At 55.2% G+C, this 57,671-nt stretch carries 47 protein-coding genes, 1 tRNA gene and 2 pseudogenes (2 of these 50 running past the window's edge); 25 read left to right on the top strand and 25 right to left on the bottom strand.

The annotated features are described in order from the left end of the window. Positions 1-997, bottom strand: the 5' portion of a protein-coding gene (gene hemB, locus AC2FMY_RS06380) for a porphobilinogen synthase (protein WP_496746445.1). 2 nt of this gene lie to the left of the window's left edge; only the first 997 of its 999 coding nucleotides appear in the window; the start codon lies at positions 995-997; its stop codon straddles the left edge of the window (only 1 of its three bases is visible, at position 1). A gap of 123 nt (positions 998-1,120) precedes the next feature. Between hemB and AC2FMY_RS06375 the strand changes: the two genes are divergently transcribed. Together AC2FMY_RS06375 and mfd are read left to right on the top strand one after the other, a co-directional pair. Next, on the top strand, positions 1,121-1,645 hold the full coding sequence (locus AC2FMY_RS06375) for a component of SufBCD complex (RefSeq protein WP_480750925.1): 525 nt from the start codon (positions 1,121-1,123) through the stop codon (positions 1,643-1,645). A gap of 24 nt (positions 1,646-1,669) precedes the next feature. After that, complete coding sequence (mfd, locus tag AC2FMY_RS06370) at positions 1,670-5,125, top strand: transcription-repair coupling factor (protein WP_496807145.1); 3,456 nt, start codon at positions 1,670-1,672, stop codon at positions 5,123-5,125. 4 nt (positions 5,126-5,129) lie between these two features. Here mfd and AC2FMY_RS06365 read toward each other — a convergent pair whose 3' ends face one another. The 5 genes from AC2FMY_RS06365 to AC2FMY_RS06345 form a co-directional block, all read right to left on the bottom strand. Beyond that, complete coding sequence (locus AC2FMY_RS06365; protein ID WP_496746449.1) at positions 5,130-5,672, bottom strand: SH3 domain-containing protein; 543 nt, start codon at positions 5,670-5,672, stop codon at positions 5,130-5,132. 131 nt (positions 5,673-5,803) lie between these two features. After that, positions 5,804-7,468, bottom strand: a complete 1,665-nt coding sequence (locus AC2FMY_RS06360; protein ID WP_496746451.1) for a tetratricopeptide repeat protein — start codon at positions 7,466-7,468, stop codon at positions 5,804-5,806. A 53-nt stretch (positions 7,469-7,521) separates the two neighbouring features. Further along, on the bottom strand, positions 7,522-8,730 hold the full coding sequence (locus AC2FMY_RS06355; RefSeq protein WP_496807144.1) for a multidrug effflux MFS transporter: 1,209 nt from the start codon (positions 8,728-8,730) through the stop codon (positions 7,522-7,524). Positions 8,731-8,805: 75 nt separating this feature from the next. Continuing rightward, the gene (locus AC2FMY_RS06350) at positions 8,806-9,465 is read right to left on the bottom strand and encodes a DsbA family oxidoreductase (protein ID WP_496807143.1); all 660 of its coding nucleotides are present in this window, start codon (positions 9,463-9,465) and stop codon (positions 8,806-8,808) included. Next, positions 9,462-10,979 (bottom strand): class I adenylate-forming enzyme family protein, encoded by a 1,518-nt coding sequence (locus AC2FMY_RS06345; protein ID WP_496807142.1) that lies wholly within the window; start codon positions 10,977-10,979, stop codon positions 9,462-9,464. Before AC2FMY_RS06345 ends, AC2FMY_RS06350 begins: the two co-directional genes overlap by 4 nt. Positions 10,980-11,043: 64 nt before the next feature. On the opposite strand from AC2FMY_RS06345, the gene AC2FMY_RS06340 reads away from it, so the two are divergent. Continuing rightward, positions 11,044-11,667: a helix-turn-helix domain-containing protein gene (locus AC2FMY_RS06340; RefSeq protein ID WP_480750932.1), complete on the top strand. Its 624-nt coding sequence runs from the start codon at positions 11,044-11,046 to the stop codon at positions 11,665-11,667. Here AC2FMY_RS06340 and AC2FMY_RS06335 read toward each other — a convergent pair whose 3' ends face one another. From AC2FMY_RS06335 to AC2FMY_RS06315, 5 genes are all read right to left on the bottom strand, one after another. Next, positions 11,668-11,892, bottom strand: coding sequence for a hypothetical protein (locus AC2FMY_RS06335; RefSeq protein ID WP_480750933.1), 225 nt, complete (start codon positions 11,890-11,892; stop codon positions 11,668-11,670). 192 nt (positions 11,893-12,084) lie between these two features. Then, positions 12,085-12,744, bottom strand: a complete 660-nt coding sequence (locus AC2FMY_RS06330; RefSeq protein WP_496807141.1) for an MIP/aquaporin family protein — start codon at positions 12,742-12,744, stop codon at positions 12,085-12,087. Beyond that, positions 12,741-13,217 carry an arsenate reductase ArsC gene (locus tag AC2FMY_RS06325; protein WP_496746459.1) on the bottom strand — a complete coding sequence of 159 codons (477 nt, stop codon included), beginning with the start codon at positions 13,215-13,217 and terminating at the stop codon, positions 12,741-12,743. The genes AC2FMY_RS06330 and AC2FMY_RS06325 overlap by 4 nt, the downstream gene beginning before the upstream one ends. Before the next feature lie 26 nt (positions 13,218-13,243). Beyond that, positions 13,244-14,068: an arsenate reductase/protein-tyrosine-phosphatase family protein gene (locus AC2FMY_RS06320; RefSeq protein WP_480751000.1), complete on the bottom strand. Its 825-nt coding sequence runs from the start codon at positions 14,066-14,068 to the stop codon at positions 13,244-13,246. 32 nt (positions 14,069-14,100) lie between these two features. Next, positions 14,101-15,915 (bottom strand): extracellular solute-binding protein, encoded by a 1,815-nt coding sequence (locus AC2FMY_RS06315; RefSeq protein WP_496746469.1) that lies wholly within the window; start codon positions 15,913-15,915, stop codon positions 14,101-14,103. On the opposite strand from AC2FMY_RS06315, the gene AC2FMY_RS06310 reads away from it, so the two are divergent. From AC2FMY_RS06310 to AC2FMY_RS06300, 3 genes are all read left to right on the top strand, one after another. Further along, complete coding sequence (locus AC2FMY_RS06310) at positions 15,890-16,078, top strand: hypothetical protein (RefSeq protein ID WP_480751008.1); 189 nt, start codon at positions 15,890-15,892, stop codon at positions 16,076-16,078. The two genes, AC2FMY_RS06315 and AC2FMY_RS06310, sit on opposite strands and share 26 nt — an antisense overlap. Before the next feature lie 184 nt (positions 16,079-16,262). Further along, the gene (locus AC2FMY_RS06305; protein WP_496807140.1) at positions 16,263-17,036 is read left to right on the top strand and encodes a 3-hydroxybutyrate dehydrogenase; all 774 of its coding nucleotides are present in this window, start codon (positions 16,263-16,265) and stop codon (positions 17,034-17,036) included. A gap of 42 nt (positions 17,037-17,078) precedes the next feature. Next, positions 17,079-18,104 (top strand): patatin-like phospholipase family protein, encoded by a 1,026-nt coding sequence (locus AC2FMY_RS06300; protein ID WP_496746462.1) that lies wholly within the window; start codon positions 17,079-17,081, stop codon positions 18,102-18,104. Here the strand turns inward: AC2FMY_RS06300 and AC2FMY_RS06295 are convergent, their stop codons facing one another. From AC2FMY_RS06295 to AC2FMY_RS06280, 4 genes are all read right to left on the bottom strand, one after another. Next, the gene (locus AC2FMY_RS06295; protein WP_480750938.1) at positions 18,105-18,782 is read right to left on the bottom strand and encodes a DUF502 domain-containing protein; all 678 of its coding nucleotides are present in this window, start codon (positions 18,780-18,782) and stop codon (positions 18,105-18,107) included. Positions 18,783-18,857: 75 nt separating this feature from the next. Next, positions 18,858-19,775, bottom strand: a complete 918-nt coding sequence (locus tag AC2FMY_RS06290; protein ID WP_496746464.1) for a pseudouridine-5'-phosphate glycosidase — start codon at positions 19,773-19,775, stop codon at positions 18,858-18,860. Beyond that, positions 19,772-20,665: a PfkB family carbohydrate kinase gene (locus tag AC2FMY_RS06285; protein WP_496746465.1), complete on the bottom strand. Its 894-nt coding sequence runs from the start codon at positions 20,663-20,665 to the stop codon at positions 19,772-19,774. Before AC2FMY_RS06285 ends, AC2FMY_RS06290 begins: the two co-directional genes overlap by 4 nt. A 51-nt stretch (positions 20,666-20,716) precedes the next feature. Continuing rightward, on the bottom strand, positions 20,717-21,337 hold the full coding sequence (locus AC2FMY_RS06280; RefSeq protein ID WP_480750941.1) for a thiamine phosphate synthase: 621 nt from the start codon (positions 21,335-21,337) through the stop codon (positions 20,717-20,719). A gap of 160 nt (positions 21,338-21,497) precedes the next feature. Here AC2FMY_RS06280 and AC2FMY_RS06275 point away from each other — a divergent pair, with 160 nt between their 5' ends. Genes AC2FMY_RS06275 through AC2FMY_RS06265 form a run of 3 tightly spaced genes read left to right on the top strand, consistent with a single transcriptional unit; the run spans position 21,498 to position 24,922 of the window. Continuing rightward, complete coding sequence (locus AC2FMY_RS06275; protein WP_480750942.1) at positions 21,498-22,241, top strand: RNA methyltransferase; 744 nt, start codon at positions 21,498-21,500, stop codon at positions 22,239-22,241. A 60-nt stretch (positions 22,242-22,301) separates the two neighbouring features. After that, complete coding sequence (gene ctaA, locus AC2FMY_RS06270; RefSeq protein WP_496745073.1) at positions 22,302-23,447, top strand: heme A synthase; 1,146 nt, start codon at positions 22,302-22,304, stop codon at positions 23,445-23,447. Positions 23,448-23,452: 5 nt separating this feature from the next. Continuing rightward, positions 23,453-24,922, top strand: coding sequence for a carboxypeptidase M32 (locus AC2FMY_RS06265; RefSeq protein ID WP_496745075.1), 1,470 nt, complete (start codon positions 23,453-23,455; stop codon positions 24,920-24,922). Between the two features lie 71 nt (positions 24,923-24,993). Here the strand turns inward: AC2FMY_RS06265 and AC2FMY_RS06260 are convergent, their stop codons facing one another. Both AC2FMY_RS06260 and gyrA read right to left on the bottom strand, forming a co-directional pair. Next, complete coding sequence (locus AC2FMY_RS06260) at positions 24,994-25,398, bottom strand: hypothetical protein (RefSeq protein WP_496807139.1); 405 nt, start codon at positions 25,396-25,398, stop codon at positions 24,994-24,996. After that, a complete protein-coding gene (gene gyrA, locus AC2FMY_RS06255) occupies positions 25,395-28,130 on the bottom strand; it encodes a DNA gyrase subunit A (RefSeq protein WP_496745078.1) in 2,736 nt (911 codons plus the stop codon). The genes AC2FMY_RS06260 and gyrA overlap by 4 nt, the downstream gene beginning before the upstream one ends. Before the next feature lie 193 nt (positions 28,131-28,323). Here gyrA and AC2FMY_RS06250 point away from each other — a divergent pair, with 193 nt between their 5' ends. Then, the gene (locus AC2FMY_RS06250) at positions 28,324-28,593 is read left to right on the top strand and encodes an usg protein (protein WP_496745080.1); all 270 of its coding nucleotides are present in this window, start codon (positions 28,324-28,326) and stop codon (positions 28,591-28,593) included. A gap of 12 nt (positions 28,594-28,605) precedes the next feature. On the opposite strand, the gene AC2FMY_RS06245 is transcribed toward AC2FMY_RS06250, so the two are convergent. Continuing rightward, complete coding sequence (locus AC2FMY_RS06245) at positions 28,606-30,129, bottom strand: caspase family protein (protein WP_496807166.1); 1,524 nt, start codon at positions 30,127-30,129, stop codon at positions 28,606-28,608. 325 nt (positions 30,130-30,454) lie between these two features. On the opposite strand from AC2FMY_RS06245, the pseudogene AC2FMY_RS06240 reads away from it, so the two are divergent. Continuing rightward, a pseudogene (locus tag AC2FMY_RS06240) lies at positions 30,455-30,616 on the top strand (transposase); the annotation flags it as partial. A gap of 221 nt (positions 30,617-30,837) precedes the next feature. Then, positions 30,838-30,963: pseudogene (locus AC2FMY_RS06235) on the top strand (IS6 family transposase); the annotation flags it as partial. Positions 30,964-31,073: 110 nt separating this feature from the next. On the opposite strand, the gene AC2FMY_RS06230 reads toward AC2FMY_RS06235, so the two are convergent. The 3 genes from AC2FMY_RS06230 to AC2FMY_RS06220 all read right to left on the bottom strand — a co-directional run bounded on the left by AC2FMY_RS06230 (position 31,074) and on the right by AC2FMY_RS06220 (position 36,474). Beyond that, positions 31,074-32,996, bottom strand: coding sequence for a multiheme c-type cytochrome (locus AC2FMY_RS06230; RefSeq protein ID WP_496807165.1), 1,923 nt, complete (start codon positions 32,994-32,996; stop codon positions 31,074-31,076). Between the two features lie 68 nt (positions 32,997-33,064). Further along, entirely contained in the window at positions 33,065-34,744 is a 1,680-nt protein-coding gene (locus AC2FMY_RS06225; RefSeq protein ID WP_496745084.1) for an alkaline phosphatase family protein, read from the bottom strand. A gap of 137 nt (positions 34,745-34,881) precedes the next feature. Beyond that, positions 34,882-36,474 (bottom strand): arylsulfatase, encoded by a 1,593-nt coding sequence (locus tag AC2FMY_RS06220; protein ID WP_496745086.1) that lies wholly within the window; start codon positions 36,472-36,474, stop codon positions 34,882-34,884. Positions 36,475-37,280: 806 nt separating this feature from the next. Between AC2FMY_RS06220 and AC2FMY_RS06215 the strand changes: the two genes are divergently transcribed. From AC2FMY_RS06215 to AC2FMY_RS06190, 6 genes are all read left to right on the top strand, one after another. Then, positions 37,281-38,642 (top strand): hypothetical protein, encoded by a 1,362-nt coding sequence (locus AC2FMY_RS06215; protein WP_496807138.1) that lies wholly within the window; start codon positions 37,281-37,283, stop codon positions 38,640-38,642. A 108-nt stretch (positions 38,643-38,750) separates the two neighbouring features. Continuing rightward, positions 38,751-40,043: an ABC transporter substrate-binding protein gene (locus AC2FMY_RS06210; RefSeq protein WP_496807137.1), complete on the top strand. Its 1,293-nt coding sequence runs from the start codon at positions 38,751-38,753 to the stop codon at positions 40,041-40,043. Between the two features lie 39 nt (positions 40,044-40,082). Further along, the gene (locus AC2FMY_RS06205; protein ID WP_496807136.1) at positions 40,083-40,964 is read left to right on the top strand and encodes a branched-chain amino acid ABC transporter permease; all 882 of its coding nucleotides are present in this window, start codon (positions 40,083-40,085) and stop codon (positions 40,962-40,964) included. Beyond that, the gene (locus tag AC2FMY_RS06200) at positions 40,961-41,902 is read left to right on the top strand and encodes a branched-chain amino acid ABC transporter permease (protein WP_496745089.1); all 942 of its coding nucleotides are present in this window, start codon (positions 40,961-40,963) and stop codon (positions 41,900-41,902) included. Before AC2FMY_RS06205 ends, AC2FMY_RS06200 begins: the two co-directional genes overlap by 4 nt. Beyond that, positions 41,890-42,600 (top strand): ABC transporter ATP-binding protein, encoded by a 711-nt coding sequence (locus tag AC2FMY_RS06195; RefSeq protein WP_496745091.1) that lies wholly within the window; start codon positions 41,890-41,892, stop codon positions 42,598-42,600. The genes AC2FMY_RS06200 and AC2FMY_RS06195 overlap by 13 nt, the downstream gene beginning before the upstream one ends. Continuing rightward, on the top strand, positions 42,601-43,296 hold the full coding sequence (locus tag AC2FMY_RS06190) for an ABC transporter ATP-binding protein (protein WP_480750962.1): 696 nt from the start codon (positions 42,601-42,603) through the stop codon (positions 43,294-43,296). A 70-nt stretch (positions 43,297-43,366) separates the two neighbouring features. Here the strand turns inward: AC2FMY_RS06190 and AC2FMY_RS06185 are convergent. From AC2FMY_RS06185 to AC2FMY_RS06175, 3 genes are all read right to left on the bottom strand, one after another. Beyond that, positions 43,367-43,441, bottom strand: a tRNA-Asn gene (locus AC2FMY_RS06185). Between the two features lie 90 nt (positions 43,442-43,531). After that, entirely contained in the window at positions 43,532-44,284 is a 753-nt protein-coding gene (locus tag AC2FMY_RS06180) for a porin family protein (protein ID WP_496745093.1), read from the bottom strand. 413 nt (positions 44,285-44,697) lie between these two features. Beyond that, a complete protein-coding gene (locus AC2FMY_RS06175; protein ID WP_480750965.1) occupies positions 44,698-46,749 on the bottom strand; it encodes an ASKHA domain-containing protein in 2,052 nt (683 codons plus the stop codon). Between the two features lie 249 nt (positions 46,750-46,998). On the opposite strand from AC2FMY_RS06175, the gene guaB reads away from it, so the two are divergent. The 3 genes from guaB to AC2FMY_RS06160 all read left to right on the top strand — a co-directional run bounded on the left by guaB (position 46,999) and on the right by AC2FMY_RS06160 (position 52,116). Then, positions 46,999-48,447, top strand: coding sequence for an IMP dehydrogenase (guaB, locus tag AC2FMY_RS06170; RefSeq protein WP_480750966.1), 1,449 nt, complete (start codon positions 46,999-47,001; stop codon positions 48,445-48,447). A 105-nt stretch (positions 48,448-48,552) separates the two neighbouring features. Continuing rightward, positions 48,553-49,725, top strand: a complete 1,173-nt coding sequence (locus tag AC2FMY_RS06165) for an RsmB/NOP family class I SAM-dependent RNA methyltransferase (protein WP_496745096.1) — start codon at positions 48,553-48,555, stop codon at positions 49,723-49,725. Between the two features lie 111 nt (positions 49,726-49,836). Next, positions 49,837-52,116 (top strand): ATP-binding protein, encoded by a 2,280-nt coding sequence (locus tag AC2FMY_RS06160; RefSeq protein ID WP_496745129.1) that lies wholly within the window; start codon positions 49,837-49,839, stop codon positions 52,114-52,116. A 21-nt stretch (positions 52,117-52,137) separates the two neighbouring features. Here the strand turns inward: AC2FMY_RS06160 and AC2FMY_RS06155 are convergent, their stop codons facing one another. Beyond that, positions 52,138-52,572 carry a gamma-glutamyl kinase gene (locus AC2FMY_RS06155; RefSeq protein ID WP_496745098.1) on the bottom strand — a complete coding sequence of 145 codons (435 nt, stop codon included), beginning with the start codon at positions 52,570-52,572 and terminating at the stop codon, positions 52,138-52,140. A 352-nt stretch (positions 52,573-52,924) separates the two neighbouring features. Here AC2FMY_RS06155 and recA point away from each other — a divergent pair, with 352 nt between their 5' ends. The 4 genes from recA to AC2FMY_RS06135 all read left to right on the top strand — a co-directional run. Continuing rightward, a complete protein-coding gene (gene recA, locus AC2FMY_RS06150; RefSeq protein WP_480750969.1) occupies positions 52,925-53,992 on the top strand; it encodes a recombinase RecA in 1,068 nt (355 codons plus the stop codon). 179 nt (positions 53,993-54,171) lie between these two features. Then, on the top strand, positions 54,172-56,844 hold the full coding sequence (alaS, locus tag AC2FMY_RS06145) for an alanine--tRNA ligase (protein WP_496745100.1): 2,673 nt from the start codon (positions 54,172-54,174) through the stop codon (positions 56,842-56,844). Position 56,845: 1 nt separating this feature from the next. After that, a complete protein-coding gene (locus tag AC2FMY_RS06140) occupies positions 56,846-57,133 on the top strand; it encodes a DUF1330 domain-containing protein (RefSeq protein ID WP_480750971.1) in 288 nt (95 codons plus the stop codon). Positions 57,134-57,452: 319 nt separating this feature from the next. Beyond that, a protein-coding gene (locus tag AC2FMY_RS06135) for a transglutaminase-like cysteine peptidase (RefSeq protein ID WP_480750972.1) crosses the window boundary here: on the top strand, positions 57,453-57,671 show its start. Its footprint extends 336 nt past the window's final position; the window shows 219 of its 555 coding nt (coding positions 1-219); the start codon lies at positions 57,453-57,455; its stop codon lies off the right edge, out of view.

The following is a 57,671-nucleotide window of genomic DNA, read 5'->3' as shown; positions in this document are numbered from 1 at the left end:
AGCCATTCAAAAGCCGCGCAACTGCTGGGGCAAAGTACGTCAGGATGCCGTCGCAGCCCGCGCGTTTGAACGCCAGCAAGCTTTCAAGCATAACTTTCTCGCCATCAATCCAACCTTGTTGCGCCGCGGCCTGAACCATCGCGTATTCGCCGGACACTTGATAGGCATAGGTCGGAGCGCCGAACGTTTCCTTCACCCGCCGGCAGATATCCAGGTATGGCATTCCGGGTTTGATCATCACCATGTCGGCGCCTTCGGTCAGATCGCGCTCGATCAGACGCAACGCTTCGTTCGAGTTTGCCGGGTCCATCTGATAAGTTTTCTTGTCTCCCGTGAGCGCACCCGACGCTCCTACCGCATCGCGGAACGGTCCATAGAATGCACTGGCGTATTTGGCGGCGTAACTCAGGATCATCACGTTCTTGTGCCCTGCGTTTTCGAGGGCTTGCCGAATGGCACCGATACGCCCATCCATCATGTCCGAAGGACCGATGATGTCAGCGCCTGCCTCTGCTTGAGCGAGAGACATCTTGACTAGGGCGTCGACGGTGGCGTCGTTAATGATTTCGCCGTCCACAACATAGCCGTCATGCCCATTGATGTTGTAGGGGTCCAAAGCGACGTCAGTCATCACGGCAATGTCAGGTGCCGCTGCCTTGATCGCCCTGATCGCACGGTTGGACAGGTTGTCGGGGTTCCATGCTTCGGCGCAGTCTTCGGTTTTCAGGTTTGGATCGGTGTATGGAAATATGCAGATTGCGGGTATACCTAACGCCTGCGCCTCGACTGCGGCATCGCTGATCAGATCAACGGAGCGGCGAAAGACGCCGGGCATGGATGGCACGGGTTCTTCGATGCCATCACCGTCACGAACAAAGACCGGCCAGATAAGATCATTGATCGACAGAGTGTTCTCGCGAACAAGGCCTCGGATAGCTTCGGATTGACGCGCGCGGCGGAAACGAGTGTTGGGAAATGGGGCAATAGTGGGTTTCATGACTCGCTCTCCTTGCACATTTGCGCATTGGGTGGCATGAATTCCCACCAGCCTCAAGTGTACCAATGGCCGCGTGGCCGCAATAGAACGACCTTGCGGCGAAGAAATAAAAGGGTAACGCGGTTGGACTGGTATTCCTCGATCATCGAACTCATAGATATGCGAAGTTTTTCGAATCTATGGTTCTGGATCGCGCTTGCCGTGGTGTGGTCTTCGGCAAGTCACTGGGTATTGGGCGTGCCGTACGACTTGATCCAGCGCGCCCGGCGCACCGGGGGGCAGGCCGAGGTGGATTTTTTGGATATCGTCCGGATCAATGTGAATCGGATACTCTTTATTGCCGATGTCTCGGGCGTATGGCTGTTGGGCATCATATCATTTCTTTTGACCGTGTTGCTGACGCTTGGATTCTACTACGGAATCGAGTTTGCGCAGGCGGTTTTTCTTTTGGCGTTTCCTATGTCTCTTGTCGCCTTGCTGAACCTGTCATTGGCGCGCCGAATCCGGGCAACAGAGCCGAACCTGGAGGTGATATCGAAGATGTTTCTGCGATGCCGCCTCTACACTCAACTCATCGGAATGGTATCGATCTTTGTAACATCCCTTTGGGGGATGTATCAAAACCTGTCGATTGGTGTTCTTGGCTAGGTGGAATTCAGGAAGGCGAAAACAATGAAGGCACCGAACCACGTGACAGTCGGCGGCGCCCCAGAAGGGTTTGACGCACAGCTGATCTTGAACGAAATCGCCAGGACAAAATCACCGGTGGCCCATGTCGCGCGCGATGACAAGCGGATGGAGGCGATGCGCGCAGCGCTCGCATTCTTTGCACCTGACATGCCCGTTTTTGTCTTTCCGGGTTGGGATTGTCTACCATATGACCGTGTGTCGCCGAACCCGGACATCGCAGCGGCTCGGGTGGCCACATTGGCCGCGCTTGCACATCAGATGCCAGCGCAGTTCGTTTTGTTGACGACATTGAACGCTGCGACCCAGCGTGTCCCATCCCGCGATGTGTTGCGCGAGGCCGCTTTTTCTGCCCGTGTCAATCACCGCATAGACGAGGCTGCATTGCGCAACTTTCTCGTTCGCATGGGGTTTTCCCAAAGCCCGACGGTGATGGAACCGGGTGACTACGCTATTCGCGGAGGGATAATCGACATCTTTCCGCCCGGTGAAAGCGGACCGGTGCGACTTGACCTGTTTGGAGATGTTCTTGATGGCGCGCGCCGGTTTGATCCAGGTACGCAGCGCACGACAGAAAAGCTAGAAGTGGTGGAACTAGCCCCGGTATCCGAAGTCATCATGGACGACGCCGCGATAACCCGGTTTCGCCAGAACTACCGTATCGAATTTGGCGCGGCAGGCACTGACGACCCGCTTTATGAAGCGGTAACCGCAGGCCGGAAACACCAAGGGATGGAACATTGGCTGCCCTTCTTTCATGACAGGCTTGAAACTCTTTTCGACTACCTTCCCGACGCCACGATCACTTTGGACGATCAGGTTACGCCGACCCGATTGTCGAGATGGGAAGGTATTGAGGATCAATATGAAACGAGGGTGTTGGCGCTGAAAAACCGTTCACGAATGGACACGGTGTACAAACCTGCGCCTCCCTCGCTTCTGTATTTAGACGATGCCGCATGGGGCAAAGCGGTTTCGGATCGACGGGTCTTGCAGTTCAATCCGTTGCCGCAATCGACGGGCCCTGGTGTAATCGATGCCGGAGGTCGGATTGGGCGTAACTTTGCACCCGAACGCCAACAGGAAAACATCAGTCTTTTCGGTGCGTTGGCTTCGCACATAAACGACAAGATGAAAAAAGGGCCGGTCCTCATTGCCTCTTATTCCCAAGGTGCGCGCGAGCGCTTGACCGGGCTGATCGAAGACGAGGGTCTGGCCGAGGCGATACCGGTCAAAGATGGCACAAGGATCGGAAACCGCGGCCTGCACTTGGCGGTTTGGGCTTTGGAACATGGGTTCGAAACGCCCGATCTGACGGTAGTTTCCGAACAAGACGTTCTGGGCGACAGACTGATCCGCCAGCCCAAGAAACGCCGCAAGGCCGAAAACTTCCTTACCGAGACCCAGTCGCTCAGCCCCGGCGATCTGGTTGTCCATGTTGACCATGGTATTGGGCGCTATCAGGGGATGGAAGTGATCACGGCCGCCGGAGCGGCGCATGAATGCCTGTTGTTGGAATATGCCGAACAGGCCAAGCTGTACTTGCCGGTCGAAAACATCGAACTTCTATCCAAATACGGTCACGAAGAGGGCTTGCTGGATCGCCTGGGCGGCGGTGCGTGGCAGGCAAAGAAAGCCCGGCTCAAGGAAAGAATCCGAGAGATGGCCGACCGCCTGATCCGGATTGCCGCCGAACGCGCCTTGCGCAAGGCGCCGGTCATGGACCCTCCGCATCACGCGTGGGAGGAATTCAGCGCGCGCTTTCCTTACCAGGAAACCGAGGATCAGCTGCGCGCCATTTCGGACGTGATGGAAGATCTACATTCAGGTGTTCCTATGGATCGGCTGATATGCGGTGATGTGGGGTTCGGAAAGACCGAGGTCGCGATGCGGGCAGCGTTTGTGGCCGCCATGTCCGGCCTGCAGGTTGCAGTGATCGCGCCAACGACCTTGCTCGCTCGCCAGCACGCGGCGTCCTTCAGGGACAGGTTTCGGGGCTTTCCATTGCAGGTCCGGCAATTGTCTAGATTTGTTTCAGCCAAGGAGGCGCAACAAACCCGCGAAGGGCTTGCAAACGGAACGGTTGATATCGTGATAGGCACACACGCGTTGCTGGCAAAGGGCATTCGGTTCAACAATCTTGGACTTCTAATCATAGATGAAGAACAGCATTTTGGTGTGGGTCATAAGGAACGGCTGAAACAACTGCGGTCGGACATCCACGTTCTGACACTGACCGCAACGCCAATACCGCGCACGTTGCAACTGTCACTGACCGGTGTGCGTGACCTGTCGATCATTGGAACGCCGCCTATCGACCGCCTCGCGATCCGGACTTATGTGAGCGAATTCGATTCAGTTACGATCCGTGAGGCATTGTTGCGCGAGCACTATCGGGGTGGGCAGAGTTTTTACGTGGTCCCGCGAATTTCCGATCTGCCGGATATCGAACAGTTCCTGAAAGACCAATTGCCCGAACTGACCTATGTGGTTGCCCATGGGCAAATGGCGGCGGGAGAATTGGATGACCGGATGAATGCCTTTTATGACGGCAAGTATGACGTTCTTTTGGCAACGACCATCGTTGAAAGCGGTTTGGACATTCCGACCGCGAACACGATGGTGATCCATCGGGCGGATATGTTCGGGTTGGCGCAGCTATATCAGATCAGGGGCAGGGTAGGGCGCTCCAAGACCCGCGCCTATGCCTATCTGACGACCAAGCCGCGAATGAAGCTGACGCCCGCCGCCGAAAAGAGGCTGCGTGTTCTTGGTTCGCTCGACACGCTTGGGGCGGGATTCACTCTGGCATCGCAAGACCTCGATATTCGAGGTGCCGGGAACCTGTTGGGCGAGGAACAATCCGGCCAGATGCGCGACGTGGGCTATGAACTGTATCAATCAATGCTGGAAGAGGCGATTGCAAAGATTAAGGCCGGAGAACTCGGGGGCCTGAGCGATGCCGACGACCAATGGGCGCCACAGATCAACCTTGGTGTTTCGGTTCTGATCCCCGAGGATTTCGTACCGGATTTGGATGTGCGGCTAGGTCTGTATCGCCGGTTATCGTCACTGTCGTCCAAGGTGGAGCTAGAAGGCTTTGCCGTAGAATTGATCGATCGTTTCGGTTCTCTTCCCAAGGAGGTCAACACCCTTCTACTGGTGGTTCGTATCAAGGCAATGTGCAAACGGGCAGGGATCGCCAAGATGGATGGGGGGCCAAAAGGGGCGACGATCCAGTTCCACAACGACAAGTTTGCTTCACCCGAGGGGTTAGTGGAGTTCATTCAGAACCAGCGCGGGTTGGCAAAGGTCAAAGACAACAAGATTGTCGTGCGCCGCGACTGGAAAAATGACAGCGACAAGATCAAGGGCGCCTTTGCAATAGCTCGCGATTTGGCCGAGAAGGTGATCGAGACCAAGAGAAAGGTTAAAGCCTGAGACGTCAGTCTCCTGCAACAAAGGTGCACAGTTGCCAGTCACCGTTTGGTGATTTTGCGAAGGCTGCACGATACCCAACCATGGACCATAAAAAGTCGCGGTGCATGTAGCCTTCCGCCCCGTCTGTAAGCCGGATTTTTTGGTAGTCGGCGTCAGGATCGAAACCGAACGCGAAAACGACTTCGTGACTGATGAGATCAAGGATCGTAGCGTCTGAAGTGCCTTCCGAGCGCAAAGCTACTCTCTCTCCGGTCACAAAATACGTATCAAATGGGTCGACATCTGCAGGCAACCTGATCTGCCACTGATAAGGCATCCAGAACTCGCCCTGTTCATCGAAATATCCCGGCGCTTCAAGCGTATCCGAAAGTGCGGTCCAGTATTCTGCGCGCAACTCATCGGCCTCGTGTTGAAACTCTTCGGACAGGGTTTCCGGCGGTAGAGTGAGGTTCAGGCGAAGCTCCTCTGGGCCACCCTGGCCTCCGAGGCTGAGGTGAATGTCCGGGCATGCCGAGGCCACAACAGTTTCGACATCACGATTAGCCACTGCTATCCTAAGACCTTTGCGGAATACCTCGAGGTCTGGGTCGCTTCCGGCTTCGTCTGTAGGTGGAAAGGATTGGCGTTCAGCGAGTGCATGAGTGGCAAAAACAGTAAGTGACAGTAGTATCCAGAATCTCATTCCGCAGCCTTCATTGCAGCCCGAGCACAGAAACATGATGCGCCGACTACCCGGTCCGCTCTTGCCAGTGCAAAATTTAGTTGTTGGTGAATCTGTTTTATTTCAGCATGTTCGCCACGTTTATTGAGGCAGTCATACAGCCCCTTAAGGCTCCAGACATTGTTCGGGTGGATAAGCGCGCGGCCAAGAGTCCCTGCTAAACCCAAATCTTCACGATAGACTGTTTCGGCTTCTTCAATACGGCCTTGTTCTAACAGCAAGGCCCCCAAAGCGTGGCGTGTCGGCTGCATCCAACCCCAAGGCTCGTCGTACTGCAAGCCATCGTCCAACTCGACGGAATGGCGCAAGTGAGAATAGGCGATGTCATAGTTGCCTTTCCGATACTCGATCTCGCCGCGCAACATTTCCTTTGCGACTTCAAGTAGATCGATAACCCTGTTGTTATGTAATAGACGTGTTTCCGGAACCCGTACTGCGGCTTTGAGGAACAGTTTTTCTTCGTTTTCCGCTTCACGGACCTGGCCGGTTGCCGCAAAAGCCAGAGCACGTGCATACCGCGTTGTCGCTGCGAGGGTGCAGAATAGATCCTCATCCTGGGGCATCTCAAGCTGCAGTGCCTCCTCCCAGCGGCCAAACCGGATCAGGATGTGCGGCCCCATGGCCATGTAACTTTCGAAATAGTCGGCCATGGGCGGGCTTTCGATGCGCAACATCTCTTCGGGTGTGGTGTCCCAGATACCTTGATTGGCGCGTAAGGCCGGTTCCATTTGACCGAGGAACAAGGAACCATAAATCACAAAGTGATAATTGTGCTGGCGATAGCCGGTATAAATGTTGAACGCGCCTTCGCGTTCGTAATACTTCAGATCGGCCTCGACGGCTGCCTCGTTCCAATGGACCACATTGTGATAATGGCCACATTGCACGTCGATATGGGTCGGCATGTGCACAAGGTGACCTGCATCCGGCACCAGTGTTCTGAGAACATCACCTGCTTTCAATGCTTTTTCGGGGGTCGGGGACATCTCCATCAGATGTACGTAAAGATGCAAAAGACCGGGATGAGACATGGCGGCCGGGTCATTGGCCATGGCCCATTCCATAACCTTCTGCGCTTCCAATGTGGCGGCACCTTCGGCAGGTTCGCCAGTTTCCAAATTCCACATCTGCCATGGAGTCAGGTTGAGCAGAGATTCGGCATAAATTGTTCGAACATCAAGGTGATCGTGAACCTCGGCAAACGCAGCCCGCATCGCATCCGCAAAATCATGATCCCAGAGGTGCATTTCATCAGTCAAATGGCGCTGAGGATAACGTGCTGGCAGAGCGCCAATCAGGGCGGATTCTGCCGGGGTCACACCGTCCACTAACGACAATGCCTTTTGCGTGGCGTCATAAGATTTGGCCAACGCATCAGCGCGACCTTGGGTATCCAAACGTTCCCAAGGCATGTTGTAATTTGGGCCGGAGGTATAGGCGATGCCCCAGTATGCCATGGCGCAGTCCGGATCCGCATGTGCTGCTTTTTCAAAGCAGGCGACAGCTTCGGTATGGTTATAGCCGTAGGTCCAGATCAAACCTCGATCAAACCAAAGCTGTGCCTGCGCAGACCGAGTTGTTACCGGGCTCGAATATGTTCCAAGATCGTAATAGGCGCTCATGAAGTCCCCCTTGCTTGAGGGGATTGTAGCCCACTTGTGCGAAATCAAACAGGTTATGCTGGTAAGTGGTCCTCGATCCGTCCCATGTGCAGCATCAATGCAAAGGCGACGATGCACATCGTGAGGGTGCCGAATGTCAGCGGTGTCAGCGAACCATCAAACAACAGCCCGACGGGAGCCGCAATTGCAGCAGCGAGTACCGTGGAGATCGCGCCGATAACGGATGCAGCCATACCCGCAATGTGCCCCATGGGTTCCATCGCGATGGCGTTCAGATTGCCTAGGGTTGTTCCAGCCATGAAAAAGATTGATGCCTGCCAGCCGACAAAGAGAGCAAAAGAAGCATTCGGCGGCAGATCGACAGAGTTCAGGGCAATGACAAGCGATGTCAACACGATCTGGGCGGCAAGTGTACATGTCACCATCCTGCGCATACCGACCCGCACTACCACCGCTGCGTTAAGGACGCTGGCCGATCCAGATATCAGAGCCACGAAACCAAACCAGAAAGGAAAGCTGTCGGCCCGATCATGGATCACATCATACACTGGTTGCACCATGGTCAACATGGTGAACAGAACCCCCATGCACAGGGTTTGGACGATGATCGACAAACGCACAGTCGGATGCGTGAACATTTCCATTGCGGAGCTGACCATCAAGGGAAGCCGTAAGGGGCGTCGGTTTTCGCGGGGCAACGACTCGGGCAGGCGCAGTCCCATCCAGGTAATCGAGATAAGAGAGAACAGTATGAAGGACATGAATATGCCACGCCAACCTGCCATTGCGATGACACCAGCACCGAGCATCGGCGCGACAGCAGGTACCAGCGTAAAGATCATCATGGCGATCGACACGATCCGCGCCATTTCGCGCCCGGCATACAGGTCCCGAACGATCGCCATGGCGACAACCCGTGGCCCTGCGGCTCCCAATCCCTGCAATACTCGCGCGGCCAGAACCATCTCAAGCGACGAACTGGCCCATGCAACTGCGGAAGCCAGGATATAAAGGCTGGCTCCTCCAAAGATCACCGGTTTGCGCCCGAAAGCGTCCGACAGTGGCCCGGTAAAGAAGGTGCCGATGCCCATACCCAGAACGAAGGAGGTCAAGATCAACTGCGCCCGATTCACGTCGCCCGGGCTGAGTTGTGCTCCGATGTCGGGCAGCGCGGGCAGCATTGAGTCGATCGAAAATGCGATTGTCGCGAACATCATTGCAATCAGCGCAATGAATTCGGCCTTGGACATTCGGTCGGCCATCGGCGTCTCCTTACCCATTCGCGCTATCATGTCGGGGGGAAGAGAACCATATGGTACAATGCACAGATTTATGTGCTATTTTGCAGAAGAAGTCTCCAGTTGAGACACGATTTCACCGATCACTTTCTCCCAAAGTTCAGGAGGTTGCGCGCCGGGAACAGCATGCTGATTGGCGACGATGTAAGTGGGGACGGAGTTGATGCCCATTTGTCGGGAATGCGTATCTCGACTACGGATTTCTTCACGATCCGCATCGGAGTTAAGCAGTTTCAGGATAACAGCAGCATCCATCCCGATGCTGTCGGCGGTGTCAGCAAGGACTTCGTGATTGCCGATGTCGCGAGCTTCCACGAAATAGGCCTTGAACAATGCCTCGACCGCCTCGCTCTGTTTTCCTTCGATCCCAGCCCAATGAATGAGGCGGTGCGCATCCAAAGTGTTGGGCGTACGCTCCATATCTTCGAACTTGATTGTAAGGCCCGCTTGTTCCGCATGCTCTACCACTGGTGCATAGGCCCGAACGGCGCCTTCCTTGCCACCGAATTTGCGTTCCAGGTACTCACGCCGATCCATTCCTTCATCGGGCATATCCGGATTCAGCTGAAACGGATGCCACTCGATGACGAAAGGGTGATCCGGTACCTTTGCCAACGCTTTATCCAGATGTGTCTTGCCGATATAACACCAAGGGCAAATAGGATCGGACAGGATATCGAGCTTGACAGTTCTGGTCATTTGGATGGTGCCTTGAAATGGGCCGGCAGAGCGCGGCGCAGTAGTTTTCCGTTGCCGCCCATCGGCAGGGCGGGCAAGTAGACGAAAGCGCGGGGTTGCTTGTAACGCGCCAGATTTGCCTCCACATAGTTGCGCAAACCTGTATCGTCCAGTTTTTTAGGTCCGGTATAGAAGGCCGCAATCACGAACGTGTCCTGTTTTACTTCGACGGCAGCAGCGCCTACCTGCGTTATTCCTGGAAAACGGGATAGAACAGATTCGACTTCAACCGGAGAGACGCGATATCCACCCGCGTTCATCATGTCGTCGTCGCGACCCAAGTAGGTTATTTGTCCGTCTTCATCCATAACGCCCTGATCCCCTGTCAAAAACCAGTCGCCCCGCATACGGGCCTCGGCTTCGTCCGGCGCATTCAGATAAGTCAGCATCAGGCCGGGATCTGTGCGGTGAACGGCAATCGTTCCTTCTGTGCCACAAGGTACGGGGCCGTCTGGCCCCAATATTGCTATCCGTCGGCCCGGCTGTGGTCGCCCCAAGGTATCACCTTTGGCCGGTGAGGCGGGGCTGGATGAGATGAAAGTCGAACATTCCGACAAGCCGTACGCTTCATAGAGCTCTCTGCCAGTCGCATTCACCCATTTTTCGTGAAGGGCGCGTGACAGTTTTTCGCCTGCACATAACCCGTGACGAAGGTCGGGCAGGGCTAAGTGTACATTCTGTTGCAGCAATTTGCGATAGACGCCGGGTGCGGCGGCAAAAATGGTCGCGCCAGAACTTTTCAGCATGGCAGGCAGCATTGAACTGTCAGTGCCGGGTTCGGGAACCAGGGCAGTTGCCCCAGTCGTCCAAGGGTCCATTAGCCCGGTACCCAGTGTATAGGTCCAGTTAAACGCGCCGGCGTGGCAAAGCCGGTCCTGTTCAGTCAATCCGTACCAACCGTCCACCATCATCTGCCGCGCCCAGATTGCGCGATGCGCATGGGCGACCGCCCGAGGTTGTCCCGAAGTGCCAGAAGTATAGACGACATAAGCCAGACGCTCGGGATCCCCCATTTCGAATTCTGCGGGCGGTAAAGAGTGCATCGAGGTCAAATCGTCCAATCCAATCTGGTGTGGATGATCAGAGCAGGCGACCGTCGGGTCGCGGAGAACCGCCGTAGGTCGCAACTCGTCGATGATTTTTGCCGTTTCCACCTCAGTGAGTTGTGATGAAGTGGGAATTGGTACGATCCCAGAAGCTATCGCCCCGAGATAGGCAATCGGAAACTCAACCGTATTTCCCAGCCGCATCAAAACCAAATCGCCAGGTTGTAAACCTCTTTCCAACAAGCCCGTCGCCGTCCCCCGGACAGACGCTTCGAGCTTGGCATAACTCCAATTCTCACTTCCCGTGCCGTGCAGGACGGAAAGCGCAATCTTGTCGGATAAGGCCGCGGCCTTGCGCAAAACATGCGCGGCCAAATTGAAGGGGGTAGGGCAGGCCGGTGGCGGACCTTGGTCAAAGATCGACAGCATGTCGATTGGCTAGCGTGCGACGCAGCGCGTTGCAAGCGCACTGGACCGGCCCTATAGAAAAGGCATGAAAAACCGAGACCCCAAATCCCTTATCCGTATCGCGCGGGACAATGGTGCCGCGACAGAGGTTGAACCGCTTGATCTTGGTGCCCGTGTCAGGGAGTTGCGCAAGGCCAGGAACTGGACCCTTGAGCAGGCTGCCACCCAAGCTGGTCTGGCGCGATCGACGCTCAGTAAGATCGAGAATGGCCAGATGTCGCCAACTTACGATGCATTGAAAAAGCTTGCAATTGGATTGCAGATATCGGTTCCGCAACTTTTTACGCCGCCCCAGCGGGATCAGGTCATTGGACGTATGTCGGTTACGAAGTCTGGGACGGGAACGGCGCATGCCACGGCGACATATGAACACGAGTTGCTGGCAGACACCCTGACCAAGAAACAGATGCTGCCTTACCGGGCGCGTGTCCGAGCGCGTTCGATGGAGGAATTCGATGGTTGGGTGCGTCATGACGGTGAGGAGTTTATGTATGTCCTCACGGGCGTAGTTCGGCTGTATACTGAGTTTTATGAACCGGTCGAAATGAGGCGCGGCGACAGTGCCTATTACGACGGCAGTATGGGGCATAACGTGATCTCGGTTAGCGACGAAGATGCAATGATCCTTTGGGTCACGTCACTTATGTGATCAGGTATTCAGTTCGCGACACAACTCTTCGGTGAACAGGAAGTCTTCGAGTTCTTCATGGGCTTCGTTGACCGTTAAGTGATGCCGCTCCGCCAAATATGCCTCGAACCGGTGCCGATCCTGTTTTACGAAGGGCATATCCTGATCACGCAAGTTGGGAAACCGCATCTTGGCGCGGGCATAAGTGGTGGCCCAATCTTGTGTCAGGTCCGTCCAAGTCATCATGTGCGAGCTTTCCTAGTGAGTGTTGACGGAACGCTCCCCTCCCTCCGGTAGGGTAAAGAATATGATGCTGCCGTGGAGACTGGTCAAAGTGTCGCACTTATTGCGGTTGTACTTTCGAAAGAAGTACGCCCGTCGCGGGAAATCCGCAACGGGCTGACGGACCTGACATTGGAGTGAGTGGCGGCCGGTCCGTTAACTTTCATCGGCAAATAGCCAATTTAATAGGTAATGCCCGACAAATACAGCAAGAATCTGCATTGCAACAAACATAACGATATGGGGAGGATAGATGCCTGCGAAGGTATCCGTAAACCCCCTAGCGAACGTAACGGCCGGATTTGCGAAGCTTGTTGATGATGTGAACCAATACGCGCCGGTAATGTAGAGCCCGACCAATGGCGGGACAGCATCCGGTTTGTGCCGAATTCCGCCGAAAATTACGAATAGCAAACCAAGTGTAGCAATGATTTCGGAAAACCATTGGTGTGCGCCCGTACGGTGCATTGCCGTTGAGGTTTGGAGAATCGAGAGGTCGAACATGAAATGCGCGGCCCAAACTCCGACCAGCGCTCCGGTAATCTGGCACGCCATATATGGAACGACCGCGTGCCAGGAATGCTCCTGTCTAAGCGCAAAAGCGAGCGTGACAGCGGGGTTGAAATGCGCACCGGAAACCGGTCCGAGCGTTGTGATGATAGCATACAGGATGCATCCGGTGGCGATGGCGTTCGCAAGCAAGGCAAGCCCGACGTTCTCGCCAGATAATCCGTCGGCCATTATACCGGAACCGACGACACCGATCAGCAGAAATGCAGTGCCGAGAAACTCGGCAAAATACGCGCGGGGGTTCATTGACTGTCTCCGATACGGTTCAATTGAGCAGAAAGTTCGGATTTATCCATGATCTCGATCGGTAGTCTCAAAAGCGCTGCGGCTCGTCGCTCCAGAACTTCGTACGCCTTACGAAACGCGCTACTCCACTCTGGCTCTGCCCTAGCAGCCGGGTCTTCGACCCCCCAATGCGCACGGATTGGTGCCCCAGGCCAAACTGGGCAGGTTTCATTGGCGGCAGAACCGCAGACGGTGATGACAATATCCATCTGCGGCGCGGAAGAAGTCGCGAATTCGTCCCAGCTTTTAGAACGGGTGCGTGTTGTGTCATGGCCCATTTCAGCGAGCAAGGTTAAGGACTGAGGATGCACTTTTCCGGTGGGATTGGAGCCTGCGGAATAGGCGTGTACGCGGCCGGTTCCCATAGTGTTCAAGATGGACTCCAAAAGGATTGACCGGGCAGAGTTGCCGGTGCAGAGAACGAGGATGTTCATTGATTTTCCTTGGTGGCGGTGCAGATTCAATCGGTCATCCGACCAATGTCGTCGACCTTGTGTTGCAGTGATATCCGGTCGAGCGTTTCGAAAGGTAAGCTGACAAATGTCATGATCCGATTTCGCAAAAGCCCGAAAGCTTGCTGAAATGCGAGGTGTTTTTGTGCGTCTGTGCCTGCGGCTTTGACCGGATCTGGCAGCCCCCAATGGGCGCTCATGGGGTGTCCTGGCCAAGCTGGGCAGGCTTCGTTTGCCGCATGATCGCAGACGGTGAAAACGAAATCCATCTTTGGGGTATCTTCAGAAGCGAATTCGTCAAGGGATTTTGAACGCAAGCTGGCTGTGTCGTAGCCTTTGCTTTCCAACAGTTCCAGCACTTCCGAGTGCGGGTTTGCGGAAGGCGCAGTTCCAGCCGAATAGGCGTTGAATAAACCACGGCCTTCCCGTTGCAAGATTGCTTCGGCCATGATCGAACGCGCAGAGTTTCCGGTGCAAATGAATAGCGCGTTAAAAACACGGGACTGGTCTGTCATCAAAGGGTCTCCTGACAGAGAAATGCAAAGATCAGGACGGTTCCGGCAGCAATCCCCAAGCAAGCCGGAAAACAAACCGCGGATTTCATCCAGATTTGCGCTGTAGTTGAGCGTGGTCCCTTCACGTTTCTGCTCTATTAATCCAGCACTCCTGAGGGAGCCTAGATATGCAGAAGTTGTGTTCGGCTTGAGACCTAATGCCTCGGCAATCTGTCCCGCTGGCACGGCCTCGGGGAATCGGCGCATTAACAGCCGGAACAGATCAAGCCGGTTGGGGTGGGCAAGGGCGTTTAGTTTGTCGCATAGCTTTATTTCCATATTTCCGGAAATATGGAAATAAATGGCGGCCGTCAATCCTCATACCACCAAACTTCAGGCATATACTGTGGTCCGTCGCCGTAAATTGGGATGTGATCGGGGTACTTCAGTTCCTTAGCATGCGCGATACGTCCGACATCAAAATTCCAGATCGGTATCACATAACGGCCCGATGTTAACACCCGATCCAGCGCACGGGTTGCTGCAAGAAAATCTTCCCGCGTTTCGGCCGCCAGGATTGCATTGATCATTGCGTCCGCTGCGGGAGAGGACAGCCCCATCAGATTTCTGGTGCCAGCTGAATCTGCACCCTGACTGCCCCAATACAATCGTTGCTCGTTTCCGGGTGACAAAGACAATTCGCGGCGGAATGGTGTCATGTCGAAATCCAATTCCGCCAATCGCCCCGCATATTGCGCGTTATCGACTTTTTCCGCCGTAAGGCCAATGCCCAACCGTTCCAGCGCGCGAGAGTAGATCTCGATAACGGTTTGCATGTCGGTATCGCCCTGACGAAGCAGAACGGTAAAGTTGAAAGGCTTTCCATCTGCATTGAACAGGGCGCCGTCTTTGACGGTCCAACCCGCCTCTGCCAACATATTGGCGGCTTCGCGAAGGTTTTTGCGATTACGTGCCGATCCATCGCTTTCAGGCAGTACGTACCCTTCCAAAGCGCCAGGAAGAAGATCGTCAGAAAAGGGCGTCAACAAATCGCGAACAGCGCCCTCTGCAGGTCCCGGCCGCATGGCAAGATCGGAACCCGAAAAATAGGACGAGATCCGCTGCTGCGCGCCTCCGGTAATCGTGTCGTTAATGTATTCGAAATTGAAGGCAAGCATCAAAGCTTCACGTACGCGCCAGTTGTCAAATGGCGCCTTGCGCGTATTCAAAACAAATCCGGTAATCCCAGACGGTTTACCGTGGGGGATTTCGGTCTTGACGATATCTCCTCGGCGAATGGCAGGAAAATCGTATTGGGCATCCCACCTTTCGGCGTTGAACTCGCGGACAGCGGTCAACTCACCAGCTTTGAACGCTTCGAAAAGCACGGTTTCGTCGCCATAGAATTCGATCCGCAACTCGTCGAAGTTCATTGTTCCACGCCGGAATGGCAGATCTTTTCCCCAATAGTTCGGATCTCGCTTCAGGGTGACTTGCCGACCGGCTTCATAATCCGCAACGACATAAGGGCCGGTACCGATCGGAATATCTTGCAACGATGAATTGGCGAAATCTTTATCGGACCACTGCTCCTTTTTGAGAATGGGGCGTAACCCGGCGATCAGCGCCAATTCCCTGTCTGCAGCGTTGAAGGTGATGCGAACGGAACGAGGCCCGGTCTGTTCAATGCGGTCGATCTGGGACCACAATCCACGGTACCGTAGATGCCCTTCTGTTCCCAAGATCTCGTAAGACCAGATCACGTCCTCGACAGTAACAGGGCTGCCATCCGAGAATCGCGCGTCTTTCCTGAGGGTGAATTCGACCCACGATCTGTCAGTTGGTGTTTCAACTGATTCGGCCAAAAGTCCATAAAGTGTGAAGGGTTCGTCCCAGGATCGGCCCATCAGGCCTTCAAAGGACCAAAACCTGATTTGCCAGGGAACGGTTCCCTTTTGGATAAATGGATTCAGATTGTCGAAGCCGCCGGTGTTTCCGAAAACGACACGACCACCTTTGGGCGCTTCCGGGTTTGCATACGGAAGCGACACAAAATCCGGTGGCAAGGCGGGTTGCCCATACATAGCTATGCCGTGTGCCGATTCTGCAAAGGCATTTCCGACAGCCAAAATTACTGTAAATCCCGCAAGAAACGGACGAATGGCGCGTAAAAAAACTGGTCGCACTTTGGCAACAATCCTGCTCATGCCTTATTTTCTTGATGATCATCGTAGCGATGGTTTTCCATATTTTCAAACTTTTAGCTTGGATGCCGCAGGGGAATTGCGTATAAAGGAGTCACTGCTCGATAGGTTTCTTGCCTGTATGAAACCTGCCTCAATAACTTAACGCCCGCTTCGTGCGGGCGTTTTTTTGTTCCGAGATCGCTTTCGAGACTTTGCGTTCTGCTTATCCTTTTTGACAAAAGCTGCCAGACAGAAGTTGCGCATCAACAGATACGTTTCCCCGTTTTCTTTGCAGGTGCAGCATGTCAATCTCTGCATTGACTACGCATTCAATCGGGAGAGCGATCATGTCCTTGTCGGGAAAAACTGCAATCATCACGGGTTCCAATTCCGGGATCGGTTTGGGCATCGCCAAGGAGTTGGCCAAAGCGGGTGCAGACTTGGTGCTGAACTCGTTTACAGACCGGGATGAGGACCATGCGCTTGCAGCGCAACTGGCTCAGGATACCGGAGTGGAGGTGCGCTATATTAAGGCAGATATGTCGGACGGAGATGAATGTCGGGCCTTGATCGAAAAATCCGGGTCTTGCGATATTCTGGTGAACAATGCCGGTATTCAACATGTCTCTCCCATCGACACTTTTCCAGTCGATAAGTGGAACGCAATTATTGCCATTAATCTAAACTCGGCCTTCCATACAATGGCTGCAGCCTTACCGAAGATGCGAGAGGCAGGCTGGGGCAGGGTGATCAACATCGCGTCGGCCCATGGCTTGACTGCGTCCCACTTCAAGGCCGCCTATGTTGCGGCCAAGCATGGTATTGTCGGCATGACCAAAACCGTCGCTTTGGAAACCGCGCAGGAACCGATCACATGCAACGCGATTTGTCCCGGATATGTTCTGACCCCGCTGGTCGAAGCGCAGATTCCCGACACAATGAAAGAGTATCAAATGAGCCGCGAGGATGTGATCAAGAACGTCATGCTACTACGTCAGCCTTCCAAGGAGTTTGCCACCGTCGAACAACTTGGCGGAACTACGGTATTTCTTTGCTCGGATGCTGCGGCCCAAATCACCGGAACAACGATTTCCGTCGATGGTGGCTGGACAGCGCTTTAGTCGCAGTCAGGTAGGCCGCCAATGTAACCGGGAGGGTGAGACTTGAAACGGATCAATCTGGCCTTACAGGGCGGCGGCGCACACGGGGCATTTACCTGGGGTGTTCTGGACCGACTGTTGGATGAAAGTGATATCGAAGTTGCCGCGATTACCGGAACGTCCGCAGGCGCGTTGAACGGGGCGGCCTTCAAAGCTGGAATGGCAAATAACGGGCGTGAAGGAGCTCGACAAACTCTGAATGACCTATGGAAACGCATGGGTGCGGTTGGCGATATGCGGATTGCGCATTGGATGCGATTTTTTGAAACCGCACATATTGCACAGAGCATTGAGCTTTCAGTTCCCTTTTCCGTTGCCGACACATGGTCGCGAATGGTGTCGCCATATTCATATGGGCCGTTTTATGTGAACCCTTTGGCACAAGTGGTGGAAGGGTTCGATTTTAACCAGGTCTGCGCCGAACGAGGACCGGATCTGTTCGTTTGTGCGACCTGTGTTCGAACCGGTAAAATTCGGGTGTTTTCTGGTCGCGATGTTTCGACTGATGCAATTTTGGCGTCGGCCTGCCTTCCAAATCTGTTTCAAGCCATCCAAATCAAAGACCCAGGCACGGGCCGGATGGAGGCGTATTGGGATGGCGGGTACTCCGGAAATCCAGCTCTTTTTCCACTATTTGTCGACGGGTTGCCTGAAGACGTGATAATCGTGAACATCAACCCTCTAGAACGCGATGAAGTCCCGCGCACACCCCAGCAAATCCACAATCGGATTAACGAGATCAGTTTCAATTCGTCCCTGTTACGGGAATTGCGCGCCATCAACTTTGTTCAACGACTGTTGCAGCAAGGGAAAATGAAGAAAGGAGAGATGAAGCGTGTTCATGTTCACATGATCGCTGATGATGATCTGATGAACAGCTTGTCGGTTGCCACAAAACTGGTACCAACCCCTGTTATCCTTAACCGGCTGAAAACAGCAGGTCGAATCGCGGCGGACCGCTTCCTGAACGCGCATATGAAGGATATCGGCGAATGCAGCACGGTCGACCTGCCTGCGATGTTCGGCTAATCACTCCGGTGGGCGGCTGGGGTCTTTGTCATTGGGATAGACCAGTCCCGCCGAAATCACGAGCTTTGCGGCATCCTCAATGGTCATGTCCAGAATGATCACATCCGAGGCTGGGAAGAATAGAAGAAAACCAGAGGTTGGGTTCGGTGTCGTCGGTACAAAAACACTGTACAACTCTTCGCCAGCAGAAGTTCGTTTCGAAATCTCGCCTTTAGCCGTGATCGACACAAACCCAATGGCCCAAATTCCCCGGCGCGGGTACTCAATAAGACAGGCCTTTTCAAATGACCTCTCGGTTTGCGCGAAAACGGTTTCGGAAATCTGTTTGATTCCCGAGTAAACCGAACGAATGACCGGCATCCTGGCCACCAGTTGCTCGGCAAAATGGATCAGCGAGCGTCCAAGAATACCTTTGGCGACCCATCCCACGATGATTGTGAAGAACAGGAAAAATATGACACCTACGCCGCGCAGGTTGATTCCGATGTATTGCTCGGGGCGGAACTGGTGCGGTACCAGCGGCAGTACAGCACTGTCGATCCAGCCGACGACGGACAGGATCAACCAGGCAGTCAGCCAGACGGGTGCGATGACAACGATCCCCGTAAGAAAGGACGCGCGCAGTCTGGCAAACAGACCGGGGCGGCGGTGCGGTTCTTCGTCAAAGGGTGTGTTCATCGCGGTCTCTGATATTTCGCCGATCTAGTTAGGCAGTTTGTCGCAGCCGCACAATAGTGCGGTGCAACAATTCCATCAGAGCTTGGTCAAGTTTGACAGTGACTGAGCAATTCTAGCGGCCAGCCGGGCATTGTTTCTGACCAGTGCGATATTGGCGGTCAATGATCGGCCATCCGTTTGCTCGTAAATCCGTTGCAACAGATACGGCGTCACACCCTTGCCTGTAATCCTGTGCGCGTCGGCGTCTGCTTGGGCTGCGGCAATGATCGGGGCCAGTTCGGCGGCGGGAATTTCGTCTGCTGCCGGTATCGGATTGGCGACCAGTTGCCCACCCGGCAAGCCCAATGCGCGGCGCGTGGCATGCGCGCGGGCGATCTCTTCGACGCTGTCAAGGCGGAGTGGTGCGGGATAGGGCGATTGTGCAGACCAGAACGCGGGAAACAAATCCTGTCCATGCGCGATTACAGGCACGCCGAGCGTTTCCAGAACCTCGAGTGTCTTCGCCAGATCGAGGATAGCCTTGGCCCCAGCAGCGACAACGGTGACCGGCGTTTGAGCCAGTTCGTGGAGGTCCGCTGATATGTCGAATGTGGTCTCCGCCCCCTGATGTACGCCGCCGATTCCACCTGTCGCAAATACCTCGATCCCGGCGTAGCGCGCGGCGATCATTGTCGCAGCCACGGTGGTTGCGCCGGTGTTACCGGACGAGATGCAGACGGCCATGTCCGCGCGCGAGATTTTGGCAACGCCTTGCGCCTGACCCAGCGCAGTTAGCTGCTGCGGCTCAAGCCCGATGCGTAGTTGACCTTCGATCACGGCGATGGTGGCCGGAACGGCACCCGCATCGCGGACGTCTTGTTCCACCTGTGCCGCGACTTGGACATTCTGAGGATAAGGCATCCCATGTGTGATGATCGTGCTTTCGAGGGCGACGATTGGGTGTGCCGCATCTTTGGCAGCGCGGACTTCATTGGAAAACTGAAGATCGATCAAAACGGTGTTTCTCCGGAAACATAAGTTGCGGCCGCATGCAGGGCACGGGCAAGGGCTTCGTCTTCATTCGCCCCGGTGGCTTCGGCAGCGATATGTGCTGCCATGAACGTATCGCCTGCACCTGTTACCCGTGTGACAAGTACTGGCGGTGGTGTTTGCGTGAGAATGCTCTCTGTGCTTGCCACCGTGGCAGAACTACCACCGTCGGTCACCAGGGCGCGCAGCGCACCCCGTTCAACCAGGCAGTGGGCGGCACTTTCGGAATCTGTAAATTCCTGTTGGCACAGCAGGCCCGCTTCTTCGAGATTGACATATAGCGTCGCGCGCCCGTTCTTTAGGAATGGCAGCAACCTTTCAGCCTTGCCGGGTGAGGCGGGGGCAACGCGCAGGTCCGCGTGGGAAAAAGCCGCGCTTTTTGCGATTTCTTCCAGCAAAGCAAGCGTCAGGTTTCCGTCAAGCGCAACCAAACCGTCGAATGGCGCGTTTTCGGTCCCCAAAGGGCCGTAAATGAGTGGATGCAGAATTTTGGCGCCAGCTGCCTCGAGCGAATGCGCATCCGCAATGGCTGCAATCAAACCATTTGCGCCTTCGACGGCCATATATCGATCGGTAGGCAAGTCTTCGGAACGATATATGTGGTCTGTAATCATCCCAAGCTTTGCGCAAGACAGAGCCAGTTCATCGCCTTCCGGGTCGCGACCAATAGCAGTCAACAATGTGGGCGCCATTCCGAACCGCACCAAGGTCATAGCAATATTCATTGCCACCCCACCGGGCAAGCGAGAGATCCTGCCAGGCACATCTGAACCTTGCCGCATATGGCTAGCGGATCGACCTATCACGTCCCACAGGACCGAGCCGATGCAAAGAATGTCGGTTTTCTGACTCATTTGGCTGTCATGCCGCATGGAAAGCCGTCGTGCAAGCAGGAAGGTTACCGCTCACACCATTGCATCGAACAGAGACTGAAGCTTGGCCAGCGGATCGTTATTTGACCAGATTTCATCACCAATGCCGAAAAAATCTGTGTGCGGGGTCAGTGCACGCACGGTGTCTTCGGTCAAACCGCCTTCGGCCACCACCGGCACCTCGATCATCTGGGACCACCATTCGAACAGACCCGGTTCGGCAACAGAACCGTCGCCCAAAGACGACTGTCCGACAGGGCCAAAAGCCACATAGTCAGCCCCGGATTCACCCGCAGTCATGCCGTCGTGACGTGAAGTTCCGCAAAAACTTCCCACGATGGCATCGGTGCCGAGTTCTTTGCGGGCGCTGCGGATTGAGCGGGCGGCGTCGTCCAGATGAACGCCGTCTAACCCCAGTCTTTGCGCCAACAGGACATGGTTCGAAATCACCAAAGCGACGTCGCGCGCATGCGCGACTTCACGGCAAGCGTCAGCCGCTCGGGCAATCTGGTCTTCATCTTTTCCTGCGAGAGCCAGTCGGATGCACGCGACTTCCACACCGTCCAGAACCCGCGCAAGCGTATCAGGAAAACCGCGCAACTCGATTGACGGCGGAGTGATCAGATAGATTTGCGGCTGCTCGGGGGTGTCCATCGCTGCGTCCTTGGCTGGGGCTTTTGCGCGGTTTAGCGGATTGCGCGAGGGAAGCAAACTTTTATGGATGAATAGATCTGTTTTCCACGACGGAAGAGAGGCCACGCCTTGCCCTGCGAATTCAGGAGCATTAGAGCGGTGTGGACTTTCGGAGTATCAGATGCCCAGCGACAGATCACAGCCTTCATTTGTTCTCGTGCGCCCGCAAATGGGCGAAAATATCGGTGCAGCTGCCAGAGCCATGTGGAACTTCGGGCTGGATCGAATGCGGATCGTTGCCCCGCGCGACGGTTGGCCGAATCCAAAGGCGGTGGCCATGTCCAGCGGGGCAGGACGCTTGTTGGACGAAGCGCAGCTATTCGAGGATCTGTCAATCGCGCTGTCCGATCGATCTTTTGTCTTCGCGACAACCGCCCGCCAGCGTGGGTTGACGAAACCAGTCTACAGCCCTGAGCGTGCGATGCAGATTGCGGCTGAGAAAGTTGCGGCCGGAGAGCAGGTCGCGGTGTTATTCGGCCCAGAGCGGGCGGGGCTGGAAAACGAAGATATAGCAAAGGCGAACGCAATTATTTCCGTTCCGGTAAATCCGGAATATGCCTCTCTTAATCTGGGGCAATGCGTCTTGTTGGTTGCATACGAGTGGATGCGCCAAAGCGGAGAAGTCGTGCACGAGGCAACCGATCTGGGCAAGGGCGACTGGGCGACCGGGATAGAGGTCGAAAAACTGGTCGAACACTATGAAGAACGGCTTGATGAGGCCGGTTTTTTTTATCCCCCGGAAAAGGCTGAGGGTATGAAAGTCAACCTGCGCAATCTTTGGTCACGGATGCGGATGACGCGGGCGGATGTGCAGATGCTACACGGGATCATGCGTCAGATGGTCCGGTGGAAAGAAAATAGCTGACACTGGACCAATGCGACAGACGGCCCTAGCTTGCGTTGAAATTCAGAACAAGAGGATGGAATGAGCGGTAAGCGCAGCATCTTTGAGGAAGTTTCGGGTGACAAAAAGCAGGCGGCCCTCAAGCCCGGCGTGATTGATCGCGACCAAGGTGGTGCGCGGCGTGCTATCCGTTTGTGGCTTATGGTGCTGTTTGCCATGGTCGTCGCCACGATCGTGGTTGGCGGTCTGACGCGCCTGACTGACAGCGGGCTTTCGATTACCGAATGGCGTCCTCTGACTGGGGCGGTACCACCTTTGAGCGAAGCCGAATGGCAATCTGAATTCCAGAAATACCAGCAGATTGATCAGTGGCGGATTCAGAACCAGTGGATGGATCTGGAAGATTTCAAGTCGATCTATTGGTGGGAATGGGGACACCGGCAATTGGGCCGTGCTATAGGTCTTGTTTGGGCCATGGGGTTCCTCGGCTTTCTGATGGCACGAAAGGTCCCAACAGGCTGGGCTGGTCGGTTGCTGCTGCCGGGCATCCTCGGCGGAATACAAGGCGCGGTCGGTTGGTGGATGGTGGCGTCGGGCGTGACGCAGGGCGAGGGGATGACATCGGTAGACAGCTATCGACTTGCCACCCACTTGGGGTTGGCATTTGTCATTCTGGGTTTCCTGGCGTGGTACGTTTATATGCTCGGGCGAACGGAGCGCGACTTGATGCAAGCGCGTCGGGTCAAAGAGGCAAAACTGTTTTCTCTGTCCACAGGGTTGATTCATTTCGCATTTTTGCAAATCCTGATCGGTGCGCTTGTGGCTGGTATCGACGCAGGTCGATCCTTTACAGACTGGCCTCTGATTGGGGGGCAAGTTTTGCCGCCTGATGCCACTGTGCTGGAACCCGTGTGGCGAAACTTTTTCGAAAGTCCCGGGCTGGTTCAGTTCATTCATCGCTGTGCAGGGTATCTTCTTTGGGTGTTTGCCCTGTTCGTTTGGCTGCAAGGGAGGTCGAGCGCTCATCCCAACACGAGGTTTGCCTTCAACGCGACCTTTGCGGCCCTTTCGTTTCAGGTTGTCTTGGGAATTGTCACGGTTCTTTATGGCGCCCCATGGCAGATCGCGATTTTACATCAGCTTTTGGCCGTGATCGTCTGGGCACTCATCCTGAAAGCCCGTTTTTTGTCCGCCTATCCCATTGCAACCTCACTTCGTGGAGCCTGACCAGCATGACTGCCTATGATGAATTGATGGCGTTTGAGCGGGAAACTTCGGCCCTGGGTCAGATCGCCGGACGGCTGGGCTGGGATCAGGAGACGATGATGCCGCGTGGAGCCGCGGTTCAACGGGGAGAAGAAATGGCGGCGATCGAGGCGGTTCTTCATGCCCGTCGTTCTGATCCGCGGGTTGGTGACTGGCTGGAACGGGCTGAAGCGACCTGCGACGTCAGCGCCGCGCAATTACGTGAAATCCGTCGCGCATTTGACCGCGCCGGCAAGGTGCCTGCCGATCTGGCCAAGGCGATTGCACGCGTGACGTCTCAGGCTCAGGGGAAATGGGCTCAGGCGCGCGCAGACGAAGATGTTGCAGCGTTCATCCCGGTGCTGGAAGAAGTCGTTTCGTTAAAACGTGAAGAAGGCGCAGCCCTTGCGCAGGGTAACGACGTGTACGACGCGCTGATCGAGGATTATGAACCCTACACGACAAGTGGTCAGATCGCCGAGACTTTTGATGCGATGCGGCCCAGACTCGTCGCCTTGCGGGCGACGGTGTTGGCTCAGCCAATGCCCACGGGCGTTTCCGGAAAATTTGACGAGCAGAAGCAGATGGAAATGTCGCAGAAACTAGCGGTAGCCTTTGGCTATGACCTCAGTCGTGGCCGTGTTGACAAGGCAGTGCACCCTTTCAGTTCCGGAAGCGGATCGGACGTTCGGATAACGACCCGCACATCTGTAACCGACCCGTTCAACTGTTTCTATTCCACCATTCACGAGGTTGGTCACGCCGCATATGAACAAGGGATCGACGACTCTTATGCGTTAACACCACTGGGACGCGGCGTTTCAATGGGGGTGCATGAAAGTCAGAGTCGGATTTATGAAAATCAACTCGGCCGCAGTCGCGCCTTCACTGGTTGGTTGTTTCCACAGATGACCAAAGTATTTGGCGATTTTGGCATTGGTTCTGCAGATGAATTCTATGCGGCCGTAAACCGGGTCCACAACGGGTATATTCGCACTGAAGCCGATGAGGTTCAGTATAACCTGCATATCATGATGCGATTTGACCTAGAGCGCGCGTTGATGCGAGGGGATCTGCATGTGGCTGATCTGGAAGCCGCTTGGAATGATCGGTTCAAGGCGGATTTCGGATTTGCCGTCGATAAACCCTCGAATGGATGTTTGCAGGATGTCCATTGGTCAGTCGGCCTGTTCGGGTATTTCCCAACCTATTCTTTGGGCAACGTATATGCCGGATGCCTTCATGAGGCTTTGAGAAGTGCAGTGCCCGAGTTGGACACCCAACTGGAACAAGGCGATACCAGTGGCGCAACCGGTTGGCTGCGAGACAATTTGCAACGTCACGGCGGTCTTTATGCGCCACGGGAAATCATTGAACATGCCAGTGGCCAAAAGCCGGGGCCGGAACCATTGTTGGGATATCTGGAAGCAAAGTTCTCAGAGCTTTATGGTCTATGAGGGCATTTCCGTGAAGTAAAATTGTCGACCGGAAATGATGGAGTTGACTTTTTGATACAATGTATTCCGTTTCAGCGTGCCACACAGTCCATGACGCGCCCATCCGAACGGGCAATGCTCAGTTTTCCATCGTCTGTTCTGGTAACCCAACGCTCATCGCCATATCCATCAGATGTCAGTCGCCCATCTGCGTTGATCTCGTACTCTGCATTGACTATCTTGCCGCGTACAATGGCTGAATACGGAATTGTTTTGGAGTCCGTTTCGATGTCTTGAACAATCCATTCAAGTGGCGTTAAACCCATCATGCAGTCAAAGTGCTGACCGCTGATTGCGTCGATCAACTCTTCTCCAAGCAATTCGTCGGCCATCAGGGGCGATGCGGCAAGAACGAAAATAGTGCCCATTAGAAAGGTTAAGTGGTTCATTGTGCCCTCGGGAAAAGAGCGGCATGTCTGCCGCTCTTTGGTGGTCAACTTCCGGTGTCCGCTTCGTCCTCGTCGCCCTGATCTGCAATCCAGGCGACACTGACGACTTCTTCACCTTTTCCTGTGTTGAATACGCGCACGCCACCTGCGCTGCGTGACCGGAAGGAAATGCCATCAACCGGAACACGGATCGATTGGCCCCTAGATGTCGCCAGCATGATCTGATCGTCGATCTCAACCGGGAAAGAGGCAACCAAATCGCCGCCTCGCATGGCTTTGTCCATTGCCGCGACTCCCATGCCGCCACGTCCCCGGACTGGGTAGTCGTGGCTGGAACTGAGCTTGCCCGCCCCGCCTGTCGTGATGGTCAGGATCAAGTTTTCGGCGGCGGACATCTCGGCGTACCGTTCTTGCGGCAGCACGCTGTCCGCGTTGCCTTCGTCCTCGTCATTCTCGGTGTCTTCTGTTACACCAGCCATTAAGCGGCGCATTTTTAGATATGCGGCTCGTTCATCGGGACCGGCTTCGAAATGCCGAATAACCGACATTGAAACAACGCGATCTCCGTTAGTCAGTTTGATTCCCCGAACACCAGTGGATTCGCGTGAATTGAAGACCCGCACGTCAGTGGTGCGGAAGCGGATCGCGCGACCGGAATTGGTGACCAGCATTACGTCCTCGTCTTCAGAACAGATGCGTGCATTTACCAGTTCGACGCTTTCGGGCAATTTCATCGCAATCTTTCCGTTCCGCCGGACATTGGTGAAGTCCGACAACCGGTTGCGGCGAACATCGCCCGCGCTGGTGGCGAAAATGATCTGGAGGTTTTCCCATTCCTCATCCGGCACATCGACCGGCATGATTGCCGCAATGGAAACACCGGTCGGGATCGGCAAGATATTGACGATGGCCTTACCCTTGCCGGTGCGTCCTGACTGAGGCAAGCGCCAAGTCTTGAGCTTGTAGACCATTCCGTCGGTAGTGAAGAACAATAGTTGTGTATGTGTATTAGCCACAAAAAGGGTGGTGACCACATCCTCTTCCTTGGTCTGCATCCCTGACAGCCCCTTGCCGCCACGCTTTTGAGCACGGAAATCGGCCAATGGGGTGCGCTTGATGTAGCCGCCCGAGGTCACAGTGACGACCATGTCTTCACGTTCGATTAGGTCCTCGTCTTCCATGTCTCCGGACCAGTCGACTATCTCGGTACGGCGCGGCACGGCAAAATTCTCGCGCACTTCGCGAAGTTCGTCTGCGATGATTTCCATGATACGCTCGCGCGAGCCGAGAATTTCCAGGAATTCTTTGATCTTGGCGGCCAGGTTTTCCAGTTCGTCCGTGACTTCCTTGACGCCAAGTTGGGTTAGGCGTTGCAGACGCAGGTCGAGAATTGCGCGGGCCTGTGCTTCGGACAGGTTATAGGTCCCGTCCTCGTTCATGGTGTGGGTCGGGTCATCAATCAGCCGAATGTAGCTTGCGATGTCTGAGGCCGGCCAGCGGCGCGTCATCAGCTTTTCGCGCGCTTCAGAAGCGTCGGCAGAGCTTCGAATTGTCGCGACGACCTCGTCCACGTTGGAAACGGCGACAGCCAATCCGCACAGAATATGGCTGCGTTCGCGCGCTTTTCGCAAGTCGTAAGCAGTACGACGCGCCACCACGTCTTCACGGAAATCAATGAAGCATGTTAGAAACCGGCGCAGAGTCAGTTGCTCGGGCCGACCGCCATTCAGCGCCAGCATGTTGCAGCCGAAGGAGGTCTGCATTGGTGTAAAGCGGTAGAGTTGGTTCAGAACGACCTCGGGTGTGGCGTCGCGTTTCAACTCGACCACAACGCGCACGCCATTGCGGTCGGATTCGTCCTGAACATGGGCGACTCCTTCAATCCGCTTTTCGCGAACTGCTTCGGCGACTTTTTCGATCATCGCGGCCTTGTTCACCTGATAGGGAATTTCGTCCACAATAATGGCATAGCGGTCTTTGCGCAGTTCTTCGACCCGCGTCTTGGCGCGGATAATGACGCTGCCGCGCCCTTCCAGATAGGCTTTGCGAGCCCCCGAGCGACCCAGCATCAAACCACCTGTCGGAAAGTCGGGGCCGGGCACGTATTGGATCAGTTGCTCGCTTGTCAGATCCGGGTCATCGATCAGTGCCAGAGTGGCATCAACCACTTCACCCAGATTGTGCGGAGGAATGTTGGTTGCCATGCCGACGGCGATACCGCCAGCGCCGTTGACCAGCATGTTCGGGAATCGGGCCGGCAAAACAGTCGGTTCACGGTCCTTGCCGTCGTAGTTGTCCTGAAAATCGACTGTTTCTTTTTCGATGTCCGCCAGCAAGGCGCTCGCGGGTTTGTCCATCCGGACTTCTGTGTAACGCATAGCCGCGGGGTTGTCGCCATCCATCGAGCCAAAGTTGCCCTGGCCATCAAGCAAAGGCAGCGACATCGAGAAATCCTGAGCCATCCGTACCAGAGCATCATAGATGGCGCTGTCACCATGCGGGTGGTACTTACCCATAACGTCACCAACCGGTCGGGCCGATTTGCGATATGACTTGTCATGGGTATTTCCAGTCTCGTGCATCGCATAAAGGATGCGGCGATGTACAGGTTTCAGTCCGTCGCGCAGATCTGGGATCGCGCGGCTTACTATGACCGACATCGCATAGTCGAGATACGAATTGCGCATCTCGGATTCGATGGAAACCGTCGGGCCATCATACGCTGGGCGTTGAGGGGGATTTTCGTCGGTGTTTTCAGGGGTTTCTGGCGTATCGCTCACGTAAACTGCCCGTTCCTTGTGAAGGGTCTATATCTTGTGGCTGCATCTTATCAGAACCTGCATATAGGGTGCAAGCAAACAGCATCTGCGGCTGAAAACTCTCGATGTCGTAATGTTAACACATTGTTTTTATGAGCGTTTGAAGGAGTTTGTGTTATCATATTGTGACCGAGGTTTTTTACCGGAGGTCTGTATGGGAAAAAACGAAACTGAATTGATGCTTAAAGGCTACGGCCTGACAACGGCTGAAATCTTCTATCACATGCCTGACTATATCCATGTCCTGAACACCTTTGTGTGGCAGGACTATGATCTTGCGCCCGATCATCCAAAACTGTTCGGTTTCATCGAGTTCTGGCAACGCGAGATTGAAGGGCCGCTCCATTCTGTCCGCTTTACACATCGCAAGATGTTGTCATCCGGAGAGTGGCGAAACATTGTCGGGGAATACCGGCTCAATTGACGCCGGGAGTCGCTACTGAAGCCTTCTCGCCTGAACATTGCAGGTAGACGTGCCAACGGTTGTGTAGCTGTTTCCATCGGGTGCTAAACGCCCGGAAAAGACATTTGTTTTGCCCGGAAAGAAACTTTTCCCACTGATATCCTGTCCTGACAGATACACTTCGGCCGATCCAGTCTGTCCAAGGGAATCCGAAATCTGCCCACGAAAGAAGTTTGGCCCTGCTTGAGTATAGCTGGCTGATCCAGTGACTTTCAGAAAAGCCGCGCAGGTTGCGGAAAACGACCATGTCCCGGCCAGAGTAGGGGCAATCGATTTGCGTTCTGGAGTTGGAATAGCAACACAAACCGGCCCCGGTTTGCCCGCCAGTTCCTTAAGGGCTTTTTTACTGCCGAGATCACTTGGTTTTAGAGAAGAACCGGTGGCAGTTAAATATGCCCGAAAGCCCGTTTTGGTTCTGGGTCCTGCGATGCCGTCCGGTGACCCTACTGAGCATCCTAGTCTATTGAGTTCTACCTGGCTTTGTTCAATCAGGACCTCGATCTCAGTTTCCTTTCTTTGTGGTGAATGAGCCGCGACCGTTTTGTCGGGACCACTATCTTCCAGCGAATCCCTCAACTTCAACGCAACCTGAAAGGCGAACGCGTCGGATCGATCTGAGTATTTTTCTAGAAATGCGTCATAGGCTTGGACGGTTCCGATAGAGCGGGTCAGTTCCAGATCAAGCCGAATGTCGTTAGAATTCTTGAAATCCGCCCCCCCTTCCGACTGCTTTCGAGGTGCAATCGCAAAGTAGAACTCACCGATCAGTTCATCATAATACGCGGGTATCTGTCGGTGCTGCACTGTGCTGGCGAGATCACGGACGCTGACCCTAAGATCCGACATCAAAGCGCGAATCTCCAGCCCCGGCTGTGAGATGAGCGGCAGCAGCGCCCGCGTGAAAACCGAGTTTTCTGCAGTGTCATCGTCGTCAAGCCGGTCCAGCGCCAGTTGGCCTGCACCGGCAGAGAAGATGACGAATGTGCCTTGTGGCGCAATGATCCGTCCCAAGCCTCTTGTTTTTCCAATGCTTCTGCCATTTGTCGCCTCAAACGGGTTGTTTCGGCAAGCGTCGATAATCGCGATGGAGGCGCGTGCGCCCGTGGTGCGAATACGATCCAGCAGATCCGATAGGGCAATCGCCTCGGATCTGACGAAATCGCTTTCTCCGTTTGAGGGAACAATGATGTCGGTCGGTAACAAATAGTTCTCACCGTCGATCTCGACGCCGTGCCCGGCAAAGAACAAAAGCGCAATGTCACCCGGATTCAATCGAGACGTGAACTGCGAGATTTGGCGGTTCATCCCGCGCCGCCCCAAATCGGTGGCTAAATGAGTGTCAAACCCGAGAACATCAAGCGTCTGGGACAGTGACAGCGCGTCGGCAACTGCCTTATCCAGCTTTTCGACTTCTTCATAATCGTTGTTCCCGATTATCAGGGCACGGCGTTCCTGTGCCCAAACCGGTTCGGTTGAAATTAGTAGTGCAAGTATCATCAACCAACGCATGAAGACCCTCGACACCAAATTGATCTCGCAAATTTATTGAGATTTTGCATGTCATCGCAACAATGCCAATTTTAAGCCGGTTTGGCTATCGTTTGTATTTTGTCGAGCTACAGAGGGATCGTATGCTGAGTATCTTTGTGATTTTGGCGGTTGTGTCTGATCACTCAGCTGACGTGTCCAAAAGATGGTTGTTTCTGCCCCGTAGGTTCGTCAAGCCGACGAAATGCCCGCGCAGTGACGAGGTGCGCAGTGACCTAGCCCCCTGAAATCAGGCCACCGGGGTGTTGCAATCCGTCCAAGCAAAGGATGGACTGTGAAATGCAGATTTAGCGACGAACTGATCATTGGAATAATTAAGGGATACGAGGCTGGGGTCAAAGCTCAGGAGCTGTGCCGTAAATACAGGATCAGCGATGCGACGTTTTACAAATACAAAGTCAAGTTTGGCGGGATGGGCGTGGCGAACGCGAAAAAGTCGCGAGCGCGACTTTCGCCTTGAACTCGGGCGAGAGGTTCTTCCGTTTCGACATCTCTGATCTCCTCTTCGTGGAAGACCAGTGACAACTAATCATAGCTTACTTCAGTGTCCGAATTTCAGGAGATAGCTCACAAGATCACGCGACTCGACGGACTCATGCCAGGGCGTTGCGCTGCTTAAGCAGAATAACAGAAGGCCCTTCAACCGTGCCATAGCGCTCTGACCGAACGGCTACTGCGCTTCGCAATCTGGGGCGTGATGGACTGCCGGCGTGTGGTCGCTGTCTAGACAACCGGGTAGAGAATTCGCACCTGCCATTTCGACGACGAGAAAGGGTAATGCAGCACCTCTGATGAATGCGAAGTTTGCAGAAGTTGGGACCGCACCTGGGTTGCCGGAAAGATTGTAGTTCAATGAACAAAATTAGTTGGATCGCCCCTGTGGCCGATGGCTATTATTCTTGAGGGGGCGGCAAAAGATCCAGTTGGTCTTGAGTGAGTTGGGAATGCATCAGTTGCAGCGAAAGTGATCCGGGATTATACCTCAGCGCTCGGGCCAACACACTAGTTGCTGCTGCTACATCCCCCAGTGCCAGTTCCAAGCGTGCCTGCATGATCCAGGCGTCTATGAGTTGGGGGTCAAGCCGTGCAGCTTCGGTAAAGGCGTTTGCTGCGGCGGGCAGGTTCCGCATCACAAGGGCGGTTCCACCTAGTTGCAAATGCGTTTCGGGAAAATCCAGCCTGCTTGCCATCGCGCTCTGCCACTCATCGAACGCGCGGCGCATGTTTTTGGCGTCTTGCGACGGCAATCGGGCTATCGGCGCCTGTAGCATCGCCTTGGCCGCAGCCATACGTACGGAACGCGACGGATCAGCCAACGCACCTATTGTGCGCTGCACGCGGTCGATCGCTGATGCAATCCTTTGCAGGCCAACTGCTGCGCTACGCACCACCGGGTCGGGATCCTGGATCAACTTGACCAGCGATTCGGCCTCTTCAGGGTCTTGCGTCTGCTCCAGTAGATAAAGCGCTGTTGCCCGAACCAACCCTGGCATCTCGTCATTCAGCGCCAGATCGCGCAGGTCGGTCGCAGCGGTCACAGGATCGTTTCGACCTCGGGCGATCACCTCTCCATAATGAGGGCCGCGCTTGTCGCTGTCCGGGAACCACTCCTCAAGTTTGGAGGCGGCCCAATCCGATGTCTCATCGGTGTGGCATGTGGTGCAGGCATCGGGTGCACCTGTTCTTTTCGAAAGGTCGGGGCGCGGAATGCGAAATGAATGATCGGCGCGCCAATCGTTGCCCATATAGACACGTTTGACCATATGGCAGTTTTTGCACTGTGCGCCCGATGATCCTTTGGGGTGGTGAGTGTGATCAGAGGAGTCGAAATCCAGTAAAGGAAGGCTTGGATAATCCGGATTTCCTGCCAGGCTGTGACACGTTGTACAGATACCGTTCTCTTCGGCAATTAATTTGGCCTCATGCGGCAAATGGCAATCACCACATGCCACGCCCTTGGCATACATCTTGGATTGAAGAAAAGAGCCATAGACATAGACCTCGCCCTGAATCTGACCGTCTGCGTGGTAGAGACCTTCACGCAACAATGACAGGCCATAGGCATCGTCATAAGGCGTTCCCGGAACCGGATTACCGTCAAAATGGGCCTCGCGACGAGAATGGCATCCGGCGCATTGCTGTATCATTTGACGACGATCAGACAGATCTACCGGGAATCCGTAAGCCAGAGGAGGGGGCTCTCGCATCGTCTCTGGCTTGCTGGCCCAATCCACGTGGCTTGATCCCGGCCCATGGCAAGCCTCACACCCGACGCCGATTTCGATTTGTGAAGACGCAAAGCTGCGGCTCGGTAAATCATAATTCGCGTTATATCCGGTTGCATGGCAGGCAGCGCAGCGGCTGTTCCATGTTTTGTAAGGTCCTGTCCAGTGCAGCCCATCGTCGGGTCCAAAACTCTGCTCCGGATAAAGATGAAACCAACCGCCCTTTTCCGTGTCCCAAACCACGTCAAAGCTTTGCAGCCGTCCCTTTTCGGTTTCGATTAGATATTGCTGCAGCGGTTCAACCCCGACAACCGAATGGATCGCGTAGTCAGTCGTGCTCCCGTCTAACTCTCGGACCGACACATTATAGCGACCGTCTGGCGTCACGCGAAACCGTGCTGTCATCCCGTCCAGTGTGAATTCGGTTTCATTGAAATCCGCCAGTACGTTTTCTGGTGTGGCGGTCGTCCAGGCTCTGGCGTGATGAGATCCCTTCCATGCGGCGGCAGACTCTGTATGGCAATCGGTGCATTCGTCTGATCCCACATAGTCAGGTTCCGAAGCTGCAGGTTGCGTAAGCAGGTATACCATCGCCAAGAATTGCCCCAACCATAAGATCGAGCCGCGAGTTGTTTGCACATCTGGCAGGGCCGTGAACTTCACCGCAAAAACTCGAACAATGGTTCCCCCACCGAACCGGATGGCATTTTTGTGCCAAGATAAGTCGCGATGGTGGCAGCTACGTCGACGGTTGAGACGCGATGCAAGAAACGCCCTGGCGAGATGTACGGACCGGCAAGGATGATGGGAACGTGAGTGTCGTAAGTCCAAGGCGAGCCATGTGCCGAAGCAACGGTAAGACCGTCAAAATCGGCGATAAACCAATGCGGTTCAAACACAACATAGATGTCCCCCGATCGTTCCGGGTGGAAATTGGCAAGCACGGCATTGGTGATTTTCCCCGGGGCAACCGCGCCGGTTCGAAGGTCGTCGCTGGCAATTGCATGGGCGATGCCGTCCAGACGGTCGAGTTCTTCGGCTACCGCGCGCGCTACTTCGGCGCGATCCAGTCCGCGCGCCTCGATTTCCTGATGGTCAAGGTACAGATATGGGTTCGAGAAGTTGCGGATCAACGGGCGGCTTTCCCCGAAATCCGCAGAGAGGCGAACGAAACCCGGTTCCGTGTCGACGCGTTCGAAATCGAATGTTCCCGCTTCAATACCCAGCGTTTCAAGATATCCTGGATGTTCTGGTGCACCGTGATCGGCAGACAAAATGACGAGCGTCTTATCCAGCTCGACGTGCTCATCGACGAAAGCCAGCAGGTCGGACAGCGTGCCGTCCAAGCGGCGCAGATTGTCCTCTGCTTCCAAGCTCGACGGGCCAAATATGTGCCCCACATAATCAGTCGATGAAAAGCTGACCGCCAGGTAATCGGGCACATCATCCTGCCCCAATCCCTCGCCAATCAGCAAGGCCTTTGCAAAATCTGCGGTAATCTCGTCCCCGGCCGGGCTGAGTGTCAGGCGTGTCGTGAAATACTTGTCATCTGCTGAGCCCCAGTCATGCGGGAACGTGCGGCCAAAACCAGGAAAATCAGTTTCCCACAACTGATCGTCCCTGTAACCAAAGGCATAACTTTCAGGGTCACCCTGCAAGGTCCAGCTTTGTCCAGCATAGCTTTGAACGAGATCTTGATGTTCCCACTCATGAACCCAATCCGGGTAGTTGTCGCGATAGAACGTGCTGGTTACGAAACGTCCTTCGCTTTTCGAGAACCAGAAAGCCTGGCCCGCGTGACCTGCCATGGAAATCGCCCCGCGATCCTTGACCGACACGCCAAAAACCTTTGCCTCAGGCCCGAAGTGAAGGGCGATTTCATCGGAAATGGTCGATGTCAGAATGGCACGAGGGGATCGGCCATCCGTGGTCGCCGCCCTTTGTGTCGGATCGATCTCGGCACTCTCATCCACTCCTCGCGCGCCGATCAGCGGGTAGTCGGGATCCTGTACATTGTAGAATTGCGTTCCCGACACTCGGTCAAACCAAAGATTCGCTACCATGCCGTGAATCGACGGGGTGGTGCCGGTCGCGAGTGTTGTGTGTCCGACAATCGTCTCGGTGTTTGCATGGTCGTGATGGGCGTTGGCAAACACTGCGCCGTTTTCAAGAAGGTAGGTAAAACCGCCCGATCCGAAACCCGAACCAAATCGGTCGATCAGATCGCCGCGCAACTGGTCCACCGTGATCTGCAGGACCAGTCGCGGCTTCTCCTGTGCGGCAAGCGATGTTGCTGCGGCGCATGCGGCAAATAGAGGCAACATCTTCTGCAATCGCATATCCATGATCCTCGCGGCTAATGTTTGATCCAATCCGGCTTGTTGATGCCCCACAAAATTGGTTGGAGACCGGATCTGTCGCTGGCTTTTACTGAAAACGAAGAGCCGCCCGGCATGGGCCGGGCGGTCTAACCATCCTATCGTGATCCGGGATCCTGCAGCGTTTCCATAACCTTGTCGAGGCTGAAAGATGCTGCTTCCTGGCGGGGTGGATATTCCTGGAATGTTGCTAGGAATTGTCCGACGTATTGCTGTGCGGGCACCAGCAGGTATGCACGATCCAGAACCCAATCATAATAGGTGTTCGATGTGCGATAGGCTCTCTCGTACGGATCGCGACGCAGGTTCGTGATCAGTGGTACGCGCAGGGGGGTTAATGGCTCCATCCATGCCCGGAAAGTCGCCCACGCGGTTTGTTCTAGGAACGTGATCTTCCAGTCGGAAAACCGTAGCGCCGCCAGATCACCATCATCGGTGAAATAGAACACCTCCTTGCGCGGACTTTGGTCTGTTTCGCCCGTCAGTAGCGGCAGGATGTTGTAGCCGTCCAAATGCACACGGTACTCGCGCCCCGCCATCGCGTCGACGGTAACTCCCTCTAGCAAATCGTCCTTGACCGTTTCATTCCCGGCTACTGCAAGGAAAGTCGGGAGCCAATCCATGTGGTGAACGATTTCGTTCGTGATCGAGCCCGGCTCGATCTTCCCTGGCCAGCGCACCATTGCGGGAACGCGCCAACCGCCTTCCCATTGGGTGTTCTTTTCGCCCCAGAAAGGTGTCATCGCCGCGTCGGGCCAAGTGTTCATGTGCGGGCCATTGTCTGTGGAGTAGAATACGATGGTGTTGTCCGCGATTCCAAGCTCGTCTAACTTTTCGAGGAACAGGCCGATATGCATGTCATGCTCGACCATCCCGTCGGCGTACTCATCCTGACCAGAGATTCCGCGGTTTTCGTCTTTGACATGCGTGCGGAAGTGCATTCGGGTGCCGTTCCACCAAACGAACCATGGCGTGCCTTCGGCTGTCTTCTCTTCGATGAACGCCAAAGCTGCAGCAGAGGTTTCATCGTCGACAGTTTCCATGCGCTTCTTGGTCAGTGCACCGGTATCTTCGATGGTTTGTGAGATCTCACTCTCACCATAGTTAGCCGATGATCGGATTACGCCGCGCGGGCCATAGCGATCCAGAAAAGTCTCTCCGTTCGGCAGAACCAGATCACGCGGATAGTCTTCGTTCTCAGGTTCCTCCTCGGCGTTCAGGTGATACAGATTGCCAAAGAACTGATCGAAGCCGTGGTTGGTTGGCAGGTGCTCGTCCCGGTCGCCCAAGTGGTTCTTTCCGAATTGGCCGGTTGCGTAACCCTCGGCCTTCAGCAAAGCGGCAATCGTCGGATCCTCTGTCTGCATGCCTTCTTCTGCTCCCGGCAAGCCGACCTTGGACAGGCCGGTTCGAAACACCGATTGCCCCATGATAAAAGATGCTCGACCAGCGGTGCAGGATTGTTCTGCATAATAGTCGGTGAACATGATCCCTTCGTCTGCAATCCGGTCGATGTTGGGTGTTTGATACCCCATTAGTCCAAACGTATAGGCCGAAATGTTGGACTGGCCGATATCGTCCCCCCAGATCACAAGAATATTCGGTTTTCCTTCCTGTGCCGACACGGACGTTGCAAGGGCAACGCTCGCAACCGCCAACTGCGCTACAAAAACTGCCTGTCGAAATCGCATGCAATTCTCCTCCCTTTTGCGTGCTTTCTTCTGTGGTAACTATTTCGTTATCAAGTCTTAGCCACTTTTGCGTAAAACGAATCGGAAGGGAAGTGAGTATTCCTAGATTGGCATGAGAAAGCTTTTCGCGACCTCGGTGTCAGATTCAGGGCCCAAGAATCATAGTTGGCTGTTGGCTAATTAGGTTGAACAGCCCCCCAAGCAGCAATGATACTTTGCCGTTCGAGGGCATCATAAAGCGCGGATTTGGAAGTGTGTGGGTCAGAAGGAGCCGGACGCGTATCGCAGTGCCGGGAGGGCAATCATCGACCCGAAAACGAGTAGCGCCGATTGACGGCCTCCGTTTCGGTTCGATTGTTACTACGTAGAAAAACGGAGGACGGCAGAAACCGATCTTGTCGACAGCACAACGGCGGCTCTTGAGCGTGGGTCGGTAGGTATGTGGCGACCGCATTCGCGGTTCGATGTAAAACGCTGTTTCGGCTACCTCAATTTCTTGCCAAAAAACCGCGATACCGCGAATGACCTAGGGAATGAACCTTTTGAGCAGAGGGAAGAACTATCAACTTGGGAAGCACGAAATCGTTGGCAACAGAGTCCAATTGCCTGATGTCGCGAGCCACCCTTGGAGACTACAGTAAGGTTTGGCTTTCTTCATCGCGAGCGAAAGGGCGATTTCAAAGGAAATCAGCTCGGTTTTCCTTGATCGGCTTTTTGCTTGAGACAGTGGAACATGGCAAAAAGGGGCACTTGTTGCCATTAGAATTGATTGTACCGTGTCATCGAACACGCGCGAAGGGGCTTCAATGATACGCTTGGTTGCAGTGTTCCTCGTGGTACTTCCCGGCATGGCCTATGCTCATGCCTCCGAGCGCATGGTTATCCTGACGCTGCCGACCGGGTGGTACATGGTCGGTGCCGCAATTGCCGTAGTGCTGACGGCACTCCTGAGCGCATTCGCTGCCCGGCCACCGAAATTTCCTGCTTTCGAATTGTTTTTCCGTCCGGCTTTTCTCGCTCGCACCGCACTAAATTGGATTGGTACAGCAGTTTTCGCTGTCCTCATCGGGACAGGTGTCTGGGGAACACACGACCCGGCAGAAAACTTGTTACCTTTGATGCTGTGGACCATGCTCTGGGTCGGGCTTACGCTTTTGGCTGTCCTGTTCGGCGATCTGTGGCGTAAAATCGAACCATGGAGTGGCCCGGTACGATTGCTGCGCCACCTTTTGGGCAGGAAGAAGAGAATTGGTCTTTCCAGGCTTGGATACTGGCCTGCCGTGCTGGGTTATCTGGGATTTGCCTGGTTCGAGATCGTGTCACTGGCCCCCGCGGACCCACCGCATCTCGCCCGGGTCGCGGTCATATACTATGTTGCCATTCTCGTTCTCGCCGTCGCAGAAGGAGAGGAATGGTTGAGGCGAGGTGAGTTTCTGTCGGTCTATTTTGGGTTTATTTCCAAAATCGCGCCCTTATGGGGCGAAGTGCGTAGCGGTGGTATCATGGTCATGGCTGGACCACCCGGTGCTCAGGTTCTGCGGATCGAACCGCTGGCACCTTCAGCTATTGCCTTCGTCACTCTTGTGCTCGCCTCGGTAAGCTTCGATGGACTGTCCGAAACCTTTTGGTGGCTCGCCCGCCTCGACATCAATCCCTTGGAGTTTCCTGGTCGTTCAGCTGTTTTGAAGGTGAATTCTGTCTCTCTTATCATTTTCTGGGGGACAAGCACGGCCCTCATACTCGGCGCGGTCCGTTTGGGTCTTCCACGGGGAAAGTTTCGGGAGGCAATCGGACCAATGATGCTGGCGTTTCTACCAATTGCAGCAGGGTATCATGTCGCGCACTATCTCGTTGCTTTCCTGACAGATGGGCAATATCTGATTGCCGCGATCAATGATCCGCTTGGAAAAGGCTGGCATCTGCTTGGACTTTCAGATCATTGGGTTTCTTTCGGCTTTCTGTCGACCCGTACGGGCGTACTGGCGATTTGGACTGCCCAGTTCTCGGTTATCCTCGCGGCTCATCTACTTGCAGTGATCCTTGGCTTTCGGTTGGGTGAACGGGCAGGCGTCGGGCCGAGTCTTTGGGCTCATTTGCCGGTCACGATATTGATGGTGGGCTATACGGTCTTCGGGTTGTGGTTGCTTTCCGCGCCAACGGCGGGATGAGAAAGGGTTTGCATTTCGCACTGACTCCGTGTTCCGTGACCAAGGGGAAACAAAAGACGCAGTCAGGAATTCAATGAAATTGCGTCGTTACAACAGCGGAGGTGTTTGATGACAAACAAGCCAATCCTCTCAAATCTCAATCGTCGATCTTTCGTCAAAGGGCTTGCGGGCACGGGCGCGCTTCTGTCCGGTGGTCTTGCAGCGCGCTATGCGCAAGCACAATCGTCTGAGCCAATTCGCTTTGGGTTCCAACTTCATCGCACCGGGATCGGGGCATCCTACGGACGTTGGTATGAGCGCACGGCATCTGCTGCACTTCAGGTTCTCAATGACTCAGGTGGCATTAACGGGCGACCTGTTGAGATCATATTCGAAGACGACGGCACTGACCCCAAGCGCGGTGCCGAGGTGGTCGAAAAGCTGACGACCCAATCGAACTGTGACCTGGTGATGGGTACACTCTTTTCCCATGTGGTCATCGGATCCGCCCCGCGAGCGGGTGAATTGAAGGTGCCGTATCTTGTCTGTTCCGAAGGACATCACGTTGCGAGCGGGATGCTGAATCGCTGGACCATGCAACCGGGCATAACGGACGTGAAAAGCCAGGTGCAGGGCATGGCGCCATTCGTGACCTCGAACCTCGGCAAGAAGATCACGATGATTTTCCCCGATTTTGCATTCGGTCACGATCACCGCGACTATTTCACCGCAGCGGTGGCAGAGCAGGGCGGCGAGGTGATCAAGCATATTGCGATCCCGCCGACCGAAACCTCGTTCACTCGCTATTTCCCACAGATACCTTCGGATACGGACGTCATCTATCACGTCATGGTAGGCCCCGCCGTTCTGACCTTTGTCAAAGAACTGGGCGAGTTTTATGGCTCGGGAGATCGGCCACAGCTGTTCGGTTTCATCGACTCGCTTGAGGCGGTTGATATCAACTCGCCCGGCCTCGAATTTCTCGACGGTTCGCATTTCTGGGAAGGTCACCCACGCTATAAGCAGGCGGATGCGTCGGATCATGAGACCTTCTATCGCGAAGCGGTTGGGGTGGACGATAATGGTGCTTCGGTTTCGGATTCGGCTGATGTCGCGACCTACGCGCACATGTTTTCGACATGGGAGACCCTGTTTGTTGCCAGACAGGCGATGGAAGCATCTGGATACCAAGGACCGGCGGACCGGCAGAAGGTCGTCGAGGCTATCGAAGAGATGACAGATTTCACCGAAAGCCGAGAACATCCGCAAGGTCCAAAGACGTTCAATGGCAAAACCCACCAGGCCTTCGGGCTTCAATCCATCACCAAGGTTGAGAATGGCAAATTGATACGTGTGCACCAGACCTCAATGGAAGACGGGTTCTATCCTGACGAGGTCGACTATACGACACTAAGTTTCTGACTTCGGGCGGGCGGGGCGCCAGCCCCTCCCGGATAATGAGTGGATTTCGGACCGTTCCTGCTTCTTGCCCTGATGGAGGGCCTCGTGACTGCCGCCGTCCTTGCGCTAACGGCGGTTGGGTTGTCGCTTGTGTTCGGCATCATGCGGGTTGTTAACGTCGCGCATGGTGAATTTTTTATGTTGGGTGCAGTGCTTGCGTGGTTCACTACTCAATGGATACCGGGACCACCAGCGGTTGCTTTTGCGGTAGCGCTGGTCTTCTGCCCTTTGATCGTCGGCGCAATCGCGGCCCTTTCCGATGTGTTGGTTTTGAAAAGGTTGAATTATGAGCCCGAGGCCACGATCGTCGCAACGATCGGACTTTTGTACATTCTTCAGCAGGCGGCCTTGAGTTTTTTCGGTCCGGATGCGCGCCCGGTTCCGGCACCAATCAACTTCCGCATCCAACTGCCCTGGTTCGGCTACTCCGGCTATAAGCTGTTGGTTGTCGCAGCAGCGATCATGCTGTTGCTTGCGGTCTGGCTGATCCTCAAACATACGCGCATCGGATTAGTGATGCGGGCAACACAGGAAGACCGGGACACTGCGCGTGCTTTCGGGATAAATGTTGACAGGGTCTATGCCGGAGTATTCGCGATGGGGGCAGGGCTTGCCGCCATAGCCGCAGTTCTGATCGTTCCGATCCAGCAGGCTCACTACCTGATGGGGGGTGATCCACTTCTTTTGTCGTTCATCGTCGTAATCATTGGTGGTCTGGGAAGTTTGCGTGGCACACTGGTTGCGGCTATCGTCATTGGGTTGTCAGACGGCGTTCTTTCCACGTTCTTCGCCCCGACGTTGGCCAAAATAGTCGCAACGCTGGCCGTCGCGTTGATTCTTGTTTTCCGGCCTCAGGGCCTTTATGGAAAGCGCGCCGTATGAAAATCGATCGTGCGCTCTGGCTCCACTTCGGCCTTATCATTGTATTGCTTGCGTTCCATTTCTATGCGCCAGCGTATCATCACACAAATATCGCTCGGATCATGGTGCTGGCGATTTATGCGATGGGTTATAATATTGCGTTCGGCTACACCGGCCTTCTAAGCCTCGGCCATTCACTTTTCTTTGGCGCAGGACTTTATGCTGCGGGGCTTCTTGCCTATTACGCGAACGGAGGTGCAACAGTAGGCCTTGTCGCAGGACTTGCCGCAGGCGGCAGCGTGGCCTTTGCCTTAGGCCTTTTTGCGCTCCGCACAGCAGGCGTTGCCTTCATGATCGTGACCCTGATGTTTGCACAGGCGGGATACCTGACGGTGCTGTATCTCGGCAGCTATACACGTGGGGACGAGGGCATTGTTGTTCCAAAATCCACTCGGATGCTCGGGGCTCTCGACCTTTCCGACGATGGCACCCGCTATTTGGTTGCTTTCGCGTTGTTTTCTGTGGCGCTTTTGATCAATCTCTGGCTTGCCCGCTCGCCACGCGGGCGGATTATGGTGGCGATACGCGAGAACGAGGAGCGCAGCCGCATGCTCGGTTACAACCCATTCGCGGTCAAGCTTTTTGCACTGACGGTTTCCGGTGTCTATGCAGGGGTCAGTGGCGCAGCATATGCATTGATGTTCGGTTATGTGGGTGCCAGCCTAGTTTCTGTACAGTATTCGATTTTGCCGCTTCTTTATGTCCTTCTTGGTGGTGCGGGTACGGTCATTGGTCCTTTCCTCGGCGCACTGCTGATGTTTTATCTGGTCGACTATGCCAGTTCTTTGACCGACGCTCACCAATTCGTGACCGGGGCCGTGTTGGTCCTCCTCATCCTATTTGCGCCAAGAGGCATACTTGGCACACTGCGTGAACGGGGGATGAGATGGTTGCCGTAACTCTTCTTGAAGCCCGAGAGCTTACCCGGCACTTCGGCGGATTGAAGGCAGTGGACAAGGTGGATTTCGATGTTTCTGAAGGTGAAATTCACGCGATCATCGGCCCGAACGGCGCTGGCAAGACAACGTTTGTCAGTTTGCTGTCGGGCCGAATTCCGGTGCAGTCCGGATCGATCCATCTATCTGGCCATGACATAACACGATTACCTGCGCATGCCCGCGTGCGGGCCGGCATCGCCTATACCTTTCAGATCACACAGATCTACGGCGCGCTGAGTGCCTTTGACAACGTAGCGCTTGCAGTCCAGAGTCGCCATTCTCAACACATAATCGACGATGCAATGTCCGCACTGGAACGGGTGGGTTTGGCGGATCGAGCCGATCAGATTTCTGGGACGCTGAGTTATGGCCATCAACGCTTACTGGAGATCGCAATGGGACTTGGCTTGGAGCCAAAGCTTCTGATTCTCGACGAACCGACACAGGGATTGGCGCAAGGAGAGATCGAAATCTTCAAATCAATTGTTCGAAGCATAGTCCCTGAGGCCACCGTTCTTCTTATAGAGCATAACATGGACGTGGTCATGGACCTGGCCGATCGCATCACGGTGCTAAACTTTGGCCAGATCTTGGCGACCGGGTCACCACTGTCGATCCGGGCGAACAGTGCGGTTCAGGCTGCCTATCTAGGGGGGTGAATGCTAAAACTCGATGGTATCGACGCAGGTTACGGCGCGGTTCAGGTTCTGCATGGCTTGTCGCTTGCGGTTGCCTCTGGTGAGGTGCTTTGCTTGATGGGGAGGAATGGCGCCGGGAAGTCTACTTCACTCAAGACTATCATCGGTCAGGTACGTTCGAGTGCTGGCAAAGTGGAACTTGACGGCACCCGCTTGGAGGCGCTTCCTGCCCATGAAGTGCCACGCCATGGCGTCGGTTACGTCCCGCAAGGGCGTCGACTGTTCGGAAACCTGACCGTCTCTGAGAATATTGAAATCGGATTGATGACCCGAGATCGGAGCGCACAGGTGCGAGAAAAGGTACTGGACCTCTTTCCGAGGCTCCGAGAACGCATGGGGCAGGTGTCGCGTACGCTGTCGGGTGGTGAACAGCAGATGCTTGCCATCGCTCGGGCACTTTGCCTTGAACCAAAAGTGCTGCTGCTCGATGAACCGACCGAAGGGTTGCAGCCTTCGATGATTGCGCTGATCCGTGACACGATTATTGGTCTGAAAGCGACAGGTGTCGCGACGATTCTCGTGGAACAACGGGTCGATGCTGCGCTGTCGATTTCCGATCGAATTGCATTCGTCGTTGGGGGCAGGATCGTAGAAACTGCTTTTGCCCGAGATCTGGTTCCCCATGCTCACCAGTTCAGGAAACATGTCGGGATATAATGCATGGTTCGAAACAAGTGAATTGGATACTTCTTCGAAAAAAACGCGTTCTCGATAGCTTATTGATTATTGGCTCCGGCGGTAGGGATCGAACCTACGACCAATTGATTAACAGTCAACTGCTCTACCGCTGAGCTACGCCGGAACGGTGCGCGCCGTATAGCAACACCGGTTTTCGGCGTCCAGAGGGTTCGGCGCATTTTTTGCGGATTTCGGCCGTGACGAAATTCAGGCTTCAGAACAGAAAGGTTGCACCGAAAATCGGCCCGGATTGGTCAAAGGTATAGTCTGCGCCGTTGACCTCGTGATCTACTTCGATATGGCGGTAACCGCCTCTGAGCAGCCATCGATCGTTGAGGGCATAGTCTGCCGTCAGTAAAACCTGCCAGGTTTCGCTGCCACTACGGAAACCGCCATAATCAAGAAACGCGGTGCCCGACCATCTGTCGGAAAACTGAACCCGGGCGCGCATGGCGATCAAAGGATCGAACCAGTCTTCGTCGACGGTATTTGTTCGGTCCGGAAGTGCGCCCTGAGTCAGAGTGAAGACGGTATCAGTGCTGTACCATCTAAATCCCGCACCGGCATCGAGTGAGACGTTGCTATCCTCGTAGACCCGATAGGCGGCATAGGCGTTGAAGACCTGGGTTTTGACGGAAGTGTTGAGTTCTCCGAACGCCCCTCCGGGAGTTGCCGTACCGAAGGAGATGTCGGTCAGCATGTAGTCAGCAAGAAGACTCCAACGCCCGTTGGATGCGCCGAATGCGCCCATGAATGCAAAATCCAAGTTATCCAGCGCGTCGCTGAACGACAGGGTGGCGTCCACTGTTCCGAAAGCCGTTTCAGTGGAGGTGTTGGTTTCGGGTGTGAACAGATAGATCGAGGCCGAATAGCTCCAATCCCGGTCCTGGGCATATGACGGGCCGGAGACGAAAATCGCAAGCGAAGCTGCCAGAAGGATCAAGTTTACAATGCCGGAGCGGATCATTTTCAGTCCTTTAGAATGGGGCCGGTTTGTGTCGGTTCATGGCGAGTGAAATCACACCAAAGTCACAAGGCAGTTTCAGCTGAAGTTAACACAAAAATCACATTCAAATACGTTTATTTTGTAGTGACCCACGGCCCAACACAAATCTCGGCTTTTGTTCGGTAGGCAACGCGGGTGATGGGGATCAACGTAACTGTATTCCGATCTGGAAAGGTTTTGGGACCCATGGGGTCCGTCAAATGGCCTCGAAGGTTAAAGACGCCAGCAAATTGAAAACCCCGGACAAAAGACTGCAAATTTGGTGCATCGCTGCCTTGGCCGCGCAAGTCCCGCCATTGCCTCAACCAGCTTCTCCTTATGTCTGCAAAGAGAAGTTGACCAACGGAATGGCAAGGACTTGACCAAGGCCGGGGCTAGCCCCGGCGCCGACGGCGCCGCCCGCTCGATGCATCGGCATCACTGTTCGAATGGGTGTTGAACGACGGTGCGGGCAAAGTCACAACTTGGCTGAGTTCCGGGAACCGATCGGTCTTGTGCGGGATTGCGTTTGCAGCGACGAAATGTTCCTGAAATTTCGGCTCGATCGCTGTTTCAACCTTGGTGATCTCCCGCACGACGCGTTCAATCTCGGCCCTTGAAGAGATATTGCACAACGCGATGCGAGCACCCGTGCCTGCGGCGTTGCCTGCACTTGTTACTTTTTCCAGCGGCGCGTCGGGGATCATTCCCAGAACCATGGCGTGTTTGGTCGAGATATGCGCGCCAAAAGCACCCGCCAGGACGACACGGTCAACCTTGTCGACATTCATTTCATCCATCAGCAGGCGCGCGCCCGCATAGAGGGCCGACTTGGCAAGCTGGATAGCCCGAATATCGCCCTGCGTCACGGTTATGCGCGGACCACCCTCGGGGCTGGCGTCGTGGATCAGATAGGCATGCGTCCGGCCTTCGGGAACGCAGCGGGTGGTACCGGTCTGTACGGCCGACCCGATCAGGCCGCTTTCGTCCAGCAGGCCGGCCATGCGCATTTCGGCCACTGCCTCGATGATGCCCGAACCGCAAATGCCGGTGATGCCGGTCGTGGCGATTTCGGCATCAAATCCTTCCTCGTCCGACCATTTGTCAGAGCCGATAACGCGGAAGCGCGGCTCTTTCGTTTCGGCGTTGATCTCGATCCGTTCGATGGCGCCGGGAGCAGCGCGTTGACCGGAGCTGATCTGCGCGCCCTCAAAGGCAGGGCCGGTGGGTGAAGAGCAGGCCAGCACCCGGGACTTGTTGCCAAGCAAAATTTCCGCGTTGGTTCCCACATCGACGATCAGAACCAGGTCGTCGGACTTGCCGGGTTCTTCGGAGAGGGCCACCGCCGCGCAATCCGCCCCAACATGACCAGCGATACAGGGCAGCACATAGACCTGCGCACGTGGATTCATGGCGGTCAGATCCATCTCGCGGGCTGGCAGGGAGAGGCTTTCGGATGTCGCCAGCGCGAAGGGAGCTTGGCCAAGCTCGACCGGGTCGATGCCTAGCAGCAGATGGTGCATCACCGGGTTGCAGACGAAAACCGTTTCCAGGATCAATTCGGGCGAAATGCCGGCGTCTTCGGCGATGGCTTTGGTAATATCATTGATCGCGTCACGTACGGCAGTTGTCATTTCCCTGTCGCCGCCGGGGTTCATCATCGAATAGCTGACCCGGCTCATCAGGTCTTCGCCAAAACGGATCTGCGGGTTCATGAGCCCGGATGACGCTTTGACCTCGCCATTGCGAAGATCGGTCAAATGGGCGGCAATCGTCGTTGAACCAAGGTCAATTGCAAGCCCATAGATACGTTCTTCGGAGTATCCGGGCCAGATTTCCAGAATTTGGTGAGCGGTGTCACGGTGTCCCTTGTGCAGCGCAACAGTGGCCTTCCAGCCTCCTTTGCGCAGGGCCGGTTGCAGCTTGGACAAGAGCGAAAGATCGGCGGTAACCTTATCGACGCCCCACTGCGCCTTGAGTGCGCGTTCCAGTCGTTCCAGATCGCCGGTGGGCTCGTGCATATCTGGCTCATCAACCTCTACGAAATAGAGATGGGTCGCCGGGTCCATGACGATGGCGCGTGCGGTGGCTGCCTTGCGTACCACCTGGCGATGTACCTGGCTTTCTGGAGGAACATCGATCACGACGTTTCCCTGAACGGTGGCCTGGCACCCCAATCGGCGTCCGGACTTAAGACCGCGTTTATCATCATAGCGCTGTTCGACCGCGTTCCAATCGCTGAGCGCGCCTTCTTTGACCGTCACGCCATGCTTGGGAAATTCGCCATAAGACGGTGTGATCTGACATTTGGAGCAGATACCGCGCCCGCCACAGACAGAGTCGAGATCCACACCAAGCTGTCGGGCAGCCGTCAGGATCGGGGTTCCGACCGGGAAGTGGCCGCGTTTGCCAGATGGGGTGAAGACAACAAGTGGATCGCTGGTCATGACTGGCCTGCCTCTGGAATTCATACGTTTGACGCGCAACATATGGGTTTGCACGAAAAGAGAAAGGCGCCGAACGGCAGGTTTCGGGCGTGTTGCGTCGTTTTCGCACCTTACCGTCAAAAATGATGCGCGTAGGACTCGCCTTTTTCTGTACCCCAATTTCCGCGGATCTGTGAGCTGGGGCTTTCCCTTGCCCGGAAACCATGCAATAGGGTCACCGCCAAACGGGGTTTTGCATGGGGTTAGCAAATGCAGATTCGTGAGGCTCTCACCTTTGACGACGTTCTTCTGGTTCCGGCGGCTTCTTCCGTGCTGCCATCCACCGCCAATACGGCAACGCGCGTGACACGCGAGATCAGCATGAATATTCCGCTGCTCAGTTCCGCCATGGACACGGTGACCGAATCGCGAATGGCGATTGCCATGGCCCAGGCGGGCGGCATTGGCGTGATTCACAAGAATCTGGGCGTCGAGGAACAAGCGCGCGAAGTAAGACGGGTCAAGCGGTTCGAATCGGGCATCGTATACAACCCTGTCACGCTTCGGCCGGATCAGACATTGGCAGATGCCAAGGCCTTGGTGCAGCGTTACAATTTCACGGGTTTTCCGGTGGTTGACGAAAAAGGCCGCGTAGTTGGCATTGTCACCAACCGGGACATGCGTTTTGCCACGTCCGATGACACGCCAATTCGGGTGATGATGACCTCGGACAACCTGGCGATGCTGCGCGAGCCGGCGGATCTGGAAGAAGCCAAGAGTCTGATGAAGGCGCGGCGGATCGAGAAATTGCTGGTCGTGGACGGCAATGGCAAACTCACGGGTCTTTTGACCCTGAAAGACACGGAACAAGCGGTTCTGAACCCTACCGCCTGCAAGGACCGTCTGGGGCGGCTTCGGGTTGCTGCAGCCTCGTCTGTAGGAGACACGGGATTCGAGCGATCCGAAGCGCTGGTCGACTCGGGCGTCGACATTATCGTGGTGGACACCGCGCATGGCCATTCGGCGGGCGTGATCGATGCGGTCAAACGCGCCAAGACCTTGTCGAACGAAGTTCAGATCATTGCCGGGAACGTTGCGACGGCGGATGCGGTGAAAGCGCTGATTGATGCGGGCGCCGATGCTGTCAAGGTTGGCATCGGGCCGGGATCCATCTGCACCACGCGTATGGTGGCCGGTGTGGGCGTTCCGCAGCTGACGGCCATCATGGATTGTGCCGAAGCAGCCGGAGACGTGCCTGTCATCGCTGATGGTGGTATCAAGTTTTCCGGGGATTTTGCCAAGGCCATTGCGGCCGGTGCATCCTGTGCCATGGTCGGATCGATGATCGCGGGCACTGACGAAAGCCCCGGCGAGGTGATCCTGTATCAGGGCCGATCGTTCAAATCCTATCGCGGTATGGGAAGCTTGGGCGCCATGGCGCGCGGTTCGGCCGACCGGTATTTCCAAAAGGACGCAGCTAGCGACAAACTGGTACCTGAAGGGATCGAGGGTCAAGTGCCCTACAAAGGATCGGCGAGCGCGGTCATTCACCAACTTGTAGGCGGGTTGCGGGCCGCCATGGGGTACACGGGCTGCGCCAATGTCGAGGAAATGCGCAGCAATTGCCAGTTCGTCAAGATCACCGGTGCGGGCCTCAAGGAAAGCCATGTTCACGACGTGCAGATCACCCGCGAGAGCCCGAACTATCGTATAGGTTAATCGTTTGGCGGGACTTGGCCTTGCGGCAGCCCTGCCATGTTCGGCTTTTGAAGGTGGACCAGTTGAGGCAATGCGTATCAACGCGAAAACAAACCGGACTTTGTTATGACACCTGCCGCCCGTATTCAGGCCTCCATCGAAATTCTTGACGAGATTCTGGCCGGAACACCGGCCGAGAAGTCTCTGACAGGATGGGCGCGGCGCAGTCGGTTTGCAGGATCGAAGGACCGAGCAGCGATCCGCGACCATGTTTTCGATGCACTGCGCTGCAAAAGATCCTTTGCAGCGTTAGGAGGGGCTGAGACAGGGCGTGGACTTATGATCGGCCTGATCCGGGCCGCCAGTGAAGACCCGACAGACCTTTTTACTGGCGCGCGGCATGCTCCACTGCCTGTCGGTGAAAATGAAACCGGGTGTACACCTGCCTCGGGTGGCGAGGAAAACGACCTGCCCGACTGGTTGTGGTCGCGGTTTCAGGACAGTCTGGGTGACGAAGCACAGGCCGCTGCACAGGCGCTGCGCCATCGCGCGCCGGTTCATCTGCGAGTGAATCGCCTAAAGTCCGATTTGCCACAAGCGGTCGAAGTACTGGCCAGGGACGGGATCGAAGCTCGTTCGCATTCCGCGTGCGACACCGCGCTGGAAATTGTCTCGGGTGCACGGCTAGTCGCAAAAAGCCGCGCTTTTCTGGATGGCCTGGTCGAGCTTCAGGATGCCGCCAGCCAAGCGGTTGTGGCGTCTCTTCCTCTGCGCCCAGGACTGAAGGTGCTGGATTATTGCGCCGGGGGGGGCGGCAAGTCGCTTGCCCTAGCTGCGTCTCGCGGCGTTTCGGTATTCGCCCATGATATCTCACCAGTCCGAATGAGCGATATCCCCGCGCGCGCGCAACGCGCTGGCGTTGATATCACCTTGCTGGATGGCGTGAGTGTCGCCGCCAATTCACCTTATGATATCGTTCTGGTTGATGCTCCGTGCTCGGGCAGCGGATCGTGGCGTCGTGCACCCGCCGGGAAATGGGCCTTGACACCAGAACGACTGACCGAACTGTGTTCTATTCAACAAAGCATCCTGTCGAAGGCTTCGGTGCTTGTTTCAAATGGTGGACTGCTGGCCTATGCAACCTGCTCCATGTTGCGTGAAGAAAATCAAGAGGCGGTGGGCGCCTTGGTCAGGCAAAACCCACAGTGGTCCAGTGTGTTCGAAAAACTATGGTTGGTTTCCGAGGGCACTGATGGGTTCTACACTGCGCACTTGACGCAGAATAGCGCCTCCAGATAACAACTACAGGCGGAGTAACGCATTAAGTTGGGATTAACCCCGGTTGCGCGTAATACCCGGACCAATGACATCAAACGGAGTGTCTCAGTGTCTGCAACCGCCAATCCGGCAATGCCGGTCCGTCACCGGAGTGTCACGAAACCATGGCGTCGTATGGCGTTGTTCGCCTGTATCGTCGTTGTGCTTGTTTCGGCTTTGGCTGGCGACATGACTGATGGCGTAACTCGAGGTTTGTATGCTGTGGGCCTGTCGCTGTCTGCGGTTTTGGTTCTGTCTACCATTCGAGAGTGGAGCCTTGATCGTCGCGCAAAGCTGGTTGACGAACTCGTTTCCTCCTATCTGCACAGCGATACGTCTCCTGGCATTATCACAGATTCCCGAGGATGCGTGCGTTTCGCGAATGCCGCTGCAAAGGCAAGTTTCAATGTTGACGATCATGGTAGTCTCGATGTTTTGCTGCGAAGTTTTTTTCCGTCTCCGGCGGCCGTTCTGTTACGGCTGCAATCTGTTGCGCAAAGGAAGGGAGTGGCACACGATGAGCTCGTAACTGGTCGCGGAATTATCAAAATATCGGCCCAGCTTCTTGGAAAAGACACGTATTTGTGGAGGTTGACCAGTGTTCCGGGGAGTGACAGTTTTAACGGCGATGATGTTGAGGGTCTGCCGATGGTAACGGTAGGGAGATCAAACAGGATCCAGTTTGCAAATGAAGCCGCACACAATCTATTTGGATTCGCACCCGGCAATCTGAAGCAAGTTATTGCCGAGCAAGACATCCGACCCGGGTCCATTGTCAAAGTTCAAAGCAAAACTGGAATGGTACCGGTGGCCATCGCTGAAATTCGCAAAACAGTTGGCAGCAGAAAAATCGCACTCTGCCCGTTAGGACCTGAAGTGTTCATGGCTCCGGCGCCATCATTCAATGATCTGCCCGTTCCGCTGATGCGTCTTTCAGCCCAGGGAGAAGTGCTTGAGACGAACCCACTTGCCGATGAATTGCTTGGTTGCACGCCCCAAGACGGGACCACTGTTGAGCAGATCATGCATGGGCTTGGTCGCCCGATCAGGGACTGGCTGCGCGAAACAATCGAGGGATCGGTCAAACCTCGGTCAGAATTCTTGCGCCTGAGTCGACCGGACAGGGAAACGTTTGTGCAAGTCACGCTTAGCAAGGTGGTTCGCTTCGGTGAAACAAGCTTGATTGCGGTTCTCAACGATGCAACTGAACTCAAGACACTTGAGGCGCAGTTTGTTCAAAGCCAGAAAATGCAGGCGGTCGGGCAATTGGCCGGCGGGGTCGCGCATGACTTCAATAACTTGCTGACTGCGATTTCGGGGCATTGCGACCTTCTGCTTCTGCGCCACGATCAGGGCGATCCCGACTATGGTGACCTTATTCAGATCAACCAGAACGCCAATAGGGCCGCTGCTCTGATCGGCCAATTGCTGGCGTTTTCGCGAAAGCAGACCTTGCGGCCCGAGACGCTGGACATGCGCGATACACTGTCCGATTTGATCCATTTGCTGAATCGGCTTGTCGGCGAAAAGATCACGCTGACCCTCAGTCATGACCCGGTTCTGAAGCCCGTTCGTGCGGACAAACGCCAGTTGGAACAGGTCTTGATGAATCTGGTGGTGAATGCGCGCGATGCCATGCCGAAAGGTGGGGAGATTCGGATTGAAACCGAAGTTGTCGCGTTCGATCAACCACTGAAACGCGACAGGGCAGAGATGCCGATTGGTGAATACGTATCCGTCAAGGTTATAGATGAAGGCGTCGGGATAGCCGCGGACAAGCTGCCAAAAGTATTCGAGCCGTTTTATACCACAAAGCGAACTGGCGAAGGTACTGGCCTGGGCCTTTCAACGGTATATGGGATCGTCAAGCAAACTGGCGGTTTCATATTTGTTGACAGCGTTGAGGGCAGGGGATCCGAGTTTACTTTGTATCTGCCGGTTTGGCATGAGGTTGAAGTTATTGAACCTAGAGTGTCGGATTCCAACACCGTTCCCATTCCAAAACATGGGGAAGGCGTGGTTTTGCTGGTGGAGGACGAAGCGTCGGTCCGCGCTTTTGCGTCACGCGCACTAAGAATGAGAGGTTATACCGTACTTGAAGCGGAAACGGGTGAAGAGGCGCTTGACGTGCTGGCAGAGGGGGAAGTCCTCGTGGACATCATCGTCACGGATGTGGTGATGCCCGGGATGGACGGTCCGACCTGGGTGAAAAAAGCATTGAAAAACCGGCCGGGTGTCAGGGTCATCTTTGTTTCGGGATATGCTGAAGGTGCATTTGGCGAAACAGAGCCGGAGTTTGCACATTCCGTGTTCCTGCCAAAACCGTTCTCGTTAAATCAGTTGACTGAAACGGTTTTTCAGCAGCTGAACTAGGTTTTGTGGCGACAAGGTTTGTCAAAGTGCCGATTGGTAAAGGTCGAAATCATCTGCGTACCTGTGGCGTAGTTGCCGTTCAGTCTCTTCGGTAAGAACCAATGGCATTGGAGGGGACGCGTTCTCGCGCGGCAACTCCAACCTGATCTTAAGCCGGTTCTCCAGAAACTCGATAATCTGGCTCTGGTGATCGTATTTGAACACATGAGAAACAGTGACGCCACCCGCCCGGGGAGTGAGGAATTTGGCCTGGCTGCCAACTTGGGCGAAGGCCGGCTGATCATTACTTCTCAGGTAGCCGCGGACGAAACTGTCGAAATCGATTCCACTGGTCGAGGTGGGTTTGCCGTCTAGAAATGGGCGGCGGCGGTATCGGTACCAGCTTCCCAGCCAGTCGACCGGCTCGCGAACGACCGCCATGACTTCAAGGTCGACGTCGAAAAGCTTCGCAAACATGCTGTTAAAAAAACGATCATACCTGCGAAGGGGGGCGTGCTTCAACTCGGGAGGTCCCGAAACGACGATATCCGCGTGATCCTTCAAAGCCGCGTGGTATGCTGTGGTCCCCGTTTTCGGAACCGACAAAAGGACAAGGCGTTCTTTATAGAAAACAATCATTTATCTTGCGTTCTTCTTTTGGATTTCACGGTCAGAGTGCCGTAAAGGGTTCTTTAATACAATTGGATAAAGCTTCAATTAAGAGATTTGAGTTGAAATGTTCTCTTTTTGGTCCCATAAGGAACAAGAGGCGAACAAAGCAGCGATTGCCGCCCGCTCAAGGGTGTGACAAAAGGAAAGCGACAGGACAATGGCGGATCTTCTGACGATGAGCAGCAAGCAAAACGCGGACAAGCAAAAAGCGCTGGACAGCGCCCTGGCCCAGATCGAGCGTCAATTCGGTAAAGGATCGATTATGAAACTGGGCGGCGACAATGCGTTGCCGGAAATCGAGGCCAGCTCAACCGGCTCTCTGGGTCTGGATATTGCGCTTGGTATTGGTGGCCTGCCGATGGGCCGTATCGTGGAAATCTACGGCCCGGAAAGCTCGGGCAAGACAACTCTCACGCTGCACTGCATTGCCGAACAACAAAAGCGGGGAGGGGTGTGCGCCTTCGTGGATGCTGAACACGCGCTTGATCCGCAATATGCCCGCAAATTGGGCGTTGATCTGGATGAGTTACTGATTTCGCAACCCGACACAGGTGAACAAGCGCTGGAAATAACCGATACATTGGTGCGCTCGGGCGCGGTCAACATGGTTGTTGTCGACTCGGTTGCGGCCCTGACGCCGAAATCTGAACTGGAAGGCGACATGGGTGACAGCAGCGTGGGCGTTCAGGCCCGGTTGATGAGCCAAGCCATGCGCAAGTTGACAGCGTCAATCAGTCGGTCAAATTGCATGGTGATCTTCATCAACCAAATCCGGATGAAGATCGGCGTTATGTTTGGCAGCCCGGAGACCACGACAGGTGGTAACGCCCTGAAATTCTACAGCTCGGTGCGCCTGGACATTCGCCGTATTGGTGCCATCAAGGACCGGGATGAAGTTGTCGGCAACCAGACCCGGGTGAAAGTCGTCAAGAACAAGGTTGCGCCGCCCTTCAAGCAGGTTGAATTCGACATCATGTATGGCGAAGGCATTTCGAAGATGGGCGAATTGCTGGATCTGGGCGTCAAGGCCGGGGTGGTTGAGAAATCCGGGTCGTGGTTCAGCTATGGCGACGAACGGATCGGCCAGGGGCGGGAGAATGCCAAAACCTATCTGCGTGAGAATACCCGCGTTGCTCTGGAGATCGAGGACAAGATTCGTGCGGCCCACGGCCTGGAGTTCGACATGGCGTCCGATGGGGACGAGGACGATATTCTCGAAGCGTGACGATAGCCTGCGAAACAGCAAGAGTATCACTTTCGCGTCGGTCTGGATAAAGTGAAACATGGCAAGGCGATCCGATCGGGTCGCCTTGTTTCGTTTGCCGCATCCTTGCGCTGTGGACTATCGTTCGGGACGTCGCTAAACCATCACAGAACCAAACAAATGCGCGTCGAGAGAGCCACATGCCCACGCTGAACGAGATCCGCTCAACCTTTCTGAACTACTTCGCCAAACAGGGACACGAAGTCGTGGCATCAAGCCCGTTGGTTCCGCGAAACGATCCGACCCTGATGTTTGTCAATTCGGGCATGGTACAGTTCAAGAACCTGTTCACCGGCGTCGAATCCCGAGACTACAAGCGCGCCACGACAGCACAAAAATGTGTACGGGCCGGGGGCAAGCACAATGACCTCGACAACGTAGGGTATACTGCACGGCACCACACGTTTTTCGAGATGCTGGGCAACTTTTCCTTTGGTGACTATTTCAAGGCCGAGGCAATTCCTTTTGCCTGGGACCTGATCACCAAGGATTTCGGTATCGATAAAAACCGGTTGTTGACTACGGTCTATCACACCGATGATGAAGCTTTTGAAATCTGGAAAAAAGTCGGTGTTTCCGAGGATCGGATCATTCGCATCGCGACCTCTGACAACTTCTGGCAGATGGGGCCGACCGGCCCCTGCGGTCCGTGCACCGAGATATTTTATGACCACGGCGATCATATCTGGGGTGGCCCGCCGGGCAGCGCCGACGAAGACGGGGACCGCTTCATCGAGATCTGGAACATCGTGTTCATGCAAAATGAGCAGTTCGAGGACGGCTCGATGCGCGAACTCGACATGCAGTCCATCGATACTGGAATGGGGCTGGAACGGATTGGGGCACTGCTGCAAGGCAGCCACGACAACTATGACACCGACCTGTTCAAAACCCTCATCGAAGCCTCCGCACATGCCACCAATGTCGACCCCTATGGGGATCAGAACGTGCACCATCGGGTTGTCGCGGATCACTTGCGTTCCACCTCTTTCCTGATTGCCGATGGCGTGATGCCCTCAAACGACGGTCGGGGGTATGTGCTGCGCCGTATCATGCGCCGGGCCATGCGCCATGCGCATCTATTAGGGGCGAAGGATCCGGTCATGCACCGCCTGGTACCGACGCTGGTCCAATTGATGGGTGCGCAATACGGTGAACTTGGTCGCGCGCAGGCCTTGATCGAAGAGACTCTGCTTTTGGAAGAGACGCGGTTCAAGCAGACGCTTGATCGCGGCTTGAAACTGCTGGACGATGAGTTGGCTAGTTTAGCGGCGGATCAGCCGTTGCCCGGACAGGCGGCATTCAAACTTTATGATACTTATGGCTTTCCGCTCGACCTGACGCAGGATGCGTTGCGTGAAAAAGGCCGTGCGGTGGATACCGAAGGCTTTGACGCAGCCATGGCAGAGCAGAAGGCCAAGGCGCGCGCGGCCTGGGCCGGTTCGGGTGAATCTGCGGATAATGCAGTGTGGTTCGACGTTCTGGATTCTGTCGGAGCCACGGATTTCCTTGGGTATGAGACTGAAATTGCTGAAGGCCAAATCATGGCCTTGGTCGTGGATGGTGCGCTGGTCGGAAAGATCAACGCAGGCGAGTCCGGTTGGATCATTGTCAACCAAACGCCCTTTTATGGCGAGGCCGGGGGGCAGATTGGGGACACCGGTATCATTCGCAAGATCGATGACCGAATTCAGGCTGCGACAGTCAAGGACACAAGGAAATTCGCTGATGCGAAGGTCTATGCACATCTTGTGACGGTCGACGGGGGCATGATGGCAAAAGGCGATGCTGTGGAACTGGAAGTCGACCATGCTCGCCGCACGGCAATACGCGCCAACCACTCGGCCACGCACCTGCTGCATGAAGCGCTTCGGGAAACACTTGGCGATCATGTGGCACAACGAGGCTCTTTGAATGCGGATGACCGTCTGCGGTTCGATTTCAGCCATTCCAAGGCGTTGACCGATGCAGAGTTGACCAAGGTCGCTGCCGAGGTGAACAGCTTTATCCGGCAAAACACCAAGGTCGAAACCCGTATTATGACACCTGACGATGCCCGCGGGATCGGAGCCCAGGCATTGTTCGGCGAAAAGTATGGTGACGAGGTTCGCGTGGTGTCGATGGGACGAGCGGAAACCGGCAAAGGCCAGGACGGGCAGACTTATTCCATCGAGCTTTGTGGCGGCACGCATGTCAAACAAACCGGCGATATTGGCACATTCGTGCTGCTTGGTGATAGTGCATCATCGGCGGGCGTGCGGCGAATCGAGGCTCTGACCGGAGCGGTCGCTTTTGAGCATCTGACCCGGGAGGCCACCACGCTTGCCGAAGTGTCGGGAATGTTGAAAGCGCAGTCGGCGGAAGTTGCCGATCGGGTCAAGTCCCTGATGGATGAACGCAAGGCGCTACAGAACGAGGTTGCCCAATTGCGCCGGGAACTGGCTATGGCCGGTGGCGCAGGTCAGGGCGGTGGTCAGGAGGCGCGCATTGTCAACGGCATCCGTTTCGTTTCACAAGTTCTGTCTGGTGTGTCAGGCAAGGACCTGCCGTCATTGATAGACGAGCATAAACAGCGGATTGAGACCGGTGCCGTGTTGCTGATCGCAGATGCCGGTGACAAGGCGGCGGTGGCTGCCGGGGTGACCAATGATCTAATCGGTAAAGTGTCAGCGGTGGATCTGGTGCGCGCGGCGGTTGCTGAACTGGGCGGCAAGGGTGGCGGCGGTCGTCCGGACATGGCGCAGGGTGGCGGCAAGGACACCACAAACGCGGATGCGGCCATAAAGGCAGCTGAACAGGTAATTGGAGGATAGGATGGGAGCTCTCTGGATTGCGCATGTCACGGTGACAGACACCGAAGCCTACGGCAAATACGCGGAACTTGCGGGTCCTGCGATCGCCAAGCATGGTGGCAAGTTCATTGCCCGCGGCAGCCGATATGTACAACTGGAAGGAAAGGAAAGACCACGGAATGTTGTGGCGACCTTTCCGTCGCTTGAGGCTGCTGTGGAGTGTTACAACTCGACAGAGTACCAACAGGCGTTGAGCCACGCGCGGGATGCATCCGAGCGTGAGTTGCTGGTTGTCGAGACGACCGAGTAACAAAGGAAGCAATCAATTTTCCTGAGAAAAGCCCGGCCGTACGCCGGGTTTTTTTGTTTTCGGACTAGGACCGGCGGGTTTCTGCCTGTCCAGAAATCACCCCATATCAGCCACATTCCGTTTCGGATTTCCGCCTTTTTTCGGGTTCAGCACTAGGGGCAGTCGTATCGACACTGTCCAAGGGCGCCACATGCATTGCTAAAACCCTTGGATAGAGCTGTTGCGACTACACCGTTCTGACTTAATCCGAGGTGTCGCCATGCTGCCATGTGGTCGAAAACCCATCATCTTTTCGTTCCGCCGCCTTCAGCAGACCGCAATGGGAGCTCTTCTTACGGTTGTTGGTATCACCACTGGGACTGGTGCCATCGCCTTGGAGAATACCTATCTCAACGTATCCGTTTCGTTTCCCGCTCCGTCGGGAGCAAAAGACTTGTGTGAAACCTACTCGTGGGCCTGCGCGACCGTCGCAAATGCAACTGTGCCGAACGGGCAAGAGTTGAGACTGGTAAGTGACGTAAACAGCCGCGTTAATCGA

It is taken from the genome of Ruegeria sp. YKSE079, from assembly GCF_059612845.1.
This window is presented reverse-complemented; position numbering and strand designations above follow the sequence as displayed.

Excerpts from the sequence above, each read along its gene's own strand:
- mfd (WP_496807145.1), top strand. The coding sequence starts at position 1,670 with ATGAAGGCACCGAACCACGTGACAGTCGGCGGCGCCCCAGAAGGGTTT.
- AC2FMY_RS06360 (WP_496746451.1), bottom strand. The coding sequence starts at position 7,468 with ATGAGCGCCTATTACGATCTTGGAACATATTCGAGCCCGGTAACAACT.
- AC2FMY_RS06355 (WP_496807144.1), bottom strand. The coding sequence starts at position 8,730 with ATGGCCGACCGAATGTCCAAGGCCGAATTCATTGCGCTGATTGCAATG.
- AC2FMY_RS06350 (WP_496807143.1), bottom strand. The coding sequence starts at position 9,465 with ATGACCAGAACTGTCAAGCTCGATATCCTGTCCGATCCTATTTGCCCT.
- AC2FMY_RS06345 (WP_496807142.1), bottom strand. The coding sequence starts at position 10,979 with ATGCTGTCGATCTTTGACCAAGGTCCGCCACCGGCCTGCCCTACCCCC.
- AC2FMY_RS06340 (WP_480750932.1), top strand. The coding sequence starts at position 11,044 with ATGAAAAACCGAGACCCCAAATCCCTTATCCGTATCGCGCGGGACAAT.
- AC2FMY_RS06335 (WP_480750933.1), bottom strand. The coding sequence starts at position 11,892 with ATGATGACTTGGACGGACCTGACACAAGATTGGGCCACCACTTATGCC.
- AC2FMY_RS06330 (WP_496807141.1), bottom strand. The coding sequence starts at position 12,744 with ATGAACCCCCGCGCGTATTTTGCCGAGTTTCTCGGCACTGCATTTCTG.
- AC2FMY_RS06325 (WP_496746459.1), bottom strand. The coding sequence starts at position 13,217 with ATGAACATCCTCGTTCTCTGCACCGGCAACTCTGCCCGGTCAATCCTT.
- AC2FMY_RS06320 (WP_480751000.1), bottom strand. The coding sequence starts at position 14,068 with ATGGAAATAAAGCTATGCGACAAACTAAACGCCCTTGCCCACCCCAAC.
- AC2FMY_RS06310 (WP_480751008.1), top strand. The coding sequence starts at position 15,890 with ATGGCGCGTAAAAAAACTGGTCGCACTTTGGCAACAATCCTGCTCATG.
- AC2FMY_RS06305 (WP_496807140.1), top strand. The coding sequence starts at position 16,263 with ATGTCCTTGTCGGGAAAAACTGCAATCATCACGGGTTCCAATTCCGGG.
- AC2FMY_RS06295 (WP_480750938.1), bottom strand. The coding sequence starts at position 18,782 with ATGAACACACCCTTTGACGAAGAACCGCACCGCCGCCCCGGTCTGTTT.
- AC2FMY_RS06285 (WP_496746465.1), bottom strand. The coding sequence starts at position 20,665 with ATGAGTCAGAAAACCGACATTCTTTGCATCGGCTCGGTCCTGTGGGAC.
- AC2FMY_RS06280 (WP_480750941.1), bottom strand. The coding sequence starts at position 21,337 with ATGGACACCCCCGAGCAGCCGCAAATCTATCTGATCACTCCGCCGTCA.
- AC2FMY_RS06275 (WP_480750942.1), top strand. The coding sequence starts at position 21,498 with ATGCCCAGCGACAGATCACAGCCTTCATTTGTTCTCGTGCGCCCGCAA.
- ctaA (WP_496745073.1), top strand. The coding sequence starts at position 22,302 with ATGAGCGGTAAGCGCAGCATCTTTGAGGAAGTTTCGGGTGACAAAAAG.
- AC2FMY_RS06265 (WP_496745075.1), top strand. The coding sequence starts at position 23,453 with ATGACTGCCTATGATGAATTGATGGCGTTTGAGCGGGAAACTTCGGCC.
- AC2FMY_RS06250 (WP_496745080.1), top strand. The coding sequence starts at position 28,324 with ATGGGAAAAAACGAAACTGAATTGATGCTTAAAGGCTACGGCCTGACA.
- AC2FMY_RS06245 (WP_496807166.1), bottom strand. The coding sequence starts at position 30,129 with ATGATACTTGCACTACTAATTTCAACCGAACCGGTTTGGGCACAGGAA.
- AC2FMY_RS06230 (WP_496807165.1), bottom strand. The coding sequence starts at position 32,996 with ATGGTATACCTGCTTACGCAACCTGCAGCTTCGGAACCTGACTATGTG.
- AC2FMY_RS06225 (WP_496745084.1), bottom strand. The coding sequence starts at position 34,744 with ATGCGATTGCAGAAGATGTTGCCTCTATTTGCCGCATGCGCCGCAGCA.
- AC2FMY_RS06220 (WP_496745086.1), bottom strand. The coding sequence starts at position 36,474 with ATGCGATTTCGACAGGCAGTTTTTGTAGCGCAGTTGGCGGTTGCGAGC.
- AC2FMY_RS06215 (WP_496807138.1), top strand. The coding sequence starts at position 37,281 with ATGATACGCTTGGTTGCAGTGTTCCTCGTGGTACTTCCCGGCATGGCC.
- AC2FMY_RS06210 (WP_496807137.1), top strand. The coding sequence starts at position 38,751 with ATGACAAACAAGCCAATCCTCTCAAATCTCAATCGTCGATCTTTCGTC.
- AC2FMY_RS06200 (WP_496745089.1), top strand. The coding sequence starts at position 40,961 with ATGAAAATCGATCGTGCGCTCTGGCTCCACTTCGGCCTTATCATTGTA.
- AC2FMY_RS06195 (WP_496745091.1), top strand. The coding sequence starts at position 41,890 with ATGGTTGCCGTAACTCTTCTTGAAGCCCGAGAGCTTACCCGGCACTTC.
- AC2FMY_RS06190 (WP_480750962.1), top strand. The coding sequence starts at position 42,601 with ATGCTAAAACTCGATGGTATCGACGCAGGTTACGGCGCGGTTCAGGTT.
- AC2FMY_RS06180 (WP_496745093.1), bottom strand. The coding sequence starts at position 44,284 with ATGATCCGCTCCGGCATTGTAAACTTGATCCTTCTGGCAGCTTCGCTT.
- AC2FMY_RS06175 (WP_480750965.1), bottom strand. The coding sequence starts at position 46,749 with ATGACCAGCGATCCACTTGTTGTCTTCACCCCATCTGGCAAACGCGGC.
- guaB (WP_480750966.1), top strand. The coding sequence starts at position 46,999 with ATGCAGATTCGTGAGGCTCTCACCTTTGACGACGTTCTTCTGGTTCCG.
- AC2FMY_RS06165 (WP_496745096.1), top strand. The coding sequence starts at position 48,553 with ATGACACCTGCCGCCCGTATTCAGGCCTCCATCGAAATTCTTGACGAG.
- AC2FMY_RS06160 (WP_496745129.1), top strand. The coding sequence starts at position 49,837 with ATGCCGGTCCGTCACCGGAGTGTCACGAAACCATGGCGTCGTATGGCG.
- AC2FMY_RS06155 (WP_496745098.1), bottom strand. The coding sequence starts at position 52,572 with ATGTTTGCGAAGCTTTTCGACGTCGACCTTGAAGTCATGGCGGTCGTT.
- recA (WP_480750969.1), top strand. The coding sequence starts at position 52,925 with ATGGCGGATCTTCTGACGATGAGCAGCAAGCAAAACGCGGACAAGCAA.
- alaS (WP_496745100.1), top strand. The coding sequence starts at position 54,172 with ATGCCCACGCTGAACGAGATCCGCTCAACCTTTCTGAACTACTTCGCC.
- AC2FMY_RS06140 (WP_480750971.1), top strand. The coding sequence starts at position 56,846 with ATGGGAGCTCTCTGGATTGCGCATGTCACGGTGACAGACACCGAAGCC.